At 52.6% G+C, this 57,481-nt stretch carries 52 protein-coding genes, 1 tRNA gene and 2 pseudogenes (1 of these 55 cut by a window edge); 35 read left to right on the top strand and 20 right to left on the bottom strand.

Going from position 1 to position 57,481, the window contains the following annotated elements; all coding sequences use genetic code 11:
• On the bottom strand, positions 1 to 638 hold the beginning of the coding sequence (locus V8L70_RS14670) for a short-chain fatty acid transporter (RefSeq protein ID WP_336269918.1). 697 nt of this gene lie to the left of the window's left edge; only the first 638 of its 1,335 coding nucleotides appear in the window; its start codon is at positions 636 to 638; the stop codon falls past the left edge of the window.
• 170 nt (positions 639 to 808) lie between these two features.
• On the opposite strand from V8L70_RS14670, the gene V8L70_RS14665 reads away from it, so the two are divergent.
• The 6 genes from V8L70_RS14665 (at position 809) to V8L70_RS14640 (ending at position 7,617) form a co-directional block, all read left to right on the top strand.
• Positions 809 to 1,714 (top strand): 3-hydroxyacyl-CoA dehydrogenase NAD-binding domain-containing protein, encoded by a 906-nt coding sequence (locus V8L70_RS14665; protein ID WP_336269917.1) that lies wholly within the window; start codon positions 809 to 811, stop codon positions 1,712 to 1,714.
• A complete protein-coding gene (locus V8L70_RS14660; protein WP_336269915.1) occupies positions 1,711 to 2,730 on the top strand; it encodes a cyclase family protein in 1,020 nt (339 codons plus the stop codon). The genes V8L70_RS14665 and V8L70_RS14660 overlap by 4 nt, the downstream gene beginning before the upstream one ends.
• A 230-nt stretch (positions 2,731 to 2,960) precedes the next feature.
• Complete coding sequence (locus tag V8L70_RS14655) at positions 2,961 to 3,947, top strand: Bug family tripartite tricarboxylate transporter substrate binding protein (RefSeq protein WP_336269914.1); 987 nt, start codon at positions 2,961 to 2,963, stop codon at positions 3,945 to 3,947.
• A gap of 95 nt (positions 3,948 to 4,042) precedes the next feature.
• Positions 4,043 to 4,543: a tripartite tricarboxylate transporter TctB family protein gene (locus V8L70_RS14650; protein ID WP_336269912.1), complete on the top strand. Its 501-nt coding sequence runs from the start codon at positions 4,043 to 4,045 to the stop codon at positions 4,541 to 4,543.
• A 32-nt stretch (positions 4,544 to 4,575) separates the two neighbouring features.
• A complete protein-coding gene (locus V8L70_RS14645; protein ID WP_336269911.1) occupies positions 4,576 to 6,084 on the top strand; it encodes a tripartite tricarboxylate transporter permease in 1,509 nt (502 codons plus the stop codon).
• Between the two features lie 126 nt (positions 6,085 to 6,210).
• Positions 6,211 to 7,617: a hypothetical protein gene (locus V8L70_RS14640; protein WP_336269910.1), complete on the top strand. Its 1,407-nt coding sequence runs from the start codon at positions 6,211 to 6,213 to the stop codon at positions 7,615 to 7,617.
• 114 nt (positions 7,618 to 7,731) lie between these two features.
• On the opposite strand, the gene V8L70_RS14635 is transcribed toward V8L70_RS14640, so the two are convergent.
• Positions 7,732 to 8,883 (bottom strand): acyl-CoA dehydrogenase family protein, encoded by a 1,152-nt coding sequence (locus V8L70_RS14635; protein ID WP_336269909.1) that lies wholly within the window; start codon positions 8,881 to 8,883, stop codon positions 7,732 to 7,734.
• 48 nt (positions 8,884 to 8,931) lie between these two features.
• Positions 8,932 to 9,753 carry an IclR family transcriptional regulator gene (locus V8L70_RS14630; protein ID WP_197746068.1) on the bottom strand — a complete coding sequence of 274 codons (822 nt, stop codon included), beginning with the start codon at positions 9,751 to 9,753 and terminating at the stop codon, positions 8,932 to 8,934.
• 275 nt (positions 9,754 to 10,028) lie between these two features.
• Here V8L70_RS14630 and V8L70_RS14625 point away from each other — a divergent pair, with 275 nt between their 5' ends.
• The 5 genes from V8L70_RS14625 to V8L70_RS14605 all read left to right on the top strand — a co-directional run bounded on the left by V8L70_RS14625 (position 10,029) and on the right by V8L70_RS14605 (position 15,394).
• Positions 10,029 to 10,820: an enoyl-CoA hydratase gene (locus V8L70_RS14625; protein WP_336269908.1), complete on the top strand. Its 792-nt coding sequence runs from the start codon at positions 10,029 to 10,031 to the stop codon at positions 10,818 to 10,820.
• The gene (locus V8L70_RS14620; protein WP_336269906.1) at positions 10,820 to 12,349 is read left to right on the top strand and encodes a 3-hydroxyacyl-CoA dehydrogenase; all 1,530 of its coding nucleotides are present in this window, start codon (positions 10,820 to 10,822) and stop codon (positions 12,347 to 12,349) included. Before V8L70_RS14625 ends, V8L70_RS14620 begins: the two co-directional genes overlap by 1 nt.
• Positions 12,349 to 13,614 (top strand): CaiB/BaiF CoA transferase family protein, encoded by a 1,266-nt coding sequence (locus V8L70_RS14615; RefSeq protein ID WP_348534238.1) that lies wholly within the window; start codon positions 12,349 to 12,351, stop codon positions 13,612 to 13,614. The genes V8L70_RS14620 and V8L70_RS14615 overlap by 1 nt, the downstream gene beginning before the upstream one ends.
• Positions 13,615 to 13,647: 33 nt before the next feature.
• A complete protein-coding gene (locus tag V8L70_RS14610; RefSeq protein WP_074211365.1) occupies positions 13,648 to 14,397 on the top strand; it encodes an electron transfer flavoprotein subunit beta/FixA family protein in 750 nt (249 codons plus the stop codon).
• Positions 14,398 to 14,467: 70 nt separating this feature from the next.
• Complete coding sequence (locus tag V8L70_RS14605; RefSeq protein ID WP_336269904.1) at positions 14,468 to 15,394, top strand: electron transfer flavoprotein subunit alpha/FixB family protein; 927 nt, start codon at positions 14,468 to 14,470, stop codon at positions 15,392 to 15,394.
• A 199-nt stretch (positions 15,395 to 15,593) separates the two neighbouring features.
• Here the strand turns inward: V8L70_RS14605 and V8L70_RS14600 are convergent, their stop codons facing one another.
• Entirely contained in the window at positions 15,594 to 16,388 is a 795-nt protein-coding gene (locus V8L70_RS14600; protein WP_074211367.1) for an IclR family transcriptional regulator domain-containing protein, read from the bottom strand.
• Positions 16,389 to 16,751: 363 nt separating this feature from the next.
• On the opposite strand from V8L70_RS14600, the gene V8L70_RS14595 reads away from it, so the two are divergent.
• From V8L70_RS14595 to hglS, 5 genes are all read left to right on the top strand, one after another.
• Entirely contained in the window at positions 16,752 to 17,570 is an 819-nt protein-coding gene (locus tag V8L70_RS14595) for a CoA transferase subunit A (protein WP_336269903.1), read from the top strand.
• Positions 17,570 to 18,343, top strand: coding sequence for a CoA-transferase subunit beta (locus V8L70_RS14590; protein ID WP_336269902.1), 774 nt, complete (start codon positions 17,570 to 17,572; stop codon positions 18,341 to 18,343). The genes V8L70_RS14595 and V8L70_RS14590 overlap by 1 nt, the downstream gene beginning before the upstream one ends.
• A 15-nt stretch (positions 18,344 to 18,358) precedes the next feature.
• Positions 18,359 to 19,561, top strand: coding sequence for a 3-oxoadipyl-CoA thiolase (pcaF, locus tag V8L70_RS14585; protein ID WP_336269958.1), 1,203 nt, complete (start codon positions 18,359 to 18,361; stop codon positions 19,559 to 19,561).
• An 11-nt stretch (positions 19,562 to 19,572) separates the two neighbouring features.
• Positions 19,573 to 20,373 carry an alpha/beta fold hydrolase gene (locus tag V8L70_RS14580; protein ID WP_336269901.1) on the top strand — a complete coding sequence of 267 codons (801 nt, stop codon included), beginning with the start codon at positions 19,573 to 19,575 and terminating at the stop codon, positions 20,371 to 20,373.
• Between the two features lie 431 nt (positions 20,374 to 20,804).
• Positions 20,805 to 22,166, top strand: coding sequence for a 2-oxoadipate dioxygenase/decarboxylase HglS (hglS, locus tag V8L70_RS14575; RefSeq protein ID WP_336269900.1), 1,362 nt, complete (start codon positions 20,805 to 20,807; stop codon positions 22,164 to 22,166).
• 676 nt (positions 22,167 to 22,842) lie between these two features.
• Here the strand turns inward: hglS and V8L70_RS22930 are convergent.
• Positions 22,843 to 23,064: a nitroreductase family protein gene (locus V8L70_RS22930; protein WP_431313226.1), complete on the bottom strand. Its 222-nt coding sequence runs from the start codon at positions 23,062 to 23,064 to the stop codon at positions 22,843 to 22,845.
• 247 nt (positions 23,065 to 23,311) lie between these two features.
• Here V8L70_RS22930 and V8L70_RS14565 point away from each other — a divergent pair, with 247 nt between their 5' ends.
• Complete coding sequence (locus tag V8L70_RS14565; RefSeq protein ID WP_336269898.1) at positions 23,312 to 24,814, top strand: SLC13 family permease; 1,503 nt, start codon at positions 23,312 to 23,314, stop codon at positions 24,812 to 24,814.
• 113 nt (positions 24,815 to 24,927) lie between these two features.
• Positions 24,928 to 25,758 carry a 3-oxoadipate:acetyl-CoA acetyltransferase gene (locus tag V8L70_RS14560; RefSeq protein WP_336269897.1) on the top strand — a complete coding sequence of 277 codons (831 nt, stop codon included), beginning with the start codon at positions 24,928 to 24,930 and terminating at the stop codon, positions 25,756 to 25,758.
• A gap of 65 nt (positions 25,759 to 25,823) precedes the next feature.
• Here the strand turns inward: V8L70_RS14560 and V8L70_RS14555 are convergent, their stop codons facing one another.
• The 3 genes from V8L70_RS14555 to V8L70_RS14545 are packed head-to-tail and all read right to left on the bottom strand — an operon-like array spanning position 25,824 to position 28,804.
• Positions 25,824 to 27,125: an amidohydrolase gene (locus tag V8L70_RS14555; RefSeq protein ID WP_336269896.1), complete on the bottom strand. Its 1,302-nt coding sequence runs from the start codon at positions 27,123 to 27,125 to the stop codon at positions 25,824 to 25,826.
• Between the two features lie 19 nt (positions 27,126 to 27,144).
• A complete protein-coding gene (locus V8L70_RS14550) occupies positions 27,145 to 28,599 on the bottom strand; it encodes a sodium:solute symporter family protein (protein ID WP_336269895.1) in 1,455 nt (484 codons plus the stop codon).
• Positions 28,592 to 28,804: a hypothetical protein gene (locus V8L70_RS14545; protein WP_336269893.1), complete on the bottom strand. Its 213-nt coding sequence runs from the start codon at positions 28,802 to 28,804 to the stop codon at positions 28,592 to 28,594. Before V8L70_RS14545 ends, V8L70_RS14550 begins: the two co-directional genes overlap by 8 nt.
• Positions 28,805 to 29,008: 204 nt before the next feature.
• On the opposite strand from V8L70_RS14545, the gene V8L70_RS14540 reads away from it, so the two are divergent.
• From V8L70_RS14540 to V8L70_RS14495, 10 genes are all read left to right on the top strand, one after another.
• Entirely contained in the window at positions 29,009 to 29,899 is an 891-nt protein-coding gene (locus V8L70_RS14540) for a LysR family transcriptional regulator (protein WP_336269892.1), read from the top strand.
• Between the two features lie 507 nt (positions 29,900 to 30,406).
• The gene (locus V8L70_RS14535; protein WP_336269890.1) at positions 30,407 to 31,525 is read left to right on the top strand and encodes a muconate/chloromuconate family cycloisomerase; all 1,119 of its coding nucleotides are present in this window, start codon (positions 30,407 to 30,409) and stop codon (positions 31,523 to 31,525) included.
• 57 nt (positions 31,526 to 31,582) lie between these two features.
• Entirely contained in the window at positions 31,583 to 31,873 is a 291-nt protein-coding gene (gene catC / locus V8L70_RS14530) for a muconolactone Delta-isomerase (RefSeq protein WP_336269889.1), read from the top strand.
• 62 nt (positions 31,874 to 31,935) lie between these two features.
• Entirely contained in the window at positions 31,936 to 32,910 is a 975-nt protein-coding gene (gene catA / locus V8L70_RS14525; protein WP_336269888.1) for a catechol 1,2-dioxygenase, read from the top strand.
• A gap of 36 nt (positions 32,911 to 32,946) precedes the next feature.
• Positions 32,947 to 34,314 carry a Rieske 2Fe-2S domain-containing protein gene (locus tag V8L70_RS14520; protein WP_336269887.1) on the top strand — a complete coding sequence of 456 codons (1,368 nt, stop codon included), beginning with the start codon at positions 32,947 to 32,949 and terminating at the stop codon, positions 34,312 to 34,314.
• A 33-nt stretch (positions 34,315 to 34,347) separates the two neighbouring features.
• The gene (benB, locus tag V8L70_RS14515) at positions 34,348 to 34,836 is read left to right on the top strand and encodes a benzoate 1,2-dioxygenase small subunit (protein ID WP_336269886.1); all 489 of its coding nucleotides are present in this window, start codon (positions 34,348 to 34,350) and stop codon (positions 34,834 to 34,836) included.
• A gap of 23 nt (positions 34,837 to 34,859) precedes the next feature.
• Positions 34,860 to 35,885 carry a benzoate 1,2-dioxygenase electron transfer component BenC gene (gene benC / locus V8L70_RS14510; protein ID WP_336269885.1) on the top strand — a complete coding sequence of 342 codons (1,026 nt, stop codon included), beginning with the start codon at positions 34,860 to 34,862 and terminating at the stop codon, positions 35,883 to 35,885.
• Positions 35,882 to 36,682, top strand: a complete 801-nt coding sequence (benD, locus tag V8L70_RS14505; protein ID WP_336269884.1) for a benzoate diol dehydrogenase BenD — start codon at positions 35,882 to 35,884, stop codon at positions 36,680 to 36,682. The genes benC and benD overlap by 4 nt, the downstream gene beginning before the upstream one ends.
• A gap of 86 nt (positions 36,683 to 36,768) precedes the next feature.
• Positions 36,769 to 38,013, top strand: a complete 1,245-nt coding sequence (locus V8L70_RS14500; RefSeq protein WP_336269883.1) for a benzoate/H(+) symporter BenE family transporter — start codon at positions 36,769 to 36,771, stop codon at positions 38,011 to 38,013.
• A gap of 138 nt (positions 38,014 to 38,151) precedes the next feature.
• Complete coding sequence (locus V8L70_RS14495) at positions 38,152 to 39,363, top strand: benzoate/H(+) symporter BenE family transporter (RefSeq protein WP_336269881.1); 1,212 nt, start codon at positions 38,152 to 38,154, stop codon at positions 39,361 to 39,363.
• Here V8L70_RS14495 and V8L70_RS14490 read toward each other — a convergent pair.
• The gene (locus V8L70_RS14490; RefSeq protein WP_336269880.1) at positions 39,354 to 40,256 is read right to left on the bottom strand and encodes a LysR family transcriptional regulator; all 903 of its coding nucleotides are present in this window, start codon (positions 40,254 to 40,256) and stop codon (positions 39,354 to 39,356) included. The genes V8L70_RS14495 and V8L70_RS14490 overlap by 10 nt on opposite strands.
• 232 nt (positions 40,257 to 40,488) lie before the next feature.
• Here V8L70_RS14490 and V8L70_RS14485 point away from each other — a divergent pair, with 232 nt between their 5' ends.
• Positions 40,489 to 40,953 (top strand): universal stress protein, encoded by a 465-nt coding sequence (locus V8L70_RS14485; RefSeq protein ID WP_336269879.1) that lies wholly within the window; start codon positions 40,489 to 40,491, stop codon positions 40,951 to 40,953.
• A 58-nt stretch (positions 40,954 to 41,011) separates the two neighbouring features.
• Here the strand turns inward: V8L70_RS14485 and rnk are convergent, their stop codons facing one another.
• Both rnk and gdhA read right to left on the bottom strand, forming a co-directional pair.
• Positions 41,012 to 41,425, bottom strand: a complete 414-nt coding sequence (gene rnk, locus V8L70_RS14480; protein ID WP_336269878.1) for a nucleoside diphosphate kinase regulator — start codon at positions 41,423 to 41,425, stop codon at positions 41,012 to 41,014.
• 112 nt (positions 41,426 to 41,537) lie between these two features.
• Positions 41,538 to 42,890 (bottom strand): NADP-specific glutamate dehydrogenase, encoded by a 1,353-nt coding sequence (gdhA, locus tag V8L70_RS14475; protein WP_336269876.1) that lies wholly within the window; start codon positions 42,888 to 42,890, stop codon positions 41,538 to 41,540.
• Between the two features lie 414 nt (positions 42,891 to 43,304).
• Between gdhA and V8L70_RS14470 the strand changes: the two genes are divergently transcribed.
• Positions 43,305 to 44,963 carry a methyl-accepting chemotaxis protein gene (locus V8L70_RS14470; protein WP_336269875.1) on the top strand — a complete coding sequence of 553 codons (1,659 nt, stop codon included), beginning with the start codon at positions 43,305 to 43,307 and terminating at the stop codon, positions 44,961 to 44,963.
• 24 nt (positions 44,964 to 44,987) lie between these two features.
• Here the strand turns inward: V8L70_RS14470 and V8L70_RS22925 are convergent.
• A pseudogene (locus V8L70_RS22925) lies at positions 44,988 to 45,103 on the bottom strand (IS30 family transposase); the annotation flags it as partial.
• A gap of 162 nt (positions 45,104 to 45,265) precedes the next feature.
• Here V8L70_RS22925 and V8L70_RS14465 point away from each other — a divergent pair.
• Positions 45,266 to 45,553: a type II toxin-antitoxin system HigB family toxin gene (locus V8L70_RS14465; RefSeq protein ID WP_336269873.1), complete on the top strand. Its 288-nt coding sequence runs from the start codon at positions 45,266 to 45,268 to the stop codon at positions 45,551 to 45,553.
• A gap of 4 nt (positions 45,554 to 45,557) precedes the next feature.
• On the top strand, positions 45,558 to 45,986 hold the full coding sequence (locus V8L70_RS14460) for a helix-turn-helix domain-containing protein (protein ID WP_336269872.1): 429 nt from the start codon (positions 45,558 to 45,560) through the stop codon (positions 45,984 to 45,986).
• 199 nt (positions 45,987 to 46,185) lie between these two features.
• On the opposite strand, the gene V8L70_RS14455 is transcribed toward V8L70_RS14460, so the two are convergent.
• The 6 genes from V8L70_RS14455 to V8L70_RS14430 form a co-directional block, all read right to left on the bottom strand.
• Entirely contained in the window at positions 46,186 to 47,133 is a 948-nt protein-coding gene (locus V8L70_RS14455) for a GGDEF domain-containing protein (RefSeq protein WP_336269871.1), read from the bottom strand.
• Between the two features lie 311 nt (positions 47,134 to 47,444).
• Positions 47,445 to 50,621, bottom strand: coding sequence for an EAL domain-containing protein (locus V8L70_RS14450; protein WP_336269870.1), 3,177 nt, complete (start codon positions 50,619 to 50,621; stop codon positions 47,445 to 47,447).
• Positions 50,622 to 50,634: 13 nt separating this feature from the next.
• Positions 50,635 to 51,063: a GGDEF domain-containing protein gene (locus V8L70_RS14445; RefSeq protein WP_336269957.1), complete on the bottom strand. Its 429-nt coding sequence runs from the start codon at positions 51,061 to 51,063 to the stop codon at positions 50,635 to 50,637.
• A complete protein-coding gene (locus tag V8L70_RS14440) occupies positions 51,045 to 51,614 on the bottom strand; it encodes a nitrogen regulation protein NR(II) (protein WP_336269869.1) in 570 nt (189 codons plus the stop codon). The genes V8L70_RS14445 and V8L70_RS14440 overlap by 19 nt, the downstream gene beginning before the upstream one ends.
• A 5-nt stretch (positions 51,615 to 51,619) precedes the next feature.
• On the bottom strand, positions 51,620 to 51,991 hold the full coding sequence (locus V8L70_RS14435; protein WP_336269867.1) for an alpha/beta fold hydrolase: 372 nt from the start codon (positions 51,989 to 51,991) through the stop codon (positions 51,620 to 51,622).
• Positions 51,992 to 51,999: 8 nt separating this feature from the next.
• Positions 52,000 to 52,431, bottom strand: a complete 432-nt coding sequence (locus V8L70_RS14430; RefSeq protein ID WP_336269866.1) for an alpha/beta fold hydrolase — start codon at positions 52,429 to 52,431, stop codon at positions 52,000 to 52,002.
• Positions 52,432 to 52,664: 233 nt separating this feature from the next.
• On the opposite strand from V8L70_RS14430, the gene V8L70_RS14425 reads away from it, so the two are divergent.
• On the top strand, positions 52,665 to 52,955 hold the full coding sequence (locus V8L70_RS14425; RefSeq protein ID WP_336269865.1) for a hypothetical protein: 291 nt from the start codon (positions 52,665 to 52,667) through the stop codon (positions 52,953 to 52,955).
• A gap of 84 nt (positions 52,956 to 53,039) precedes the next feature.
• Here V8L70_RS14425 and V8L70_RS14420 read toward each other — a convergent pair.
• Positions 53,040 to 54,118, bottom strand: a pseudogene (locus tag V8L70_RS14420) (ATP-binding protein); the annotation flags it as partial.
• Positions 54,119 to 54,121: 3 nt separating this feature from the next.
• Between V8L70_RS14420 and V8L70_RS14410 the strand changes: the two are divergent.
• Positions 54,122 to 54,205, top strand: a tRNA-Leu gene (locus V8L70_RS14410).
• 264 nt (positions 54,206 to 54,469) lie between these two features.
• Here the strand turns inward: V8L70_RS14410 and V8L70_RS14405 are convergent.
• Positions 54,470 to 55,900 (bottom strand): IS1182 family transposase, encoded by a 1,431-nt coding sequence (locus V8L70_RS14405; RefSeq protein WP_336269863.1) that lies wholly within the window; start codon positions 55,898 to 55,900, stop codon positions 54,470 to 54,472.
• A 632-nt stretch (positions 55,901 to 56,532) separates the two neighbouring features.
• Between V8L70_RS14405 and V8L70_RS14400 the strand changes: the two genes are divergently transcribed.
• Positions 56,533 to 57,384, top strand: coding sequence for a CHASE3 domain-containing protein (locus V8L70_RS14400; protein WP_336269862.1), 852 nt, complete (start codon positions 56,533 to 56,535; stop codon positions 57,382 to 57,384).
• Positions 57,385 to 57,481: the final 97 nt, after the last annotated feature.

The raw sequence follows: 57,481 nt of genomic DNA, 5'->3' as shown, positions 1-57,481 counted from the left end.
ACGATATCCTTGTCCAGCTTGGGGTGCAGCCAAGCATTGAAGAAAGGCAAGGTGAGCAGAATCAGAGCACTGGTGATTAAGAGGATGGGCGAGAAAATCGTTTCGCTTAATGGGATCAGGCCGATGGCATCTTGAAGAAAATGCCCCTCAGTGGCGATCAGCAGCGGGACACTGCCTGACAGGCCGATGCCATAAAGGGCGAAACCCGAGTACGCCGCGGCGATCACAAGGGGGTAGTGTAAGCCTTTTACGTTGAGTGCCAGCTTCTGAGCCACGATGCCGCCTATTACCAAGCCGAACCCCCAGTTCAGCCAGCTGCCAATGCCGCCCACCAGGGTGGCGACGACAATCGCCATGAACGGTGTCTTGACGCGTGCGGCGAGGCGGTTGAGAGCACCATCCACCAAAGGCGTCTTGGCGAGGATATAGCCTGCCAGAAGGATGACCGTCATCTGCATGCTGAAGGCCAGCAGATCCCAGAAGCCATCGCCCCAGTAACGCACCGCATTCAGCGGGCTAGTGCCTTGAACTAGCACCGCCAGGAGCATAGTGAGTACGGTCAGGAGGATAGCGATGACCAGGGGGTCAGGCATGTACCGGTTAACGAGCCTAGTGAAGAAATTAGCCAGCGCACTCATAGAAAGCGGCCTCTTATTGTAGGTGTGTTGGTCATGGTTTATTGTGTGCGCATAGCGTACATAAGTTCGTATTGTGAGATTATATTTAACCTGCGAATCATTTTATTCAATGCGACATTTGTCTATGCCGTTTGAGATAAGTCGCCATTCCGGGCTAGGGGAGAGAGCTGATGCAACAAAAAGCTTTGCGAGCAGTCGTGGTGGGTGCTGGCACCATGGGCACCACACTGGCCAAGTTGATGGCGGTGAATGGTGTCAAGGTCACCGTTGTGGATACCAATCCGCATGTGTTGGAGACCAGCCGTCAGCGTTTAGCAACCTATGCGGCGACGACTTGCTTCGACACGGATTTGAAGATGACGGAGGTCCCCGATTTCGTCATTGAGAGCGTGACCGAAAATGTCGAGGTCAAACAGAAGGTCGTGGCGCAAATCGAGGCCAGCGTGAATGACACCACCATCATCATGACCAATACGTCGGGGATACCGATCGACGAAATAGGCAGCACCATGCACGTTCCGCAACGATTCGTGGGGACTCACTTCTTTAACCCCGCGGACATTGTGCCCACTGTGGAAGTCGTTCCCGGTAGCCACACTGAGGCTGAGACAGTGGAAAAGGCTTGCGGTTGGCTGACGCAGTTGGGAAAACGGCCAGCGGTGTTGAAGACTTGCGTGCCCGGTTTCGTTGCCAACCGGATCCAGCATGCGGTCATGCGTGAATGTCTCTCCCTGCTGGAGAAAGGCGTGGTAGAGGCTGAAGCGCTGGATGACATCGTGCAGTACTCCATCGGTGTGCGGCTGGCTTTGAATGGCCCCTTGTGTCAGCGCGATCTCAACGGGCTAGACACACATCTGCATATTGCTCGATATCTCTATCCAGATCTCGATGCAAGTCAGCAGCCTGCAGCGCTTCTTGAAGAGTATGTGGCCGAGGGGCGTCTAGGTGCCAAGGTAGGGCGAGGGTTTTACCGCTGGAGCGACGAGTCGCTTGCGCGTCACCAGGCGCATGAGCGGAGCAAACTGAAGCGCATCATTGAACTCGCTGCGCAAGACTCACATGGAGATGAACCATGAATCAGCCGCGCTGGAAGAAACGTCCCGAAGGCAGCAATTGGGGAGATTTCGGGCCCAATGATCAATTGGGGCGTGTCAACTTGATCGGGACAGAGCAGGTCCTCAAAGGCGTCAAGGAAGTCCAGGAGGGCGTAACGTTCTGCTTGTCTCTGCCCTTGGATATCCCCGGTGGGAAAGTACTGAACCCTCGCCGTTCACCACCGAAATTGACCCCGACGGCGCTCGATGAAGACCAGTACATCAACTTTCCCCTCTCCACTCATAACCCCAAGCTGAACGACATCATCAAAGTCCAGCTATCGTTGCAGTATTCCACTCAGTGGGACTCCTTGGCCCATGTGGGAGCTCTTTTCGATGGTGATGACGACGGCTCGCCTGAGCGGCGCTATTACAATGGCTACATGGCGGCGCAAGATGTGCTGGATTTAAGCGGAGAGCCTTCCCAACGTCACGATTCCTATGCCAGACGCCTTGGCATCGAGACACTGGCCGCGCATGGCATGCAGGGCCGGGGTGTTTTAGTGGACCTGGTGCGAGCCTTCGGTTCGGGAAGAACGTTGATAGGGTACAGAGAGCTGCTTGAGGCGCTGGAACAGCAGAGCGTAGTGTTGGAGCAAGGTGATATGCTGGTATTGCGCACAGGGTTTTCCGAAGCATTGCTAGACATGAAGGGAACGCCCCAGCCGGACGTTCTAAAAAACACTGGGGCAGTACTTGATGGCAGTGATCCGGCGCTACTTGAGTGGATTACCTCGAGTGGTATCGCGGCGATCTGTGCTGATAACTACGCGGTAGAGAACCTTGATCGCGAACTGGAACCTGACTGTTGCTCTAAACTTCCGCTGCATCTCCATTGCCTATTCAAGCTAGGTTTGCCCCTGGCTGAACTCTGGTACCTGAAAGACCTGGCAGATTGGCTACATAGTCGAGGGCGTAATCGTTTCTTACTGACGGCTCCACCTTTGCGCTTGCCAGGTGCGATTGGCTCACCGGTTACTCCAGTGGCAACTGTATAGGTGCTAATCACTAAAAAGCGTTTATGAATTAATTAAAATTTTAGCTTAAAAACTCTCTTCCAGAGAGTGAGTGTAGCGAACTGGCTCCAGTGTATTAGTTAGTACTCAAATAAAAAATTTACGATGTAAAACTAAAGTTGGATACCTGGCTTTCGCTCTTTCCAAGTAACCTATGAACGTATTGCGAATAAATGTACGCATAGTAAACAATTATTAGCTCAGGGGTAATTATGAACAAGCTACTCAATGTCCTAGCATTAGCCACCTGCGGTGCTGCTGCACTTTCCCTCTCGGTGTCTACTGCCCAGGCTCAGGACTGGCCCACTGACGACGTGCGTCTTATAGTTCCTTATGCGCCGGGTGGTACCACCGATGTGCTATCACGTCGTGTCGCTAACCTGCTACAGGAAGAACTCGATGCAAACGTTGTGGTGGAGAATCGACCTGGTGCCGGCTCTACAGTGGCTACTGGTCGTTTGGCTCGCGGCGGTCGAGACGTTGACCATACAATTATGATGGCTTCACCAGGTCACGCCATCGGTGCTGCCATTTACCCCAATCTTACCTATGATCCTGTCGAAGATTTCGTGTTCATTCAGAACATGATCGACATTCCCAACGTCATGGTGGTTCCGGCTGATAGCCCCTATAACAACGTATTGGAGTTTGTCGAGGCAGCTAAAGAGCAGAATATGACCTTTAGCCACAGTGGTGTGGGAAGCTCTATCCATATGTCAGGTGAGCTTTTCAAGACTCTGACCGGTACTAATATGACGGCAGTGCCTTTCGCTGGTAGTGGTGCAGCCCTACCTGCGCTATTGGGCGGAGATGTCGACGTCTCTTTCGAGAACATGCCCACTGTTTTCCCGCATATTCAGTCTGGTGATCTGAAAGCGCTGGCGGTTACTTCCGCTGAGCGCTCCGAGTACTTGCCCGACGTGCCGACCCTAGAAGAAACCGGTGAACATAACCTTGATCAGTTCACCACTACCGCTTGGTTTGGTCTGATTGCTCATGAGTCCTTTCCGGAAGAAGCCATGACGGTCATGCAAGAAGCACTGCAGGAAGTAATGAAGCGTGAAGAGTTTACTAGCTTCGTTGATCAGTTGGGCGCCGAGCCGGGCACTGTTGCTGGTGACGAGTTCAAAGCGTTCATCGCTGAGGAAGTAGCCCGCTGGGATGGAGTAGCGGCTGAAGCGGGTATTCGCCAAGAGTAATTCATTGTTGAATACACTGCATGATGAGGCGAGGGGTACACCCTCGCCTCAGTTGGTTTACTTCCGGAGCTTTTTACGTCGAGAGGGAACCCCCGATGACGAAGTCGCACTCTACTAGTGGCACGCTGATCAAAGATTCGTGGGATGTGGTCGCTGGGGTTATATTGCTGGGCTTTGCCCTGCTTCTGCTGTTCTACCTAATTCCCAACTACATTGGCCAGCCGCCTATCATGCAGAATCCGATGATGTCGCCGCGTTGGCTGCCGACCATCGTTGGCTGGCTGCTGTTGGTGTTTTCTCTGCTAATGATCGTCCAGGGTGTATTAGTTGCTGATGATGCTGAGGATAGTGGGCGCCGCTTCGAGCGTGGTGCGTGGTTACGCTTTATCCTGATGGTCGTGGCCCTGGTTGTCTACGCAGGTTTGTTCGAGATGTTGGGAGCGATAATTAGCGGGATCCTCGCCACCTTCATACTGTTCATTGCTCATCCAGTGCGTACTTTATGGGTCTACAGTCTAGCCATCGTCTTCCCTGTAGGCATTACGCTACTGTTTACCGAGGTCATGAACGTACCGCTGCCGATGTTGCCGTTCTGAACCAGCGGCCATCTCTCAAGATCTGGTGACTTATGGATAATATTACAGAAGTACTGCAGCTATTTCTGGCCACAGAGAATTTCTTGGCAATAGCTATAGGTGTGATAATTGGCGTGACCGTTGGCTCCATCCCGGGCCTCACGGCCACGATGGCAGTGGCGTTGGCGCTACCGTTTACTTTTTCAATGGAGCCGGTGGCGGCCATACTGTTGTTGGTAGGTATTTACAAGGGCGGTATGTATGGTGGATCTATTACGGCGATCTTAATCCGTACACCTGGATCGCCTGCGTCGGCTTGTACATTACTAGATGGTTATCCGCTAGCTCAGCAGGGCGAGGCAAAGAAGGCGCTAAAGATGGCGCTCTACTCATCGGTAATCGCGGATTTTATATCTAACATTGCACTGATCTTTTTCGCCGCTTATTTGGCGAAAATCGCCCTTAATTTCGGCGCGCCGGAGTTCTTCTGGCTGATCTGCTTTTCATTGACCATCATCATATCCTTGGCCAGTGGATCAATGATCAAGGGTCTGATTGCGGCGTTTCTAGGCATCTTGCTTTCACTGGTCGGGCTGGATTCTGTGTTTGGTTCACAGCGGCTGACCTTTGGCAATTACAACTTGATGGACAGCATCTCGTTCATTCCTCTGTTAATCGGCCTTTTCGCAATACCCGAGATCATGGAGTTTTATCGTAAAAAGGTGGTGCCCCATATCCGGGCGAAGGCTAGCGGTGCCGGTGTGTCTTTCGTTGAGCTTAAACGCAGCCTTAAAAGCATCGTGCGCGGCAGCTTGATCGGTGTGATTATTGGTGCGATTCCGGGCACCGGTGCTACTGCTGCTGCCTTTATCTCGTATAGTGATGCTAAGCGTCGTTCGCCCCACCCAGAACGTTTTGGCAAGGGAGAAATAGAAGGTGTAGCTGCTTCTGAGGCGGGTAACAATGGTGTAGCAGGGGCCACACTGATCCCACTATTGTCGTTAGGTATCCCTGGTGATGTGATCACCGCCATTATCTTGGGCGCCTTCATGGTACATGGATTGACCCCGGGTCCACTCCTGTTCCAGGAAAATCTGTCGCTTATCTATGCCCTCTTCCTAGGTATCATGCTCAGTTCAGTGATCCTATTGTTCGTGGGTAGTGCAGCAATCCGCTACTTCTCCCTGATCGCGGATATCCCCAAGTCGATTCTGTTTCCTATCGTATTGATGTTCTGCATATACGGTGCTTATGCGGTCAATAACGACACATTCGATGTCTGGTTAATGTTGGCGTTTGGGCTTATGGGCTATGTGTTTAATCGTACGGGTATTCCGGCTGCCCCTTTCCTAATTGGTTTCATTTTGGGGCCGATGTTCGAGGACAACTTGCGACGATCACTGCTGATCGGTTCTAACGACCTGTCGATTTTCGTACGTGGCCCGATCACCTGGTTCTTTATTGCCCTAACAGTAGGCTCTATATTGCTGGCCATTTATCGCTTTATTTCTTCACGACACAAAGCGAAACAAAGTGCCAATGAGTCAGAGGCGGGCACTTGACGCTGCGGGCCTTGCTATAAATGGCGACTTTCCTTAAGCCCGCGGGGTGGGCTTAAGGCTCAAGTAAATCGAGCCGACTTCTTGGTGGGGGTCGGCTCGATTTATATCAGGGAGGTGGGGACAACCATGCATCTCGGCAGACATGAATCAGTTGCAAACGTCTGGTCTAGCCGTTTGCTCGCTGGTGTGGCAGTGCTGGCTGTAGTGCATTTATTGAGTGGTGTAACGTGGGCCGAAAGCTTGGCTCAACTTCTGTTGACGGGCTTTCTAATGCTAGGCTGGCCGCGTTTCAGCTTGATGGCGCGCATGTTAGCTTTGGCCTGTGTCGTAGCTTCGTTCTTTGCTCTATGGAGACTCCCTTCACTTTGGGCTGTGCTCCATGAGGCGGCAGGTGGTTTTGTATTCCTGGCGGCGTTCATGACGGCACTTGCGGTGCTTCGCCTGCCAGCTTACCGTTCAAGACTCATCCGTCGCTGCGGTCATAGCCTGCTGTTGCAGCCACCCACCTGGCGTTATCCGATCCTTTCATTGGGCTCCACCCTTTTCGGAATCGTGCTCAACTTCGGTGTGTTGAACTTGTTCATGTCGATGATCGACAAGTCCAACACTCTTGGCTCAGCTCAGGGGAGAGTGTGGCTGCAAGAGGTGCGTCGCCGACGCATGCTTCTGGCAACCTTGCGCGGTTTCACCCTGGCGCCGCTGGTTTCTCCACTAGGTATCGGTGTCGCGGTCGTTTTGGCTAATCTTGAAACGCTGACCTGGGGTGAGCTCTTTCCCTACGTATTGTTGTCGGCCATCATTCTATTTCTGTTGGGCTGGGCCTGTGATCACGTTGCAGGGCCTCCCCCAAGAGCGCAGGTAGCGCTAGTCGCACGGCCCTCACTGATGCCGCTGGCAGCTTTTAGCTTGATGCTGCTTGCGTTAGTGATGCTGGTTTTTGCGCTTGCAACGGTGCTTTCGCTACGGTTGCCTCAGGCGGTTGTGATTGGTGTCCCTTTGGGAGCCTGGATTTGGCTGGCTTGGCAGTGTCGTGGCATTAGCTATGCGGGCATTGGGCCCGCTACTGTCATGCTAGCCCGTCGCTTGCCTGAGGTGTTGGGTGGCATTGGTAATGAAGTCGTGGCGCTGGGCTCGGGGGCCTATCTCGGCTACCTCAGCGTGGCGCTGCTTGATCCTGCCCAACTGGGCGGGGTGGCCTCCCTGCTTGTTGCCCTTGGCAACTGGTTGCCGGCAGTCGTGCTCATGCTGATCGTTATTCTTGCTCAGGTCGGCGTTAATCCGATTATCAGTGTGACCTTCTTGACCAGTATGGTGGCCCAAGTGGGGCTGGAAAACGTGTCGTTGCCGCTGCTGGCGGCTGCGATGCTGTCGGGCTGGTCGTTGACGATGGTGTCGTCGCCGTTCACGGCCGCGATGATGATCATGTCACGTTTTACAGGGATGACGGCGGGACAGATCGGCCTGCGTTGGAATGGCGCATTTCTTGCGACATCGTTGATGATGGCCGCCGTCCTCTTTCGATTAGCAAGCTGAGGGGGTCAAGTACTTCGCTGGTTTCAAGCTCCGGCTTGTGCGCAAGTCCTTGCCAAATAGCATAGCGGATCGGCAAGGGACCTTGGCACAAGTAGGGAGCGCTGTGTGTGCTTATTATTGGGCGTTGCGGATCATGTTACGCGAAATGATCACCTGCTGAATTTGAGTCGTCCCCTCATAGAGCCGGAACAGGCGCACATCACGGTAAAACCGCTCAACGGCATAGTCGCTGATATAGCCAGCGCCGCCATGAATCTGAACACCACGGTCGGCCACACGGCTACACATTTCCGTTGCGAACATCTTGGCGCAAGAGGCCTCGGTACTGACGTTGTGGCCATCATCGCGCTGGCGAGCGGCATCGAGCACCATGCAGCGGGCAGCATAAATCTCGGCTTTGGAATCGGCCAGCATGCCTTGGATCAGCTGGAACTCGGCAATGGGGGTGCCAAATTGTTTGCGTTCCATGGCGAAGCGTAGAGAGTCCTCTAGGATTCGCTCAGCGGCGCCGACCGCAATGGCGGCAATGTGCAGGCGACCCTTGTCCAGAACCTTCATGGCGGTCTTGAACCCCACTCCTTCTTGCTTGCCAATCAGTGCGTTGGTGGGTACCCGCACATTGTCGAAGATAACATCCGCAGTATGAGCGCCTTTTTGGCCCATCTTCTTATCGCGCTTACCGATAGTAATGCCGGGGGTATCGGCTTCTACGATGAATGCACTGATGCCCTTGGCACCCTTGATCTCGACATTCGTGCGTGCCATGACGGTGAAGATGCCAGCATGTGGCGCATTCGTGATGTAGCGCTTGGTGCCGTTGATCAAGTAGTCATCGCCATCCTTCACCGCCGTTGTGCGCAGTGAGGCCGCATCCGAACCTGAGTCAGGCTCGGTTAGACAGAATGAACTTATGATATCGCCGCTGGCTAGCTGGGGGAGGTAGTTGGCCTTTTGCTCATCGGTGCCGTCGACCAGGATGCCGATTGAGCCAATACCGTTGTTAGTGCCAATGAAAGAGCGGAAGGCGGGAGATGTCCGTCCAAGCTCGAACGCGATATTGACTTCTTCTTCCATGGTCACCCCAAGTCCACCGAACTCCTCGGGGATGGTGAGGCCGAAGAGCCCCATATCGCGCATTTGTGAAACGATGTCCTCGGGGATGTCATCGCTTTCAGCAACTTCTTCCTCACGTGGAATCAGCTCTTCTTGAACAAAACTACGGATGGAGTCGAGCAGGAGCTGCATGGTTTCCTGATCACGAATCATGTGCGTGCCTCTTGATATGAATTTGTACGTCGGAAAATGTGGTGTGGCTTATGAGATTTGGGTCTTTATATCGTTGACCAGTTGCACTAGCTGCGGCCCGATAGACTCTTCCAGCTTTTCACGTGATATCTGAAATTCGGGGCCACCACAATTGAACGCGAGAACTCCAAGCTGGGGATGATGGAGGGGCACCGCAACGGCATTAACCTTGCGTTGCCATTCACCAATCGATAGGCAGTAACCGTGATCAGCGTAGTCCCGAAAAGCACGCTCCAATGATCTTCGAATGGCTGGCCACTCTGTAGGGTTCAAGTCCCGCAGGTGATTCATCATCACATCAGACTCTTGAGTAGGCATGGCAGCGAGACATGCGCGGCCCGCCGAACTCTGGTGGATGGGCAGGCGTGTACCGATCTGACGACGGATAGTAGAGCGAAGAGCACTCTGGACCACGTCGAGATAAACCATGTCCAGTCGGTCACGGGCGGACATGGCCACCGTTGCACCCACCTCGTTAGCAAGGTTTACCATCAAGGGTTGGGCAATCGCGCGAACTGGTAGGTTGGATATCATCGAATAGCCAAAGGACATGACGCCCACATCCAACTGGTATTTCCCACGTTGCAAAGGGCGCAGATAGCCCAGTCGAGCTAGCGTGTGGGTAAGCCTACTGACGGTAGGGCGCGGCAAACCCGACTTCTTCGCTAGGTCAAGATTGCTAAGGGCGCTTTCGCTGGGCGTAAAGCAGCGTAATAGCTCAAGCCCTCTGGCCAGCGCCGTCACAAACTGCCGGTCCTCCTCCTGCTCGCCTGCTGTGTTCATCGGGTCCACCACGATCTGATAGTCACCCTGACTGTCTGTTGTCTTCACCGAGTTATGCTCCACTCGTGGTTTGCTTATTGAATCGATTTTGCGATTACCGATGAAGGTATGTCAAGTATGCAGACTAAAAGTCCGCAGTGCGGACTTTTTATTTTAATATCTATGCAAGATATAAAAAAACTTTTTTAGCATAACAATTTGATTAATAGGGTTTTTTTATTAAGACTGTTTTGGCCTAATTGACAGCTGTTCGATAAGCTGTGTAAAAATAACCTCATTAGCAAAACAAATGTTCGCAGTGCAGACATAATGACGAGGTTTATATGACGGACAAACAGTCGCCCGCCGAGGTCTATCTTGCTTCGCTTGATGATGGAGTGGCGGTGGTTCGAATCGATCGCCCAGATGCCAAGAATGCCCTCAACGGTGCTGTTCGGTGTCAGCTTGCCGAGATGTTTTTATCTTTAAGCCAAGATGACGAAGTTAGAGCCATCGTGCTGACGGGAGGCGAGCAGGTATTTGTAGCCGGTGCTGACGTGAAGGAGTTTGCCACTGCCTCTCCGACCGAAATGTATTTACGACACAATGAGCGCTTTTGGGAGCCGATCGCGCACTGCTCCAAGCCTGTCATAGCGGCGGTCAACGGATTCGCTTTAGGAGGTGGCTGTGAGCTTGCCATGCACTGCGACATCATCGTTGCTGGAGAGTCTGCTCAGTTCGGACAGCCGGAGGTCAAGCTTGGTTTGATGCCCGGCGCTGGTGGGACGCAACGATTGGTTCGAGCCGTCGGCAAATTTAAGGCCATGCGTATGCTGATGACCGGCTGCATGGTGCCGGCCCCCGAGGCGTTTGGCATGGGCTTGGTAAGCGAGGTGGTGGCCGACGATCAAACGTTGGAACGCGCAAAGACACTGGCTAAAGAAATTGCTCGTTTGCCAGCACTGGCACTAGAGCACATTAAGGACACAGTCCTCACGGGCGAAGATTTGCCTTTGCAGAGTGCCTTGGTTCTTGAACGGAAAGCTTTCCAGATGCTTTTTGACACGGCGGATCAGAAGGAAGGGGCCGCTGCTTTTGTCGAGAAGCGCAAACCGAACTATCGAGGAGCGTCGTAATGGCGAGAGACGTGAACCGGCTAGGCATTGTCGGAACCGGCGTGATGGGGGCGGGGATCGCCCAAATTGCTGCCCAGTCTGGCCTGAATGTTGTGCTGTTTGACAAGAATGAAGGGGCAGCCCACAAGGCTCGTGATGGCCTAAAGGCAACGTTCGATAAACTAGTGGGTAAGGGCAAAATAACTCGGCAATCGGCTGAGGTGGCGTTATCTCATCTTTCTGTCGTCGAATCTTTGCCGGCTTTGGCAGATTGCGACGTGGTGATCGAGGCAATTGTTGAGGATCTGGGAATCAAGCAAGCGCTATTCGCTGATCTGGAAGCAATTGTTGACCGAGAGTGTATTTTGGCGACTAACACTTCTTCACTCTCGGTCACATCGATTGCCGCTGACTTGAATTGTCGTGATCGAGTGGCCGGTTTCCACTTCTTCAATCCCGTGCCGTTGATGAAGGTGATTGAGGTGGTCGGGGGCATCGATACTAATGAAGCTGTCGTCGACACGTTGCTTAAGCTGGCAACCCGACTCGGCCATACTGGCGTGCGTGCCCAAGACACCCCTGGCTTCATCGTCAACCACGCGGGACGTGCTTACAGCACAGAAGGTTTGAAAATTCTTGAGGAGCGAGTAGCGCCTATTGAGGATATCGACCGGATTCTTCGCGAAGAGGCTGGGTTCCGGATGGGGCCGCTTGAGCTTTTTGATCTCACCGGCCTGGATGTGTCCCATCCTGCGATGGAGGCGATCTTCACGCAGTTCTATCACGATCCGCGTTACCGTCCGTCTTATATATCCCGTCAGATGTTGAAAGGTAACCGCTTGGGCCGCAAGACGGGTGTTGGCTTTTATCGCTATGAAAAAGGACAAAAAGTCGAGGCGTCGACACCTCAGCCGGTGCCTGACATCGCTGACCTACCGCCCGTCTGGGTGGGATGCGATGACACCGACCTGCATACGCACGTGGCATCATTGTTAGCGTCGCTTGGCGGACGAGTCGAGCAAACGGCTTCACCCTCGGAGGAAGCGCTCTGCATATTGCTGCCCTTTGGTGATGATGCAGTGAGTGCGAGTGCGTACTTCGGTACCGATCCAGAGCGCACTGTCTGTCTTGATGCGCTCATGGGCCTTGAGCGTCATCGTACGCTGATGGTGACGCCGGTCACCCGGCATGAAATGCGCGACGTAGCGCATGCGTTATTTGCTTCAGACGGTACCTGCGTAACGGTGATCCGTGACAGTGTGGGATTTGTCTCTCAGCGGGTGCTTGCCGCAGTGGTGAACCTGGCCTGCGATATTGCCCAGCGTGAGATTGCCACGCCTGCCGATATCGATAATGCCGTCAGGCTCGGGCTCAACTATCCCCAAGGCCCGCTGGCGTGGGGAGATGCCCTAGAACCGAAACGGTTACTTGGCATACTCACGCGTATCCACGCATTGACGGGAGACCCACGGTATCGGCCAAGCCCTTGGCTGCGCCGTCGTGCCATGCTTGGTATATCTCTGTTGCATCCCTCATCGGGTGCTCGGTGATGTCGGAGAGGAATTATGTTGGTTCAAAAGAGAGGGGTGCTATGGGAGCGCTAACGGGAGTTCGTGTACTGGACTTGAGCCGGGTGTTGGCGGGCCCCTGGTGCAGCCAAGTGCTAGCGGATCTTGGTGCTGATGTTGTCAAGGTGGAGCGTATTGGGCGAGGGGATGACACTCGTGCCTGGGGCCCCCCCTACATGAAGAATGCTGACGGTAAAAATACTCAGGAAACCTCATACTATCAGTCCTCCAATCGCAATAAACGCTCGGTAGCTGTCGATATTGCTACCGAAAAAGGTCAGGAAATTGTACGTGCGCTGGCTGCCGAGAGCGACGTGCTGTTAGAGAATTTCAAAGCTGGCTCCTTAAAGAAATACGGTCTGGATTACGACTCACTTTCAAGCCTTAATCCGAGATTGGTCTATTGCTCCATTACGGGGTTTGGTCAGACGGGGCCCCGTGCGCAGGAGCCTGGCTATGATTTTATTATTCAGGGTATGGGCGGGTTGATGAGCATCACTGGTGAACGTGATGATGTTCAGGGTGGCGGCCCGCAGAAAGTAGGCGTGGCTGTCACCGATGTTATGACGGGCCTGTATTCGGTTATTGCTATACAGGCAGCGCTACTGGCTCGTGAAAAAACAGGGCGTGGTCAGCATTGCGATATGGCATTACTGGATGTACAGCTGGCTGCATTGGGTAATCAGAGCCAAAACTACCTAAGTACGGGCGTATCACCTGGCCGCTACGGTAATGCGCATGCCAATATCGTGCCCTACAACTCGTTCCATGCAAGTGATAAGGATTTCATTATCGCCTGTGGCAACGATTCTCAGTTTGCCGCATTGTGCAATGCGATAGAACTGCCCGAATTGTCTGTGGATCCCCGGTTTTCAAAGAATGAAGATCGCGTCAGAAACAGAGCGGTAATTACTCAGATTCTATCGGACCATTTCAAGCGCGACACAGCGGACGCTTGGGTTAAGAGGATAAGTAAGGTCAAAGTGCCTGTCGGGCTAATCAATAACATTGCCGATGCATTAGCGGAGCCTCAAGTGGATGCTCGTGGCATGTTAGTCAACATCCCCCACCCCATGAATCCTGATTTCGAGATGGTTGGGAGCCCAATTAATCTTTCTGATACGCCAGTAGAGTATAAAAGGCCGGCACCACTGCTAGGGCAGGATACGAATGATGTGCTTACTGAATACCTTGGCCTTTCACCAGAGCAACTATCGCAATTTAAAAGTGACGGCGTCGTCGGTTAATCCACTTTTTATGTATATCACTAAGGATTTTTCATGAAAGTACTTGTCGCGGTGAAGCGCGTCATCGACTACAACGTCAAAATTCGTGTCAAAGCAGATTATTCTGATGTCGACCTTACCAACGTCAAAATGGCCATGAACCCCTTCTGCGAGATTGCAGTGGAAGAAGCGGTGCGCTTGAAAGAGAAGGGCGTTGCTACGGAAGTGGTCGCCGTGACGGTCGGTCCCAAAGCGGCCCAGGAACAGCTGCGCACCGCGCTGGCGCTGGGTGCGGATCGCGCCATTCATATTGAGACTGACGAGCGCGCCGAATCCCTGGCCGTGGCCAAGCTACTGGCCAAAGTGGTCGAAGAGGAGCAGCCAGGGTTGGTAGTGTTGGGCAAGCAGGCCATCGACACCGACAACAACCAGACCGGCCAAATGCTCGCCGCGCTGACTGGCCTGCCCCAGGGCACCTTTGCCTCGGAAGTTGCGGTCGATGGTGACAAAGTCAACGTCACACGGGAAATCGACGGCGGTCTGCAAACCATCGCGCTGACGCTGCCCGCGATTGTCACTACCGACCTGCGCCTCAACGAGCCGCGCTACGCCAAGCTGCCCGACATCATGAAGGCCAAGAAAAAGCCACTGGATGTGAAAACCCCCGCCGACTTCGGCGTCGAGGTCGCCTCCAAGGTCAGTCTGCTCAAAGTAGAGTCGCCCGCCGAGCGCAAGGGCGGCGTCAAAGTCGCCTCGGTAGACGAGCTGATCGACAAACTGAAAAACGAAGCCAAGGTTCTTTAAGGTCGGTTCTTTACAACCCGTACTTTGAGACAAGTTCTTTGAGATAAACGCTTTGAAAGGAGCTGATTTTATGAGCATTTTGGTACTTGCCGACCTGAATGAAGGCCAGCTGGCCGGTGCGACGGCTTACGTGATTGCGGCCGCACAACAGATCGGCGGCGATATTGACGTTCTTGTTGCCGGTGAAGGCGTTCAAGCCGCGGCCGAGGCAGCCGCCAAACTCGACGGCGTAAGCAAGGTACGTGTCGCGGATAACGCCGTTTACGCCCACCAGCTGGCCGAGCCCATGGGCGCGCTGCTGGTCGAACTGGCCGATGGCTACACCCACGTGCTAGCTAGCGCCTCCACCACCGGCAAAAACGTGCTGCCGCGTCTGGCGGCCTTGAAAGATGTCAGCCAGCTTTCCGATGTGCTTGCCGTGGATAGCGCTGACACCTTCAAGCGCCCGATTTACGCCGGCAACGCCATTGCGACCGTCAAGAGCGAAGACGTGCTAAAAGTCATCACCGTGCGTACTACCGGCTTTGATGCTGTGGGCGATGGTGGCAGCGCCACCATTGAAGCTGTCGATACCGTGGTTGACAACGCCCAGTCCAGTTTCGTCAAGCAGGAGCTTGCCGAGTCGGACCGCCCGGAGCTTGGCGGCGCCAAGGTGGTCATCTCTGGTGGCCGCGGCATGGGCAACGGTGATAACTTCAAGCTGCTTGACGGCATTGCCGACAAGCTAGGTGCGGCGATTGGGGCTTCGCGGGCGGCCGTTGACGCAGGCTTTGTCCCCAACGATATGCAGGTCGGCCAAACGGGTAAAATCGTCGCGCCGGATCTGTATATCGCCGTGGGCATCTCCGGTGCCATCCAGCACCTGGCGGGCATGAAGGACTCTAAGGTGATCGTCGCGATCAACAAGGACGACGAAGCGCCGATTTTCCAGGTCGCCGACTACGGCCTAGTAGGCGATCTGTTCGAGCTCCTACCGGAAATCGAAAGCAAAATTTAGCAGTTACTGATTACCCGATGCTAGTGGTCAAGCCTCCTTGATCACTAGTTCTACTTTCCGATTAAGTGCTGGCGCTGGATTGGCGTGCAACCCGTGAAATCGATCAGAGCATTGTGTGGTAGCTACTAAGAAACCGAAAATTTTAACGATCCACATAAGTGGGTAGCAGTCAGCATGGCTAATGAATGTCTGATGAGCGCTAGGTATTAACCGTTTGACGGATAAGTTGGGCTTTATCCTGTAATAAGGGCTTATAAATATTTAACAGCATTTCCATATCGACGCGTGCGGCGTTGGTGCTGATATTGATAGCGCCTATTAGCTTGTCATGGATGTCAAATACAGGAACGGCAACTGATCGCAGACCAGAGTCTAACTCTTGATCAACTATCGAATAACCTTGTTGGCGTACCTCAACAATGCACCTCTTTAGCTCCTCTTTATCATTGATGGTTTTATCGGTATATCGCTTCAATGAAATGCGTTCCAAATAGGCATTTAGCTCTGATTCAGTTAATTGCGATAATAGTACGCGACCCATAGATGTATGCGCTGCTGGGAGGCGCGTACCTACTGATAAAGTAATCGCCATTAGGCGATGTGGTGCCGCAGAGCGTGCCACATAAATGACATCGTCTCCATCCAACACGCCAAGTGAAGATGACTCGCCACTTTGAGTTGTAATATCTTCAAGATATTGTTGTATGACGCTGCGGTAATTATTTGCTGAAAGGTATGCATATCCTAGTTGAAGCACTCTAGGGGCGAGTTCAAAGTAACGCTGATGTTTACGCACATAGCCTAATGCGTTCAGCGTTAGCAAGAATCGGCGTGCTTTCGCTCGATTCATACCCGTGCGTGCAGCGACTTCGCTCAACGTCATTTTTGAATGGGAATCATCGAAGGCCATGATGACTTCCAAGCCACTAGCAAGTGCTGTTACGAAGTCACGGTCATCAGGTTTAAGCGTTTCTACCTGGGGCAAGTCTTCCATTATTGTGCTCTCATCCAGTGAATACATGGTCATGTGTTAATTTAGCATAATGTTCGAATACCGAACAATTGTGCTTTTGGGCTATTGATGCTTGTTGCATGTGCCCCTTCCTTATATACCTTGGTAGTAGAAAAGCGCAGGCAAAGTGTGCCTGTGCATGGTGTGTTTATAAATAACATATTGTTATTTAATGGGTTTTTGATTTCTATAAGTTGATGTATTGACCCGTCTTTGCAGATATTAGCTCAACAGCAATTTGACCCGGTATGCATTCGACAGTAAGTTGTTCGTATAGAGAATCTATGTTCGTTTCGCGAACAAGTTATCCATAAGTAGACAACGATACGCTAAGAGGCACCCATTATGGCCGAGTTTCTCAGCTTGCATGACGCGGTAGCGCGCTACGTCCAAGACGGCGCCACCGTGACCATGGAAGGCTTTACCCACCTGATTCCGTTTGCCGCCGGTCACGAAGTGATCCGTCAGAAAAAGCGCGATCTGACGTTGATCCGCATGACCCCCGATATCATCTACGACCAGATGATTGGCGCGGGCTGCGCTAAAAAGGTGATTTTCTCCTGGGGCGGTAACCCTGGAGTGGGTTCGCTGCACCGCCTGCGCGATGCAGTTGAGAAAGGCTGGCCGCGCAAAATCGAGATTCTTGAGCATAGCCACGCAGCTATGGCCTGTGCCTTTGAAGCGGGTGCTGCGGGGTTACCACTGGCTGTTTTTCGTGGCTACATCGGCAGCGAACTGCCCAGTGTCAACGATCAAATCAAATTCATTGAGTGCCCTTTTACTGGGGAGCGCCTAGCGGCCGTGCCGTCGGTGCGACCGGATGTCTCGATCATTCACGCCCAGCGGGCGGATCGCCAGGGCAACGTGCTGGTAGAAGGCATTGTCGGCGTACAGAAAGAAGCAGTGCTCGCCGCCAAGCACAGCATCGTCACAGTGGAAGAGATTGTTGATGACCTAGGGTCTACCCCCAATGCCTGCGTGATTCCCAGCTGGGCCATCAGCGCCGTCGCGGTGGCCGAGAAAGGCGCGCTGCCGTCTTACACCCACGGCTATTACGGCCGCAGCAACCGTTTCTATAAAGAGTGGGATGCCATCGCACGCGACCGCGATACCTTTACTCAGTGGCTCGATGAGAACGTTTACAGTAAAGAGGAGAATAACTAATGAGCCTTGAATATACCTCTTCTGAAATGATGTCGGTCACCGCGGCGCGGGCGCTGGAAAACGGCATGACCTGTTTTGTGGGTATCGGCCTGCCCTCGGAAGCTGCCAACCTGGCGCGGCTGACGCACGCCCCTGATGTGGTGCTGATTTATGAGTCCGGCACGCTGCAAACCAAACCCGATATTCTGCCGCTCTCCATTGGCGATGGTGAACTGTGCGAATCAGCATTGACCACCGTTGCAGTTCCGGAAATGTTCCGCTACTGGCTGCAGGGCGGCAAAGTGGACGTGGGCTTTTTAGGCACCGCGCAAATCGACCGCTTTGCTAACCTGAATACCACGCTCATCGGTGATTACAAAGCGCCCAAGGTGCGCCTTCCAGGCGGCGGCGGGGCGCCGGAAATCGCCACCAACGCCGGTGAAGTGTTTATCACCCTGAAGCACTCCAAGCGGGCGTTTGTAAAAGACGTCGACTTCGTCACCACGCTCGGTTTTGGCCGCGACGGTAAAGGCCGCGATAACGTGCCCAATATTGGCAAAGGCCCTACCCGGGTGATTACCGATCTATGTGTCATGAAGCCTGATGCCGAGACCAAAGAGCTAGTGGTGGTATCGCTGCATCCCGGCGTAACCCACAACGAGGTGATTGACGCCACCGGCTGGGAAATCCGCTTTGCCGAGCAGCTTGAGAGCACGCCCGAGCCCAGCGAAAAAGAGCTGACGATTTTACGCGAGCTCAAAGCACGCACTGAACGGGCCCACGCGGGCGAATAAGGAGTTTTTATGAGCATGAATAACGTCTATCTCTGTCATCCTCGCCGCACGGCCGTAGGCCGCTTTGGCGGCACTTTGGCCAGCGTGCGCCCCGATGATTTCGCCGCGTCGATTTTCAAAGCCGTATTAGCCGAAGCGCCAGACCTTGACCCAGCCGCTATTGAAGAAGTGTTCATGGGTTGCGCTAACCAGGCCGGTGAAGATAACCGCAACGTCGCTCGCATGTCGTCATTGCTAGCGGGGATTCCTACCTCGGTGCCCGGCACGACCATGAACCGCCTGTGTGGCTCGGGTATGGACGCCGTCGGCACGGCCTTTCGCGCCATTAAAGCCGGCGAGATGGAGCTCGCGTTGGCCGGCGGCGTGGAGTCCATGTCCCGCGCGCCCTACGTGATGGGCAAGGCCGACAGCGCCTTCGCCCGCAGCCAGAAGCTCGAAGACACCACCATCGGTTGGCGCTTGGTCAACCCGCTGATGAAGAAAGCGTTTGGGGTTGATTCCATGCCGGAAACGGCGGAAAACGTCGCCGAGCAGTTCAATATCTCCCGGGAAGATCAGGACGCTTTTGCCCTGCGCTCCCAGCAAAAAGCCGCTGCCGCTCAAAAAGCGGGGCGTTTTGCCCAAGAGATCACGGCCATCGAGATCCCGCGCCGTAAGCAAGAGCCGCTGATTTTTGACCAGGACGAGCACCTGCGGGAAACCACGCTTGAGAAGCTCGCTGGCCTACCGACGCCTTTCCGTGAGGGCGGCAGTGTAACCGCAGGCAATGCTTCTGGTGTCAACGACGGCGCAGCCGCCATGCTGGTGGCCAGCGAATCAGCCGTCAAACAGCACGGCCTGAAGCCAATGGCGAAAATCATCGGCATGGCCACGGCTGGCGTTGAGCCGCGCATCATGGGCTATGGGCCGGTACCGGCAGTGCAGAAACTACTCAAGCGCACTGGTATCGCCATGGATGATATCGATGTATTTGAGTTTAACGAAGCGTTCGCCGCCCAGGCGCTGGCCTGTATGCACGATTTAGGGCTGGCCGACGATGACCCTCGCGTCAATCCGAACGGCGGCGCGATTGCCCTGGGGCACCCGCTGGGCATGTCCGGTGCCCGCCTATTGTTGACCGCCGCTCATGAGTTGCACAACAGCGGTAAGCGCTACGCACTGTGTACCATGTGCGTTGGCGTAGGGCAGGGTATCGCTACGCTGATCGAACGGGTTTAATGGAGGCAGATATGGCTTTTCATACCATCCACGGTCGCAGCGTGGCCTACCGGCTGCTCGGCGCGGAAGTGAACCCACTTATCGTGCTGGCCCATCCGCTGGGCATGAGTCAGGCGGTATGGGACGACGTTATCCCCCTGCTTCTGTCTCGCTATCGAGTACTGACCTGGGATCTTCCCGGCCACGGCGCTAGCCAGGCGGTTAGCGGCGAGCAGATCACGCCCGCTGATTTAGCCGCTGAGGCTCTGGCATTGGCAGAACTGGCGGGCGCTGAGCGCTTTCACTTTGCCGGTACGTCCATTGGCGGTGTCGTCGGCCAGCAGTTGATTGCAGAGCATAGCGACCGCCTGCTCTCCGCTACGCTGACCAACACTGGCGCAGTGATCGGCAACCCGGATCTATGGAACACCCGCGCAGGCCGCGTGCGCCAGGAAGGCTTGGCGGCGATGTCTGAAGAGATCGTGCCGCGCTGGTTTGCACCAAAAGCATTTGAGGATAGCCCCGCGCTGAAGGCAGGCTGGTGCGTGCAAATGGGCCGTGGCGATGATGAGTCCTACGCTCAGCTGTGCGAAATGCTTGGCCGCGATACATTCACTGGAAAGCTCTCAGGTAAGAGCACCCTTCATAAGGTCAGGGTGCAGCTGTTTGGGGGCAGTGAAGATATGGCCACGCCGCCCGCGACGCTGGAAGCCTTGGCGGCAGAGCTTGATGGCGCACCGCTAGAGATTTTTGACGGCGTGGGCCATGTGCCTTCGGTGGAGGCGCCTGTGCTGTTCGCACAAAAGCTGCTTTCTGTACTCGCCGCCGATTGATGTGATGGGGCTAATCATTGGCGTGGTTTACATCACCTGCTTGCTGGCAATAGGGTCAGGCAGAAAGAAATAAGGTCGCGTGGACTCCACAACCGCCGATATTATCGATCAGCAGCGTAAAATGAAGGTGTGGAGCAGCCGTTTTTCACCTTTAATTTTAATATGAGCTTGATCTAGTTAGTACTAGCTGCTGTAGCACCTTCGGTCACAAAATCTGCCATGTGGGCAATCTAAAACCGTGTTGAGGGGGCTAGCTTCATAGGCTGAAGTCGACGGCAACATCGGCAAGCTCGCGTGTAAGGCTATACCTTAAGCAACCATGTGAAGCGCTTTGTGGATATTTGTCTGCATCATCCTTTTCAAACGTTATTAGCAAACTTGAAAACTACAAATTCCTTTCGCATTAACAATATGCTACAGAGAGCCTAGAAATGACCCAAATATCGTTCCTTTCAACCGACGCTGTTCGCGGCCGTTTCTCTAAGGCCATGTCGGACATGTATCAAGCAGAAGTGCCACAGTACGGCACGCTGCTTGAACTGGTAGAAAGCGTTAACCAGGAAACCCTTAGCCAGCAGCCTGAACTGTACCGCCGACTGGAAGCTCAAGGGGAGCTGGCACGTTTGAGCGTCGAACGCCACGGGGCCATTCGCGTGGGTACCGCCGCGGAACTTTCCATGCTGCGCCGTCTGTTTGCCGTTATGGGGATGCATCCGGTGGGTTATTACGACCTTTCTGAAGCGGGGGTGCCGGTTCACTCAACGGCCTTCCGGCCCATTGATGACGATGCCCTGGCGATGAACCCTTTCCGGGTGTTTACCTCGCTACTGCGTTTAGAGCTCATTGAAAGTGATGCACTGCGCCAGCGTTCAGAAGAAATTTTGGCGAAGCGAGATATTTTTACCCCGGGGGCGCGCGAGCTCATCGAACGCCATGAAACCCTGGGGGGATTGACCAGCGAGGAAGCCGACCAGTTTGTAAACGAAGCCCTGGAAACCTTCCGTTGGCACCAGGATGCGACGGTCGATCTGAATACGTATCAAGCGTTACACGACGAGCATCGTTTGATTGCTGATGTGGTGTGTTTCCGCGGTCCGCATATTAATCACCTGACGCCGCGTACATTGGATATCGACGAAGTGCAGCGCCGTATGCCGGATATGGGCATGAACCCAAAAGCCGTCATTGAAGGGCCGCCGCGCCGTGAGTGCCCCATTTTGCTACGCCAAACCAGCTTTAAAGCATTAGAAGAATCAATTCGCTTTGCCGGTGATGCGCAAGGCACCCACACCGCTCGTTTTGGTGAAATTGAGCAGCGTGGTGTAGCGCTAACGCCTAAAGGTCGTGCGCTTTACGACCAGTTGCTTAATGAAGGTCGCAAGCAAACTGCAGGACTGGATAACGACGCCCACCAAACGGTTATGAAAAACGTATTTGCCAAGTTTCCTGATAACGACGAGGCAATGCGCTGTGAGGCGTTAGCGTATTTTCACTATCATCTGACTGAGAAAGGGCAGGTCGCTAAAGGTGATGGTAGTGCCGATATTAATGCGTTAATCGCACAGGGCCTAGTGGAAGCACAGCCGATTACTTATGAAGACTTTTTACCAGTCAGTGCGGCGGGTATTTTCCAGTCGAACCTGGGCGGCTCGGAGAGCGAAACTTATGCCGGGAATGCTAATCGCGATGCCTTTGAAGAAGCGCTGGGCGCTCAAGTAACAGATGAGCTATCGCTCTATGCAGAACGAGAAAACGCCTCTAAAGCGAAGGTGTTAATAAGTTTAAAAGTTTAAAAGGTTAATCCGACCTTTATAATCAATATGCAGCACAATAATGTGCTGCATAGTGTATATAAATTCAGATGATTGAGTTCCGACGATAAATTGAATCATAAAAAAAGCAGCCGTCCATGGGCGAGAAAGAGGTGGGTATACAGCAGGTAGGTACCACTACACAACAGAACGTCATCCTCATTTCTTAGACAAGCGCTCTACAGCCTCCCTTCAAAAGAGGCAACCCGGCTCACTCGGTTGATGGGAGCTTTCAAACTCAGTATTGCCAGCGCTAGAGTTGCCTCTCCATCGCTTATAATCCCCTAAATACCATATCGCATTACAACATGAATCACCGAAGATTGCGCCTGAATGGGGAACCCCTCTGGCTTCAAGTCTATGGTTATGCCGTATGCGTGAAGTTGACTTTATTAAAATATCTACAGCTTTGGGCATCATAATGTATAAGGGCTGGTATTTAATGAGAATAGCCAACGGCTGCTTGAGTATGAAGGCGGCCCGGGCGGTGGCGTCGAGACGAATATTATCGTCGCGGCTAATGCCAAGCGTTGCATACAGCCCAAAGCCACAGCGACGGCGGCGCCAGGTAGGGTTCAAACCAGTTCAGCGGGTAGTAGTGATACTCGGGTGGATCGCTTTTGCTGTGATCAACGGCGTCTAATAACCGTTGGCATAGCTAGTCTTTAGCAGTACCCGCCACCACATGCACTTTCCACGGCTGGATATTGCTACCGCTGGGCGTGCGGCTAGCAATCTGCAATATGTGCATAATCGTTGCGCGCTTGAGGGGGTGTAGAGAAAACGGCGAACCGATTTGCGGCTGGAGATGGCAGTATCTACACGCATGCAGGTAATCCTCGTATGTAGCTGGTAAAAGCGCCAGTGCTAGAGCATCCATTAGTCGTAAACTATACGTCGTAATTAAGCTGGATACCCCCTATTCCTTGTGACAGTTACGAATAAATTAGGTACCAAAATAATAGCTTTTTTATCATTAACTGGCTGATTTAATTATTCATGTAGCGCTTTTTGTATTCATATCAATTTACTCAATTAGGTATGCAAATCAACCCGAGAGGTATTGGTAGCGCAACCGCCCAAACGTAACACTCACCTGCACTGATATTGCTATGCAGGTAACGATCATGTCGCAAACCATTGAGGCCGTCGAACGGGCGTCCTACTCGGAAGTCTCGGCTTTTAAAACGGTTTCTCTTGTATTGGGTATCCTTATTGGCCTGGGTGTTTTTTCCCTTTTGCCTGAAACACTGGCCTTCAATGCTCGTCTTGTGGCGGGCATTGCTTTGCTGATGGCCACTTGGTGGATGACTGAGGCGATCCCTATTCCTGCCACATCTCTGTTGCCGCTCGTTCTGTTCCCTTTTTTCGATATTGCCTCGGTCGGCGAGACCGCCTCGCCCTATGCCCACAGTATTGTCTTTTTAGTATTGGGTGGCGTACTGCTGGGCTTAGCAACGCAGCGCTGGAATTTACATCGCCGCTTCGCGCTACTGACGGTGCTTACCGTGGGCACCAAGCCCGCTCAAATCGTCTTCGGCCTGATGTTCGCTAGCTGGTTTATCACTATGTGGGTTAGCAATACAGCCACCGCAGTGATTATGGTGCCAATCGGTGGGTCAATTATTGCCTTAGTGAAGTCACTGGGAAACGGTGATGACACGCCCAAGTTTTCTGCTGCTGTGCTACTGGGCATTGCCTATGCCATCACCATCGGCTCCATGGCTACGCTGATCGGCCAGCCGCCTATGGCGTTGATGCGTGCCTACATGGAAGACACCCACGGGCTTAGCATCGGGTTTGGCCACTGGATGTTAGTGGGTGTGCCGTTCTCCTTCACTATGTTGATACTGGCATGGCTAGTTCTTAACAAGCTGGTGTTCCGCTCGGAAGTTGAGAATATTCAGGGAGGGCGGGCGATGATTGAGACAGAGCTCAAAGGGATGGGCCGTCTATCGTCTGAAGAGTCGCGTGTATTGATGGTCTTTGCCGGTGCAGTGTTCTGCTGGGTATTTTTGCCATTAATCGCGCGAATTCCCCTAGTGCAGGGTGCACTGCCTTGGCTCTCCAATATAAACGACACCAGTGTGGCGATTCTCGCGGCAATTCTAATGTTTGTAATTCCTGCTTCTAAAGGAAAAGGGGCATTGCTGGAGTGGTCGGCTACGCGGGACGTGCCTTGGGGAGTACTGATTCTATTCGGTGGTGGCCTAACACTTTCAGCCCAATTCACCGCCACCGGTTTAAGCACCTGGGTTGGCGAGAGCGTCTCGGAATTGTCGGGACTGCCGCCAATTTTGATTCTAGCCATAACCGCTATCGTGATCATCCTATTGACCGAGCTAACCAGCAATACGGCGACGGCAGCTGCCTTCTTTCCCATCATGGGATCTATCGCCGTTGGGCTGGGCATTGAGCCCTTCCTGATGACCATCGTGGTTACCTTTGCCGTGAGCTGCGCCTTTATGTTGCCAGTCGCAACACCTTCCAACGCGGTGGCTTTCGCAACAGGGGATCTTCCCATCAAAAGCATGATTCGGGCAGGTATCTGGCTCAACATTATTGGCTTGCTGGTGATTATGGCCGCGCTCTACACCATTGTTCCTCTGGTTTTCGATGTCTCTTTCTAAAATATGACGAACAACATCATTGGCGGTGATTTCGATTTGACGCTAGTAAATATCCAGTCTATTTTGTTCGCAATACAAATTTATGTTCGCAATAAGAACAAAGTGAGGTGTTTATGTCTCAGTCATGCATTATCTGCGTCGCCATTACTGGCAGCTTACCCCGCAAAGAGAACAATCCTGCTGTGCCGATTACGGTCAACGAGCAGATAGAAAGTACCCAGGCGGCATTTGAAGCCGGAGCGACTATCGCTCACTGCCACGTGCGCAACGATGATCAAACGCCTACATCGGATCCGGAGAAGTTTGGTCGTTTGATGGAAGGGCTCAAGAAGCATTGCCCTGGCATGATCATTCAGCTCTCAACCGGCGGGCGCTCTGGCGCCGGAGAGGCACGTGGCGGCATGCTGCCGCTCAAGCCTGATATGGCCAGCCTCTCGGTGGGGTCCAACAATTTCCCTAATCGTGTTTACGAGAATCCGCCGCAGTTGGTGGAGTGGCTTGCTGATGAGATGCTGACGTACGGCGTTAAGCCTGAGATCGAAGCGTTTGATCTGTCGCATATCCACCAAGCAGTGAACCTTTCCAAGCAAGGCAAGCTAAAGACGCCGCTCTATGTCCAGTTTGTCATGGGCGTAAAGAATTCGATGCCCGCGGATAAGCCAACCTTTGATTTCTATATCGAGACGCTCAAGCGGCTAGCGCCAGATGCACAGTGGTGTGGCGCAGGCATTGGTGCCAATCAATACCTGCTTAATGAGTGGTCGATTGCGGCAGGCGGGCATACCCGCACTGGGCTTGAAGATAATGTGCGCTTAGACAGTAATACGTTGGCACCTTCTAACGCAGCGTTGGTTGAGCGCACCGTAGACTTATGTGAAAAGTACCAGCGCCCTGTGGCAACCTGGCAGCAAACACGTGAGATGCTTGGTTTGAAAAGCGCGTGAAGATGTTTGCTGCTGCCAGTGGTGCGGGATAGAGCCTACCAGTAAAGTTTTTAACCGCGGCGGCGCTAGGTTAGATATGCCAGAGCGCCTGTTGCCATAGCTTGTATGCCAGTGCGCAGTGTCACGTCGTTGCCCGGGAAGTAGTAAGGTGAGTGCGGCATTTCAAGGTGGCGCATCTTCTGAGATACGCTCGTTCCTGGCGTGTCCGCCCATCGCTCGGCGGGAGTCGCTCCAATAAACCAATAGACGTAGGGAATATCCTCGCCGCCGAAAGCGCCTGCTTCAGCGTTGCCGAAAAACGGGAAATCCTCGCTGCCATTAAGCCGTGGCATGTCATAAAGGTTGGCATCACCGAAATGCTCAGCGTGGGCACGGCGTATATGTGCAACCGCCATTGTGTTGTTGTCCAAGGCGATGGTTTCATTGAGCACATTAAATGTTGGTGGCTTGGGCGCTCGCCCAGCGTCGCACTCAGCGCGAATGATACGCTCGATAGATTCAACCACCTTGCGGTGTAAAGCGTTATCAAAGCTGCGGATATTTATCTCAAGCTCTGCAGAATGCGGAATAATGTTGGCCTGGGTGCCAGCGTGAAGCTTACCCACGGTGACCACCACGGTCTCCTCCGGCGGAACCTCGCGAGCAACGATGGTCTGCAGGCGGGTGACCACGTGGGCGGCAATCACCACTGGGTCCACCGTTTGGGCGGGCATGGAGCCGTGGCCCCCGTTACCGTGTATGGTAACGGCCAAATTGGTGCAAGCGGCCATAGCGCTACCCGCGCGGTGTCCGACGGTACCAGCAAGAGCGGGCATATTGTGCTGGCCAAGAATAATGTCTGGGCGCGGGAAGCGCGTATAGAGACCGTCATCAAGCATTGCTTTTGCCCCCCCAAATATCTCCTCGGCGGGCTGACAAATCAGCATCAAGGTGCCGGTCCATTGCTCTCTCAGTCCTGCCATGACGGCCGCGGTGCCGACAATGCAGCTGCTGTGTAGGTCGTGTCCGCAGGCATGCATCAATGGCACTTCGCTACCATTTTCTGAGATAGCCGTTTCACAGCTGGCAAAATCTAGCCCCGTCTCTTCCTTGATGGGTAAGGCATCCATATCGCCGCGGAGCATGACCGTGGGGCCCTCGCCGTTGCGTAGCAATGCCACAACACCCGTACCGCCAACGTTGCGGGTCACCTCATAGCCGAAACTTTCCAAAGCGTCGGCGAGCCGTGCGCTGGTCTTATGTTCCTGAAAGGGCAGCTCGGGGGTTCGGTGCAACTGACGGTAGAGTGATTGAATATCGTCGAATGCTGCCTCTACCTGAGTGGCGATGGCACTCTTTAAATTTAAACGTCCGGTCTGGTTACTCATGCTGTTCTCCTGGCACTTATTAAGAATGGGAAGGTGTGGGGTCAGTAACAGTGGGCTTGACGAGCCACTGCCAAGCCAACACAACAACGACGTTGAGCAGCATTGCCCATACACCAGCGTGCCAACCAAAAGGTGAGCTCCAGGCGAACTCCATCAACAGGTAGGCCAAGCTGCCGAAAAGAGCACCCGCCATAACGCTGGCGCGGCGCAGCTGCGGCATAAACAGCGCGCCGATTACCATAGGGAATAGCTGGACAATTAACCCATAAGCACCGAGCAGGAGTAGCACCAGCGATGACGGATTGGCTAGGGCAAACAGGTACGCCATCAGCGACAGACCGAGAACGCTCCAGCGTGTTGCGCTGACGACCGCCTTTTCGCTGGCGCCTTTCATCATGGTGGGGCCGACCACATCGCGGACTAATACCACCGCAGCGGTATGAGCTAAGTTGGCGCCGGTCGACATAGCGGCGGCCAGCGCCCCTGAAAGCATTAAGCCGATAACCCAGGGCGAGAAGTTGGCCACGTCCATCACCATACGTAGCAGCACCGTATCGGAGCGTTCTAAAGGGGTATCCGCAAACACTAAGATGCCAGCAAAGCCAATAAACAGCAGCGGCACCAGCAGGTAGGCGTAGAGGGGATAAAAGACGCTGACTTTGCGCAGTGTTTTGCCGCTATCAGCCGAATAGAACTTCATAAACAAATGCGGCCACATGGCGCCGCCGAACGCGCTGACCAGCACCGCGGTACTGAAGTAACCCCAGTTCATGCCGGTGGCACCGGGCATGGTCAGGTATTCGGGCATCTTCATTTGGATCTGACCGAACATCTCTCCCACGCCGCCGTAGAGGCGTTCGGAGATACTAAGTCCCAGGAACCACGCGATGGCTATCATCATGATGCCCTGGATCAGGTTGGTCCAGCCGATGCCGTTTAGGCCACTGCAGAAGACATAAGCGGCAACCACTAAGAAGGCCAGCAGCGCACCCAGCCAGAAGGGTATTAACCCATCAGTTGCCGCCTGAAACAGCAGACCGGCACCGGCAATCTGGATGGTGAGGTAGGGCACCAGTGCTAACACGCCAATGACGCCGGCCAACATGCCCAGCGATTTGCTTTGGTAGTGATCGGCAATCATATCGCCTTGGGTGAGGTAGCCTCGCTCGCGACCCAGCTTGGCTACGCGCGGCCCCATGGCCCAGATGGTGATGGGAACCAGTGATAGGTAGGCGAGGATATAGAAGGCTGGCGCACCGTGCTGATAGCTCCATCCCGGTGCACCCAGGAATGCGAAGGCGGAGAAAATTTCAGCGCCAAGAATGAAGAACAAGATCACTACGCCCACGTGACGACCGCCCGCGACATAGCCTTCCAAGCTGGAGTTTTCCTGACCGCGAGCGCGAAGCCCCACCCATAGAACCAAGGCGAGATAGGTCAGAGTGATGCCGACAACAATGATCGAATCATTCATGGCGTCCACCTCCGTGGCGAACGACAAAGGCTACCCACATGCCGATAAATAGAATCAGCATCCACAGGATGTACCAGAAAAATAGAAAGGGAAGTCCGAGCACGGTGGGTTCGATACGATTGGCGATCAGAGCGCCGGGCCAGATCATCGCCAGGGTGCACACCGCAAAGTGCAGCCCCGTAAGAAGGTGGTAGGTCTTGTTCATAGGAGTTTCCTGCTCGCCATGGCGAGTCTTGTTTTTGGGTTGTTTCTGCACTATGAAACAAGGACTGGGATACCAAAAATATAGATTTTAGATGCTAGCCATATCATCTGGGTATGATATGGCGGTATGTTCATCGGGTTTGGTAGTTATTGGAGGTGCCTAGAAATGCGGATGCACAAACGTTTGTGAGGTGATAAACAGCCTATGGAGTTTCGTCAGCTAGAGTATTTTATTGCCGTTGTGGAGACCGGCTCGATTTCTGCCGCTAGTCGCAAAGTGCATGTTGCGCAGCCAGCGCTGACGCGGCAGATGCGGCTGTTGGAAGAGGACATAGGTACTCAGCTTCTTGATCGCCACGCGCGTGGTGTTCGTCTGACGGTGGCGGGTGAAGCGCTTTATAGCGAAGCCACACGGATGCTAGATAAGCGTGCTAATATCAAAGCGCGCTTGCTGGCGCTGGGCAGTGGTCAAACGGGTAAGCTGGGCCTTGGCGTAACGGTAACGCATTTGTGGGTAACCGAAGTCGCCAAACTCATGGGCGGTTACCGTTGCTGCTATCCAAATGTGGCGCTGGATGTCTTTCCGTTACTTTCCGGGCCGCAGTTAGAGAAGCTGCAACAGGGCAGTCTTGATGTGGGTATTATTTATCACGATGATCATGTCCCGTCGGGTATCGAGGCACGTCTATTGCAGCACGATCACCTGATACTCGCCGTGCCTGCCACATCGACTTGGGCTAAATCGCCGCCGACAAAACTAGCGGAGCTTGCCGAGGCTGAATTTGTATGGGGGTACCGCAGCATTTCACCGGTCTATTACGACCGGGTGGTTGCGCACTTTTCACGCCTAAATTTCGAGCCCCGGGTGGTGCAGTATGGCGCTGATAACATCACCATTCTGAGTATGGTGGCGGCAGGGTTAGGTGTGGCGATTGTGCCCGCTGCCAGTCGCTGCCATCCCATGCCCGGCATCAATTTTATCGAGCTAGATGAGTTAACGGCCTGTGATATGCCGCTGTGGCTAGCGTGGCGAGCGGGTAATGTATCGCCGGTGCTCGATAATTTTATCCAAATGGCTGCGGAGATATTTGGCTGAGAGCATGCTTTTAAACTGGCAGTCCTGAATTCAAGTAATAATGAGGGACGCAATATTCCTATTTGCTCAGAAAGCGGCCAGTATTATTCTTTTGTCGCAAACATCATTTGTCTGTTTATTTTGTGCGGGCGCCGGGTTAGTTGTGGTAAGCGACTGTCCTGAGTGGCATGGCGGGGGGAGGCGTTACAGCATTTTCGACTCAACGTTTAAAGCGGTTATGCTTATTTATCTATTAGCGGTGCAGCGTGAGCTGCACCGCTTTTTTATTGGCTTCTATAAATTCAATGGCTTATTTGAGCTATAAGATTATAAAAAACATGGTGTTATTAGTTTTAATACAAGGTTTAAATTTAAACAAAAGCGAAGGATGAGCAATAAGCAGCATCGCGAATAACCGGTTGGCAATACCTTTTAGGTATGAAAAGGCACTTAAACAATATTGGTTGCGTCTCCTAACGCCTATCAGACTGACATTCAGTTAAATGATTGCCAGACGCCGGAGCCACCATGTCAACCGTCATCCAACACATTGAGACGCTGCTGGTCGATTTACCGACCATTCGTCCTCATAAACTTTCCATGACCACTATGGCCTGCCAAACGATGGTCATTGTGCGTATGCGCCATTCCGACGGGATCGAAGGGCTCGGCGAAGGTACCACCATTGGTGGCTTGGCCTATGGCCCGGAAAGTCCGGAGAGCATTAAACGCAACATTGATACCTACCTGGCACCGCTACTGATCGGTCAGCCTTCTCACAATGTCCATCAGCTGCGCGCCCGGCTTAACCGCCATGCCCGCGGCAATATGATCGCCAAGTCAGCGCTAGAAACCGCGTTATTAGATGCCCAGGGCAAGCGCTTGGGCTTGAGTATCGCTGACCTTCTTGGCGGCGCTCAACAACAACACTTCCCCGTGCTTTGGACGCTGGCCAGCGGAGACACCGCTAAAGATATCGACGAAGCACTGCTGCGATTAGAGCAGCGTCGCCACTGTGACTTCAAATTGAAAATTGGTGCTAATCCGCTTGATCAGGACGTACGTCATGTAGCGGCGATAAAAGAAGCGCTGGGTGAGCGTGCCAGTGTTCGCGTTGATGTTAATCAGGCCTGGGACGAATCCACGGCAGTGCGGGGGGTTCAGGCGCTGCAGGATGCCGATATTGAGCTAATTGAGCAGCCCATTCCCGCACGCGAACATGCTGGTTTAGTTCGCTTAGCTAACCGTTTCAACGTGCCAATGCTGGCTGACGAGGCCGTTCAAGATGCCCGCGATGGTCTAGATCTCGTGGGTGGCGGGTTTAGTGGTGCCTTTGCACTGAAGATCGCTAAATCCGGTGGTATTCATGGCGTCCTGGAGCTGGCTCATGTCGCGCAAGCGGCTGGGGTTGGCCTATATGGCGGCACGCTGCTTGAGGGCACCATCGGCACGGCTGCCTCATTGCATGCTTGGGCGACCCTGCCGGAAATGGCCTGGGGCACTGAGATGTTCGGCCCACTACTGCTGAAGGACGACATTGTCGTTCAACCCCTCAATTACACCGAGTTCGGCGTGGAACTACCGCAAGGCGCGGGGCTGGGTATGACGCTTGACGAAGAGAAGCTGGCTCACTACGCGCGCAAATAAACGCCGTGTAAGTAAAGACATTATTTGCGTTCACCCGCGTTCTAAGAGGAGAAACGTATGCTGTTTCAAGTAGAGATGACCGTTAAGTTGCCGCCCGATATGCCCGCAGAGCAAGCGGCGAAGATTAAGTCGACCGAAAAAGCGTATTCGCAAGACTTACAGCGTCAGGGCAAATGGCGTCACTTATGGCGAGTGGCAGGCAGCTACTCAAATGTCAGCATTTTTGACGTTGAAGATAATACCGAGCTGCAAGAGCTAGTCAGTAACCTACCGCTATTTCCTTATATGGAAATTAGCGTCAAGCCACTCTGTCGCCACCCTTCTTCGGTGCGTGACGACGACAGCTAATAAGCATGTAGCACGCCAGTTCTTATTAACAAAACAACACCCTATAAAAAGAGGATGTCACCATGACCGTGAAGATATTTGATACCCCCGAAGTCCAAGACTTTATCAAAACCGTGGCTGGCTTCGACCAAACCGGCGGCAACGACCGCGCCAAGCAAATTGTCCATCGCCTGGTCGGCGATCTGTTCAAGCTGATCGACGACTTCGATGTCACCGAAGAAGAGTACTGGGCCGGTGTCAACCTGCTCAATGCGCTGGGCAGCCAGACCCAGTTTGGCCTGCTGTCGCCAGGGCTCGGCTTTGACCACTTCCTTGATATGCGCCAAGACGCCATCGATGCCGAAGCCCATCGTATCGGCGGTACCCCGCGTACCATCGAAGGCCCGCTCTACGTGGCCGGTGCCCCGGAAGCCGACGGCTTTGCCCGTCTGGACGACGGGCAAGATAACGACGGTGAGACCATGTGGCTGACGGGCCAGGTGCGTGATGTCGACGGCACGCCGATTGCCGGTGCCAAGGTTGAGATCTGGCACGCTAACTCCAAAGGCGGCTACTCCTTCTTTGATCCCTCGCAATCCGAGTACAACCTGCGCCGCACGATTTATGCGGACAGCGACGGTCGCTACACCGCACGCAGTATTATCCCCTCCGGTTACGGCGTACCCGAAGGTGCACCGACCGATGTGGTGCTCAAGTCGCTAGGCCGTCACGGCGAGCGCCCGGCGCATATCCATTACTTTGTCTCCGCCCCGGGCCACCAGCACTTGACCACCCAGATCAATCTGGCGGGCGATCCCTACACCTTTGACGACTTTGCTTTCGCCACCCGCGAAGAGCTGGTGGTGCCCGCCGAACGAATCGAAGACCCGGCCGAGATCGCTAAGCGCGACCTGGAGGGCCCGTTCTCTCACGTCGTGTTCGATGTGGAACTCGCTCAAACCGACGCCGCCGAGTTGCAAGTCCGTCACGCCCGTCCGCGGGCCAAAGAAGACGAACAAGACCTTGCCAGCCAGCTCGCCGGTACCGCCAAAGTTTAATGCCTCACAGCGACTAGACATCATAGGAGAGAGATCATGACCACGACACTTGATCAGCTCGAAGCCCGCGTGCGCGGTGCCGTCCAAGACGAGCCAGATAACGGCATCTTCCGCTGCCACCGCAGCATGTTCACCGACCCCGCCTTTTTTGAGCTTGAGCTCAAGCACATCTTCGAAGGCAACTGGGTGTTCCTGGCCCACGAGAGCCAAATTGCCGAACCGGGTGACTACTTCACCACCACCGTTGGCCGCCAGCCGATTGTGATTACCCGCGATAAGCAGGGTGAGCTGCACGGCCTGATTAATGCCTGCGCCCACCGTGGCGCGACCTTGTGCCGTCGCAAGCGTGGCAACAAGGGCACCTTTACCTGTCCGTTCCATGGCTGGACGTTCAAAAATGACGGCCAACTGCTCAAAGCCAAAAATGAGAAGAACGGTGCCTATCCCGATAACTTCAAACAGGACGGCTCCCACAACCTCAAGCGCCTAGCGCGCTTCGAGAACTATAAAGGCTTCCTATTCGGCAGCTTGAGCGACGACGTTCAACCGCTCGAACAGCACCTCGGCGAAACCACCAAGATCATCGACAACATCGTCGACCAAGCCCCCGAAGGCCTGGAAATCCTGCGCGGTACTTCTTCCTATACCTACACCGGTAACTGGAAACTGCAGGCCGAAAACGGTGCCGACGGCTACCACGTCAGCTCCGTGCACTGGAACTACGCTTCCACCATGGAGCGTCGCAACTACGACGCTGGCGGCACCAAAGCGGTGGACGCCGACGGCTGGTCGAAGAGCAAAGGCGGTTTCTACTCCTTTGATCACGGCCACATGATGCTGTGGACCCGCTTGCTTAATCCCGAAGTGCGCCCGGTTTACCAGAACAAAGACTGGATCCAAGAACAGGTGGGTGAAGCCCGCGCCGACTCTATCGTTAACCAAACGCGCAACCTGTGCCTCTACCCAAACGTCTACCTGATGGATCAGTTCTCCACGCAAATCCGCGTGATTCGTCCGATTGCCGTGGACAAAACCGAAGTCACGATTTATTGCTTTGCCCCCAAAGGCGAGTCCGCTGAAAACCGTGAAGTACGCATTCGCCAGTACGAAGACTTCTTCAATGTCTCCGGCATGGGCACCCCCGACGATCTCGAAGAGTTCCGCGCCTGCCAAGAAGGCTACAACGGCGCGCAGGCCGAATGGAACGACCTCTCCCGCGGGGCCCAACAGTGGATCGAAGGCGCCGATGAAGACGCCCAGGCAATCGACATGAAACCCCTGCTCAGCGGCGCCTCGCCGGAAGATGAAGGCCTCTACGTGCTGCACCACAAGCATTGGGTCGACGAAATGCTGCGCGCCATCGACAAAGAACGCAGCCAGTTTATCGCCACCGCGTCCGCCTAAGCGACCCGCGCCTGACAAGAGGAGAGAAGTGCCATGAGCATTAGTTATCACGACATCCAAGCATTTTTGTACCGCGAAGGTCGCCTGCTTGATGACCGCGAGTGGGATGAATGGCTTGCGCTGTATCGCAAAGACGCAGAGTTCTGGATGCCCGCCTGGGACGACGACGACCAGCTCACCCGGGATCCGCACAGTGAGATCTCGCTGATCTACTACCCCAACCGCGAAGGGCTAGAAGACCGCGTTTATCGGATCAAGACCGAACGCAGCGGGGCGAGCACGCCGGAACCGCGCACCACTCACCAGGTGACCAACCTGGAGATCCTGTCCCAAGACGGCGACACGTTGGAACTGCGCTTTAACTGGCACACGCTCAACCACCGCTACAAGAAGACCGACAGCTTCTTTGGCACGTGCTTTTACACCCTGGACGTATCGGGTGAGACCCCATTAATCACAAGAAAAGTCGTGCAGTTGAATAACGACTATATCCATCAGGTCATCGACGTGTACCACGTGTGACTTGATGCGAGAGGAGAGTAACCATGAGCTATACCATTGCCCTCAACTTCGAGGACGGCGTGACCCGGTTTATCGGCTGTAAAGAAGGGGAGACCGTTCTCGACGCCGCTTACCGGCAGAAAGTTAACCTACCCATGGACTGCTCTGACGGTGTATGTGGCACCTGCAAAGGACACTGCGAACAGGGCGAGTTCGATATGGGTGATGAGTACCTGGAGGATGCGCTTTCCGATGAGGAAGCCGCTGAAGGCCAAGTGCTTACCTGCCAGATGGTGCCTTCGTCGGACTGTGTTATCCAAGTGTCCGTGGCGTCCACGCTGTGTAAAACACAGGTAGGGAAGGTTGAGGGCACGGTAGCTGCAGTGGAGCAGCTTTCTGAGGATAGCATTGAGCTAGCGGTTGAACTGGATGATGAAGAGGGCCTTGCCTTTTTACCGGGACAATATATCCATATTGATGTGCCCGGCACTGAGGTGCATCGCTCTTACTCCTTCAGCTCACTGCCAGGCGATAAGCGCGCTACCTTCCTAATTCGCAACATTACCAATGGGGTAATGAGTGGCTACCTAACCGAGCGGGCGGCGGTGGGCGAAAAGCTTACCTTGACCGGCCCGCTGGGCAGCTTCTATCTGCGAGAAGTGAAGCGTCCAGTGCTGATGTTGGCCGGTGGTACGGGTCTGGCTCCGTTCTTGTCTATGTTGGCGCAACTGGTTGAGAAGGGCTGTGACGCACCGATCCATATGATTTACGGCGTCAATAAAGATGATCACCTTGTCAAAACCGACGCATTAGATGCCTTCGCCGAAAAGTTGCCTAGCTTCACCTACGCCACCGTCGTGGTCGATGAGGCAAGCGATCATTCGCGGAAAGGTTATGTAACGCATCACATGGACGCCGAGGTAATGCACGACGGTGATATCGACGTTTACCTGTGTGGCCCGCCCCCCATGGTGGATGCCGTGCTGAAGTATTTCGACGCTGAAGGCATTGAGCCGCAGAGCTTCCACTATGAGAAGTTCACCCCGAACCAAGTGGGAGAGAGCGCATGAGCTATCAATGTTTTGACGGCCCCCGTTTTCAAGACCGGGTAATGGTGGTCACCGGTGCTGCTCAAGGGATTGGGCATCGGGTTGCTGAGCGTGCATCCGCTGAAGGTGCGCGCCTGGTGCTAGTGGACCGCGCTGATGAAATTCATGAGGTTGTGGCAGAGATCAGCAAACAGGGGAGCGAAGTTATCGCGGTGCAAGCCGACCTAGAGACATGGGAAGGCGCTGAAAAAGTGATGCAGGCAACGCTCGCTCACTTTGATCGTATCGATGTTTTGGTTAACAACGTCGGCGGCGCGATTAACTTTAAGCCGTTTACTGAATTTACCGAATCGCAAATTGTGGCAGAGATCAATCGCTCGTTGATGCCCACATTATGGTGCTGCCGAGCAGCGCTGCCGACCATGGTCGATCAGGGCGGTGGTGTCATTGTTAATGTTTCTTCAGCGGCGACGCGGGGTATTCACCGTATTCCTTACTCGGCAGCGAAGGGCGGCATCAATGCGTTGACCGCGTCATTGGCGTTTGAGTACGCCGAGTATGGTATCCGCGTTGTTGCCACGGCTCCCGGTGGCACCGAGGCACCGCCAAGGCGTATTTCGCGAGGCACGCCGACGCCGAGTAACGAGACAGAAAAGGCGTGGTTTCAGGCGCATATCGACCAAACCAAGCAGAGTTGCTTGATGAGTCGCTATGGCACGCTAGATGAAATGGTCTCGCCTATTTTGTTCCTGGCGTCTGACGAGGCCAGTTATATCACCGGTAGCGTACTGCCCGTAGCAGGTGGCGATCTCGGCTAACAGCAGGCTGTTTGGCTAGAGACAAATAACTATAACGAAATAATTTTCTTATAACTCTAAGCACAATAATTCCCCTGGAGAATGCCGTGAAACATATTGAGAAAGGCGTAAGCCTAAGGCATGCGCCCCGCGATTTTCTGCGTGACCTCAATGCCGACAATGCCAGTACGGGCTTGGTCGCGGGAATCTTAGGACTCAGCGTTGGGGTCGTTCACATTAGCGTCGGCACATCTGCCGGCCTCGACTCCTCCTTTATTATGATATGGGTGATCAGTTATCTGATGATCAATGGTCTGTTTGGGCTTTTCATGCCAGCTTATTATCGCTTGCCACTGCCAATGGCTAACTCCATCCCCGGGGCGTTAATGTTTGCAGCGGTCATTCCTGTCATAGGCTTGGAAGCTGCGTTAGGGGCTAGCCTAATTGCGGGGGCTATAACACTGGTTGCTGGTGTGACCGGGGTGATGGGTATCGTCATGCGTTTAATACCCATGCCGATTGTCATGGGTATGGTGGGCGGTATGTTGCTCAGTTTTGGTCTCAACATGGTGAAACCGCTGGAGAGTGCTATTGTGCCAGCCTCCATCATGATACTGGCTTTCTTCATTTCCGCACGGCTGTTTCGTAAGGTTCCGCCACTTATTGTGGCAATGTTGGCGGGAATTCTTTATCTGATAGCAACCGGCGTTGACCTATCAGGCATTGAAGCAACCATACGCTTTCCTGAATTCATCATGCCTGAATTTACCTTTGGGGCTTTCCTCACCTATGGCCTACCACTCGCCATTATTCTGGTCGGTATGGAAACACCGGCAGGCGTTGGCTTAGTGAAAGGAATGGGCTACAAAGATGCGCCTGCTAACGCGATTACCGCTGTGGGTGGGTTAGGCACCATGGTGTCGGCGTTTTTCAACCTACACAGTACCTGCATTGCGGCTCCGATGACCGGTGTGTGTGCTTCGCCGGAGGCGGGGGACCATGACAAGCGCTGGGTAGCAGCGGTGATAGCCGGGGCTATCTTTGTTGTTGCCGCGCCTTTCTACGGTTATGTCGTAAGCCTGCTGGAAGCTACGCCGCGTTACTTTATCGCCATTATCGCTGGGCTAGCACTGATGCGCGTGATCACCTCATCCATGGCCATCGCCTTTTCCGGTAAAAAGCATGAAATCGGAGCATTGTTCGCTTTTCTGATCGCCGCGTCCGGCATCCAGGTTCTCGGTATAGGCGCTACGTTCTGGGCATTAGTGTTGGGCGTTGTTGTCTCGGCAATCTTTGAAACCAAAGATTTTGAATTCATCTTTACGCGTGAAGTTGCCAAGAAAAGCGGCTAAAGCTTCCATTTTTATCAATTTTATAATGGTTATCCTCTTGGCCCGTAACTGCTTTTGCAGTACGGGTCTTTTTTACTGTGGGTACTTTATTTATTAGTCAGTTGCCTGTTACCTGCTTGAAATTAACTTCGATATCAATTGTTTTCATTAATAACCAAGGGCTTTTGTATGCGCATTTATAAGGACTGGTCGATTCCGGCGATTACTGCTGGCTTTGTGGCCGTGCTGATCTCTTACTCTGGCCCGCTGGCTATCTTTTTCCAGGCGGCTCAGAGCGCTGAAATATCAGACACGATGATGACCTCCTGGGTATGGGCTATCTCTATGGGGGCAGCCGTCTCGGGTATTGTACTTAGCCTTTGGCTGAAGGTACCCGTAGTGACCGCATGGTCAGCCCCGGGGACGGCTTTACTAGTGACCCTGTTCCCTGGGTTATCACTCAATGAAGCGGTGGGCGCCTATTTAACGGCAGCAATGATCATTTTCGTGATCGGTATTACAGGCTCCTTTGACCGTATTATTCAGATGATTCCACCCGGTATTGCTAGCGCGATGATGGCGGGGATTCTGTTCCAGTTTGGTGTGGGTATCTTTGTCTCGTTGGAGAGCGTGCCAGCGTTGGCGATTGGTATGATTATCGCTTATCTAGTATTTAAGCGGCTAACGCCGCGATACAGCTTGGTGCTCTTGTTGGTAGTTGGCGTCGTTTTGGCTGTCGTTTTAGAAGGCGCAAGCCTGGAGGGCGTCTCAATACAGCTTGCCGAGCCGCAGTTTATCCGTCCTGTGTGGACATGGGATGCTACCTTGAGCCTAGCCATCCCGCTGGTACTGGTGAGTCTCACTGGCCAGTTTCTACCAGGCATGGCGATCATGCGCAGTTCTGGTTATAACACGGCGGCTAAGCCCATTGTCACACTGACCAGCCTGACTTCTTTCGCGACAGCCTTCTTCGGTGGTATCACCACGGTGATTGCGGCTATTACAGCAGCGATTTGCACCAGCAAAGAAGCTCACGAAGATCCCAAAAAACGCTACGTGGCCGGAGTGGCCAATGGCGTCTTCTACCTAATCGGTGGCACTTTTGCTGGCACTATCGTGCTGCTCTTTACCTCGCTGCCCAGCGAATTTGTTGCTGTTCTGGCGGGTTTAGCGCTAATTGGCGCTATTTCAAGCAATGTCAGCGCGTTTGCCGCCGAAAAAGATCATCTGGAGGCCTCAGTGATTACCTTTATCGCTACGGCGTCGGGAATTAGTTTCTTAGGTTTGGGCTCTGCTTTTTGGGGAGTGGTCGTTGGGGCGCTTGCTTACAACCTCTTACACCGTCGTTTTCGTTCGGCCCGTCAGGGGTAGCGTCCAGAGCGGCGATTTTCGACAAGTACCTCTAAAATAGCGTTTGCTTCGAGCATTAGCGAAGAGGGTTTTTCGCCGCGGCGACGGCTGCAGATAACAGGTGACGTAATAGTCTTGTCTGCCAATGGTACATAACAAATGCCATCACGTTGGACGCGTTTTACCTGCTCTGGAACCAGCGTAATGCCGATACCGGAGGCCACTAAGCTAAGTGCTGTCTGAACCTCGTTTGCTTCTTGTACTACTTCGACCTTTAAGCCTTGGCGTCGGAATATACCTAACACCATATCCGCAAGGCTTGGCCGTGGTTTCGCGGGAAAGAGTATTAGTGGATAGCGAGCCAGTTCTTCACAACTAGGAGTCGTGCCTGCTAACGGATGCCCGCTGGATAGAGCTGCAATTAACGGTTCATCAAAGAGAATCTCCTGTTCGACGTCTGGGTCATCGATGCATAAACGCCCAAAACCCATATCAATGCGGCCAGCTTTAAGCGCCTGAATTTGTTGTACCGTCGTAAGTTCTGCTAGTGAAATTTCCACATTATCCATCCGGCGTAAGTCACGAACAAGCATAGGAAGCTGCCCGTAAAATACGGATGGCACAAAGCCAATGCCGAACAGGGCGCGTTTGCTACGTGCCATGTGTCTTGTCGCATCAATGGTCACTTCTACTTTCTCTAATATCTGCAGAGCGTGCTGCTGAAAAAAAACACCCGATGGGGTGAGGCGTAAGCCTCTAGAGCTTCGATCAAATAACTCCGCACCCACTTCTTGCTCTAATTGCTTAATCTGGCGCGAAAGGGGAGGCTGAGACATGTGTAAGCGCTCAGCAGCAGAGGTAAAATTAAGCTCTTCAGCCACAATGCAAAAGTACCTAAGGTGGCGTAGTTCCATGATACCTCCAAGGTATGAGCGGCTACTTAAATAATATTGGTTTTGTCATTCTGGTGCTTTCAAGCTGGCTGTAATCTGACGTGCGGGCATTACTTGCGTGACATGAGCCCCGGCGTCATTTAGCAGTATATCTTGGGTCTTTTTAATTCAGCGAAATAATGGTTACAACGCTACCAGTATTTAACTGTTTAAAAGCTAAATATCGTCTAAGACTTTAGTTTCAGTAAAGCACATGAATAGGATTGAATCAGCTATGTATACTCGCATACTAGTGCCGATCGATGGTTCTGAAAATGCTCAACAAGCGCTGTCAGTAGCCTGTAAGTTGTTGAGTGAAAATGCCTCAACGCTTTATTTATTACACATCCCGGAAGCCTTAGCATATCCCACCACGCTAGTGTGGGGTGTTGGAGCTCTGAATACTGAAGCTACCCTTGCTGAACGTGAAAAAGCTGGAGAGCAGCTGCTGATGCAAGCTGCTCAGTCAGCGCAAGAGCAGGGTGCTCAGCAAGTAGAAAAGCAAATGGTACAAGGCGACCCGGTGCGGGTGATACTCAATACTGCCAATGACCAGGGTATAGATACGATTGTAATGGGGAGCCGTGGATTAAGTGACTTAGCGGGCGTCGTCATTGGAAGCGTTTCGCACAAAGTAAGTCATTCCGCAAAGTGCCAAGTCATCACCGTTAAACAATAGGTCAGTGACAGAAGAGCCATTGGCGGGTCATTGGCCAGTGCACTCTTCGTAACACTCACTATCGATGGTATTGCTTTTCACGCTCTGGTTGCCAATAAATGGCATCAATACGTAAGCGTGTTTCGGTATTATTAGGCAGTGGCCATTCGATGATATCGCCGATTCTGAGCCCGATCAATGCAGCCCCAATGGGAGCCATTACGGAGATTCCATCCGGGACGCTTCCCAGTGAATGCGGGTAGACCAGGGTTCGAATCATCTTTGTCCCACGAGAGAGATCTGTGAATCTAACCTGGCTGTTCATGCTGACGACGTCATCAGGAATATCCTCTGGATCGCGGACTTCCCCACGTGATAACTCCTCCTCAAGTAGTTCAGCGACGGCTATGTCTTTATCGGATGCATTGTCGATCAAGCGCTGTAGACGCTCAGCATCGAGTCGATTAATAATAATAGTAGGACGTTGTCCCATCGTTACTCTCCTTAGAAAGCAATAAATTCAAGCCAATAAAAAACAGCCCTTCCCCAATAAAGGAAGGACTGCGTACTTGTTACAGTATAAGCGGTTTACAAGACAAAGACGATCAGGTGACGCCTTGTTCAATCATGGCATCAGCTACTTTTCTGAAGCCTGCAATGTTGGCTCCTAGTACTAGATTCGTCGCTTCACCAAACTCCTCGGCAGTCTCTGCGCACTGCCGGTGAATATTAGCCATAATCTGTTTTAGCTTTTGGTCTACTTTTTCCAGTGGCCACTGTTCCATACTGCTATTTTGTGCCATTTCTAACTGGCTGGTAGCGACGCCACCTGCGTTAGCGGCCTTACCAGGCCCATAGGCAATTTTAGCGTTTAGAAAGAGATCGACGGCCTCTTTCGTGGAGGGCATGTTGGCCCCTTCACTAATACACGTGATGCCATTGGTGAGCATGAAGTCCGCATCACTTTCGGTCAGCTCATTCTGGGTCGCGCAGGGGAACGCAGCATCGGCTTGAATACGCCATACGGCATGCCCACCCTGGGGGTAGTCAAGAGTAGAAATGTAGTGGGCGTCAGGGTGCTCGTGTAAGTAAGCTTCTAAAGAAGTGCGCTGCACTTCTTTGAGCTGCTTGAGTAAGTCTAAATCAATACCATTTTTATCGTAGATAGTCCCACGTGAGTCGCTACAGGTGATCGGTTTAGCACCCAGTTCGTATAGTTTCTCAATGGTATAAATGGCGACATTACCTGCGCCGGAAACCAGGCAGGTTTTATTGCGAAGCTCTTCTCCCCGTGCTGCTAACATGTTCTGCGCGAAGTAAACTGCTCCGTAGCCCGTCGCTTCTTTGCGGCCAAGCGATCCTCCCCAGTTAAGCCCTTTGCCTGTTAGCACGCCTTCATAACAACCGGTTAACCGCTTATATTGACCAAAAAGATAGCCAATTTCTCGCGTACCTACCCCGATGTCACCTGCAGGGACATCGCATTGGGGGCCAATATGGCGGTAGAGCTCTGTCATGTAAGCCTGACAAAAGCGCATGATCTCATTATCTGACTTACCTTTTGGATCAAAATCGGCACCGCCTTTACCACCACCGACCGGCAACCCGGTTAACGCATTTTTGAAGATTTGTTCAAAACCCAGAAATTTGATGGTGCCGGAAGTAACACTGGGATGAAAACGTAGGCCTCCTTTATAAGGCCCAAGGGCAGAGTTGAACTGAACGCGATAGCCTTTATTAACGTGTACTCTCCCGCTATCATCTACCCAGCTTATCCGAAACATAATTTGCCGTTCTGGCTCAACTATCCGCTCAATGATGCTGTGTTGGTGATAATAGGAGGTCTTTTCTAATAGAGGGCGTAGACATTCAAGCACTTCTTCGATGGCTTGATAAAACTCGGATTGGGCAGGGCTGCTTTTCTGAAGTCGTGTCAGCGTATCGTGGACGTAGGGCATATGAACATACCATCGCAGTATTCATTAAGTATTGGCTGGCCAGAGCGTGATGATATTTAACGACTAAGATGTTTTTTTGCATACCCTATGCGTGTTCGGTATAGATAAAATCATACTAAAGTATATATGATTTGGGCGGCGTCGATATTATTTAAGGAAGCTGGCTAACGGTTGTTCAACGATATTTGGCTGCTTGATGTATTATCGATTAGGTTTTTATCGTTATAAAGGCTATTTTTTATTACTTATAATTTATAAATAGGGTCGTCATTTTTAGTGTTGCTTGCATCAACTATTATTTTTCAAAATGCCTAAATTATTAAGAAATATGGCCGATATTTGTTTTATAACGAGGTTTTTATTTATTACAGATGCAGCCTCCACGGTAATCGATAACAATTAAACGGTGATGCCATGCTGGACAAGCTACATAAGATCAATGTGAAGTACACGCTTGCTTTCTTACTGGTAGCCTTATCACTGATGGCAGTGGTGGTGATTGATAGTCTGCTTGTCCAGACTATGCGTGAGCGTATGATTGCGTTTAGCGGCTCCTTCAATCCGGCAGTTTCAGCAGTACTTAACGCCGATAGAGATCTTTACCAGGCGCGATTAGCTGAATTAGAAGTCTTGCGTGAGGATCCGGAAAGTCAGGCCGCTAGCGATCAGCATGATGCCTTCCTTGAGAACGCGCAGCAGGCCTATGATCGAATGCGTGAATTCCTTACGTTACTCGATGCCTATCCACAGGTCAGCGAAGGAATTAGCGACTTCGAAGCGCGTTTCGATTCCTGGAAAACAGCTGCCCAGGAGGTTTTTGATCTTCATCGTCAGGGAAATATTGAGACCGCTGAGACGCAGATGGAAGGTGACTTTTTGGTAACCTTTAATGCCTTGCGCGAGCTTTATAATATTGCTGGTGAAAGTGCAGACGCGCGTAGTTTAGCTCTTGAGAGTGAGACTCTTGCAGGCGTTGCCATACAGCAGCGCTGGGTGATGGGTTTTACCGCGCTGGTACTACTGGCTACCCTGGCCATCGCGCTGATTGGCCCCAACCTGATGTCTCGGGCGATTCGACAGGTCAGCGGGCGAATTCATGACATTACCGCAGGTCAGGGCGACCTCACTGCTCGCATTGAGAGTCACCGGCGCGATGAAATCGGCGAGTTGGCTTACGAGTTTGATGCCTTCATTGCTCGGATGGATACGAGCTTCCAAGCGGTGCGCGACGGTGCCCGCAATGTCAATAATGCCTCGGGCCAAATTGCTTCTGGCAGCGAAGATCTAGCGTCGCGAACGGAACAGCAGGCCTCCGCTCTGCAAGAAACTGCTTCTAGCATGGAGGAAATATCTTCCATCGTGCGCCAGAACAGTGAATCCGCCAGTCATGCAGACACTCTTTCAAGCCAAGCGGCTGAGAAAGCCGAGAAGGGCATCCAGGAGGTTCAGCATTCGGTAACGTTGATGCGAGAACTAGAGGCCAGCTCTCGCCAGGTCGGCGAGATTGTCAAAGTGATCGACTCCATTGCCTTCCAGACAAATCTTCTTGCCCTCAACGCGTCGGTAGAGGCCGCTCGTGCTGGTGAGCATGGAAGGGGATTTGCGGTCGTGGCCAGTGAGGTTCGTAATTTAGCTAGCCGCACTGCCGATTCTTCCAAAGAAATCCGACAAATGATTGAGGAAATTAGTCAGCGTATCGCCAATGGCGCTGAGCAAGCAGTGCGTAGCGGCGATGGCATACAGGAGACAGTAGAGGCGATTCGCCAGGTGTCAGGGCTAATGAATGAGATATCGCTGGCGGTGCGCGAACAAGAGGCGGGTATTCAGCAAGTAGGTACCGCTCTTACTCAGATGGATTCCGCGACACAACAGAACGTCACCCTCGTTTCGCAGACTAGCGACTCTGCGGCTTCCCTTCAAAAAGAGGCAACCCGACTTACCCGCTTGGTGGAGGCTTTCAAACTCAGTGGCGACAGCGCTAAAACTGCCTCTCCCTCTCTTATGCACTCTAAATCTGTAGCTGCTTTGCAGCGTAACTCACCAAATAAGGCGCATGATTGGGAAGCCTTCTGAGGAGAACCTCCTCACCAGACTCTAAAGCCGCATTCTTGGTCTATCGTTTAGCTTACTGACGACGCTTCGTAGCTCTCTATTGGATACCTTTCGGGAGTCAGTCCCTTCGGAAAATACTGCCTAATCGGGCCATTGGTGACTCTTATTGAACATCGTCTACTAGATGCTACCAACATACTCCGTATTTCTGTGGGGTATGTCTTTTTATAGGGAGAGCATCCAATACTGATTTTAAAAATAATAGCAATTTGCTATATATAGCAAATTGCTATTATAATGTAGCCAGGCGAAAGGGGTTACATATGCATGTGGTCACACAAAAACGTATTTGGGAAGCAAAAGACAAATGGCCGCAGTCGGCCACCGCCTTAAATGCATGGTTTCGCATCATGAAGGGTAGCGAACCCCAGAGCTTTGCTGAGATGAAAGAAATTTTTCCGGCAACTGATAAGGTGGGAAGCCTCCATGTTTTTGACATTGGTGGCAATAAGATTCGCCTGATAGCAACTGTGCATTATCGCGCTAAGCGCGTTTTTATCCGCCATATTCTCGATCATCCCGAATATGACAAGAGTAAGTGGAAGGAGTGAAGATATGAATGCCGTTCTTGATCAAGCAGCTACTCATTGGCAGTACATTGCACCTCTTCTCTCTGTGCCAGAATCAGAGGATGAGTATGACGAGAAAGTGGAGGCTCTTGATGAAATTCTAAATTTGGTTGGCGATGATGAAAATCATTATTTATCCAGCCTTGCGGCGCGCCTTGGTGATCTTATTGAGGCATATGATGGGCGTGTACGCCCCATGCCTGTCGCGCAGGATACTGATGTGCTTCGTTATCTTATGGAAGAACACGGCATTACCCAAAATGATTTGCCTGAAATTGGCGCTCAGTCTGTTGTTTCGTCCATTTTGTCCGGCAAACGTAATCTTAACTGGCGCCAAATTTGTGGACTTTCAGACCGCTTTGGCATTCCAACGGATGTTTTCAAACAGCGTAAAACAATTAGGGATATTAGTTAACTTGGTTAGAGCTTTCTCAGGAGGGTCGCCCGAAGCTCTCTTCACCTAAAGGCTCAAGTATGAATTTTGGTGGTTTTCTCACGGCCAGGAGTGTTAGTTGAGCAATCAAATTGCCAACTAAAATTGCCTAGAAGGCACAGCTGATTTATGCCTCAGGCTGTACTAGCTACGTAAGGTGGGTAGCGATTACTCACCAATGCTACCAATTTCTAAGGCCGTTGATACAGTCACGCCCACTACGTTTAGCGTCATAGAGCGCATCGTCAGCGTCTTTAAGTAACGTTGAGAAGCCTTCTGGATCTATGATGTCCCGGCTGGCAAGGCCCATGCTGAGGGTAACAAGACCAGAATCTGTCGTAGGATGGGGAATGGCACTTTTAAGTAAACTGTTTCTAATTCGATGAGCCACTTGCTGTGCTTTTGATAAAGGTGCATCCAGTAGTAGCACCAGAAATTCATCACCCCCTAATCTTATTGCGTAAGCTTCACACTCTCTTAGACTATTCTGAATCGCCAGGGCCACCTGCTGTAAACAAAGGTCACCCTGCAAATGCCCCAGCCTATCGTTGTAGGGCTTGAACTGGTCAATATCGATCATCAACGCAGTCACCTGAAAATGGCGTCCCTTACCCACGAGTATCTTTCGCAAACGCTCTAGCGCTCGGCGATTGCCCATATCAGTTAGTGGGTCGGTTTCCGCTTTGACCAGCGCGTTCTGGTATTCTCGTTTTAATGCCGTCGTTAAGGTCTTTGCCTGGGTGATATCCACACCGATATCGAGCAGGCCAACATCCGGAATCAGGGTTTCTGTCATCAGCAGCCAGCGGCCATCCCATGCATCAATTTCAAACTGGCGATAGGTTTGCTTGCGTCGTTTTGCGAGCGCCAACCGAATCCATAACTCAATATCCTCCGTCTCTATAATTAGCCCCTGGCTCTTGGCGTAGTTGTCACGTACGACATCCGGCCAAGTGGGGTGCGACCCTTGCGTATGACAGATGAGTTGATAGTAGTGGGCATTACCGTAAATCAACCTGTCATGGTCATCGAATAAAGAAATTGCAGCGCCACTAATATCAAATAGGCGGGCCACCACTGGTAAGGTATTCGCCAGCTGTTCAGTACTATCATCCAACGAAAATGCCACGGTGATTACCCCTGCTAATGCGATACATTCGGTGGATTGCAGATAGGTGCCAAGCGACCCTATAAACTAATCATAATGTGTCCATTGTCAATTGATCTACACGATCATGGTGCTTGTACTCCCTCTTATGGGGCGTGATCGCAGGGCTAGTAAGGTTAAGTCACAAGCGGAAAGTTATATTTTGATTTGCATAACATTTGTAATGACGCTCGATATAACACACGTTCCGCCGCCTTCTTTCCTCGCTATGTCTAGAGCTTCCGTATGCCTGAAACCTGTGACTAATAGACATGGAGCCAGAGGTCTAAACCTCAGGCGTGAGAAGATGCAGGTAACTGATCCGGCATTTGCATGACGGCTTCTAACGGCATAGGCCTGGCGAAGTGGAACCCTTGTAATAGATTGCAGTGACGGCGGACGAGATCCTGCTGCTGTTTGAACTCCTCAATGCCCTCGGCCACCACTAGCAGACCCAGTTGGTGCGACATGGTGATAATCCCCTGCACAATAGCGGCATTGCGTTTGTCGGTCGTGATGTCCTTGATGAAGGCTCGGTCTAGCTTGATCTTGTGAATGGGCAGATCACGCAGATAGCTCAGGCTGGAGAAACCGGTGCCAAAGTCATCGAGTGCCACCTTAATCCCCATGGCGTTGAGCTGATTGATCAGCTCAGTGGCCTGCTCAGACCCATCCAGCAGAACGCTTTCGGTAACCTCCAGTTCCAGAAACTCGGGTGGAAGGCCAGAAGCACTTAGCGCCTGACGAAGATCGTCAAGAAATCCCTCTCTTCGAAACTGAAGCGATGAGATATTGACAGCTACTGGCACCCTACGCCCGCCTGCAGCCAGCATGGTTGCAGCATCTTGGCACACCTGACGCATAATCCAGCGCCCCATTGGAATGATTTGCCCCGTTTGCTCTGCAAGCGGAATAAACTCTCCTGGCGAGATCATACCTCCCTCGGGATGTTGCCAGCGGATTAACGCCTCCAATCCACGGATGCGACCACTCACTGCCTCCACGATGGGCTGGTAGTAGAGTTCGAATTGATCATCCTGCAAGGCTGTATGCAAGCCGTGTCGCAGGGTAACGGATGCTTCGGTTACGCGCTGCTCTTCGCCCTGATACCACTGCCAGGTGTTGCGCCCTTTTTGTTTGGCGTCGGTCATGGCAAGGTCGGCGCGTTGCATCAGCTCATAAGCGTATTCACAGGGTTCCGCATTACCAGCGACGCCGATGCTGGCACTGATATGGACAGCCTTGCCTTCGAGCTGGAAAGGCGCTGACAGTGCATCAATCATCCGCTCGGCCATATCGACCCCGGCCTGATGGTCCTGGAGATGATTGAACAGTAGGGCGAACTCGTCACCGGTGAGGCGAGCCAGCGTATCGTCTGGCCCGGTTAGCGGCTGCAGTCGGTCGGTCACCGCCACCAAGAGTTGGTTGCCGATGTGATAGCCCAGTCCGTCATTAACCGCCTTAAAGCCGTCCAGGTCGAGATGCATCACGACCAGTAAGCTGCCCGACTGCTGCGCCTGATCAAACGCTTCCTTCAGGCGCTCATCAAGGGTCGTTTGGTTCGGGAGGCCGGTTAACAGATCATGGGAGGCCTGATAAGCCAGTTGGGCTTCCTGCTCATACTGTTTAGTAATGTCCTTAACGATGCCGAAGACACCGTGTGTCTCCCCGTCAACAATAATCGGCATTGTAGTCAAGTCAAGGAACCGCCCATGCCCATCACGCCTTGTTATCTGCAGTTCCACCTGGGTGGGGTGTCCGGACAATGTCGCCGCATAAAGAGCCTGCATTCGCTCGATATCTTGAGGCTGCAATAGGGTAGAAAAATGACGTCCGATTATCTCATCGTTGGTGTGCCCGGTAATTTTGCTGCAGGCAGCATTCGCGGTGACAATATGGCCTTCATGGTCGAGCGAAAAGACGCCATCAGGATGGTAGAGGTAAAGTGAACGATAACGTTGTTCGAGGTCGTATTGCGCTTCAAGGCGCTGTCTGGCCCTCAACAGCTCACGTGAGCGCCAGACCACCAGCCTGACCAGCCCCAGGCTCAGGGCCAGAAGATAACTGAGCGTCAGGCCAGCGATAGCAAAACCTGCTGGCATAACACCTGCCTGCAGCATGCTTGATGTGGCGTTCATATGGACATCAAGCGTTAAGCGAGTGCCGCCAGGAAGACCGACAAGGCGACGTTCTAGGTGTGGAAGTGATCGTTTGCCACTGCCGTGGGCAAGACTGTCAGGATGCCTTATGACCAGAAAAGGTGTGTCTCCACCGACTGAAAGTCGCAAAAGGTTTAAGGGTAGGCTAAGCTCGCGTTCAAGCAGCCCCACCAAGTCGACCTCCGCGATTAGGCGGCTGCCTGTGCCGTTACCTAAGGGCGCGATAATCAGTAACGTCCTCGGGTTGCTCGGTATCGTGTATGCCAACGCTTCTTCCCACCCAGAGAGTAGCTCATCGCGAAGGCGGGATAGATTTATCTCCTGAACAAAGTGGCGCTGATATTCCTCATTAGAAACGCGCAGATCTTCAAGGCTCCCGTTAGGGTTCAGTATGGCAAGGCTCTTTAAATAAGGGGCATGTCGAAAGTAGGTCTGAACATCGTTCTCCCAATTGCCCACCTGTTCAGGAATATCATTTAACCCCCTACGCCATGCCAAACGCTGAATAAATTCCAGCTGTGTCTTCATTATGTGGCGTGCATTGAGAGCAGCATTATCTATCAAGATGGCTGCCTGACGTTGCATATCGTTCTGAGCGCTCCAGCTCAGGGTGTACCAGGCGAGACAACTGACCATGACGCCAGCAACGGCGGCGATCTTGGTCAGACTGCCCAGGGGAATCAAGCGACGACTACCGCGCCAGGCGGCGACAACGAAAGTAACACCACCCAGCAGGGCGTAAAGGGTGGCCAGTATAGGGGCAGACACAAAGCCTTCTGCCCAATCTAAACGGCTAGCCGGAAGCAGCATTAGCAGCAGTGAAAAGCTACCCGCGCCTAGTGCTAGCAACCCACTAACGGCCCAGACTAACCGGTGCCAAGGCCGCTTCATGCCTAGAGCGGTGCATAGGCCCACTAGAAAGAGCAGAAACGCCGCCGCCGAGAGAATTCTTGGGCCACCGGTCACCCAAGACGTTCCTACCCAGGGCCCATCGGCTAAGCCGTTATGTATTAGGGTGTAGAGAGTGACCACCGCCAACGGCATGGCTGCCAAGTAGTTCAGCCAGTGCCGATTAAACAGCCAACCCAACAAGCAGAGGCCAGCCAGGAAACCAGTTAAGGCAGCGTCGACCACCATCACACCGCTCAGCGGATAGGCAATGCCGAGGAGATGTCCGATGAGACCTGTGCCTCCCAGCAGAGTAAACGTGGTGGCGACCATGAGTAGGCCAACATCAGCGGCGACATCTTGTATCCGGTAAGGCAGCTCAATATCATCCCGTGCGTTTAGTGCTGTCGCTCTGGCTTGCATGACAAGCTCCTCTTCATCCTCTTGCGACGTGGTTACGCCCCTGGTGTTTGGCCACATAAAGGGCATCGTCGGCGCGCGCCATCAGGCTTTCGCTCGTATCTTCCGGCAGATAGCCTGTCACGCCCAAGCTGGCAGTGATGGGAACTGGTTGCCAATGGTACATCTCAATGGCAAGGCGCAAGCGATCCAAGGCGTTGACTGCCTCATCAATGGAGGTGTCCGGCATAAGCAGGGCGAACTCTTCGCCGCCGATACGGGCGGCAATATCTTGGCCGCGTAGTTGCGATGAAAGCAGCGTAGCAAGCTGTTGTAGGACATGGTCACCGACAGCATGCCCATGTTCATCGTTGACGGGCTTAAAGTGGTCGATGTCCAGGATAGCCACGCTGAAAACATCAGAGGAACGAGCGACGGCTGCTAGAGCTAGCCTCTCCTGCAGCACGAGATCAAAGTGGCGGCGGTTGGGCAAGCCGGTAAGTGCATCGCTGTTGGCCTCATGGTGAGACGCTGTAGTTCCGAGTTGTGCGATTCTAATGTGGCGCGCATCAACTCTAGCTCGGCGATGACCGCATTTTTCTCTTCTAGGGCGTGTTGGACTGCCTGGCGAGCTTCTAGCAGTTCGCGTTCTAGTTGATCCTTACGGCCTATGGGCAGCATCGAAATTAACGTCAGGGAGGGCTCTTCCGCGCCCAGGCGGCGCGCACTGCAGAGTACTGGAAGGGCATCGTCATTTTCCAAGCGCAGGTTAAGATGAACTTCATCAACTGTCCCTACCTCGGTGAGTCGATACGCTAGAACTCCGAGGTACAGCATGCGCGACTCAACCGTAAACAGGTCGCTGGCCGACTGGTTAATCAGCTGGCTCGTCGAGCAGCTTAGCCAATCACGGAGGGTGTAATTAGCCAACAGAATTTTGCCCTGCTCATCAATAACTACCTGACCAGAAGGAGCGAACTGCCACCAGCGGGCCAAATCGGAAGCTCTCAAACTCATAGGGATCAGCCTTTCTGCATATCGAGCCGCTCCCGCAGGGCTTGAGCCAGGATGTCAGGGGCCGTGAGCTGGGGATAGTGGCCACCTACATCCAGCACCACGAGTTCACCATCGGGGAGGTGCTGTTGCAGGTACTGGGCTGCCTCGAGAGGCACCATGGCGTCGCGGGCAGTTTGAATGATTAGGCTAGGCACCGTGACGCTGGGCAGGTGGTGGCGGGTATCACCGAGAAAAATGCTTCTTGCCAGTGGTCGCAGTACCTCAGGTGATACGGAAAGAAAGCGTTGTTGCAGGCTCTGCTGGTGAGTCTCAGTGGTAGCATCGCCAAGCGCCACCCGCGAGACGGTACCGGCCCAATCGAGGTAATTCTGCTCCATAAGAAGCATCAGGCTATCAAGCTGCTCACGCGTATAGCCACCTCGGTAGTCAGGGGGGGGGCGTCAAGGTACCGCGCCGAGCTGCAAATCATCACTAAACGGCGGAAGGCCTTGGGACGTTGTATAGAGGCGAGCATACCGATGGTCCCTCCGATGGAGTGGCCAAGCATCAGCGCATTTTCCAAGCCTAATTCATCACATAGGGCGACGATGTCATCCGCATGACCGGAGCACGTACCATGCCGCGCTTTGTCGTAGGCTTCCGGTGCGGCACCGCCGAAACCTGCAATGTCGACTAGGATCAGTCGGTAGTCTTTCTCAAGTACTGGAAGAAGGCGACGCCATACCGTTTGGTCGCAACCAAAGCCATGAATCAGCAAAATGGGCGTGGTGCCGTAGCCTAGCTCTTTAACGTTGAGAAGATGGCGAAATGAGGTCATAGAATACCCTGCTTTATTATTATGGGTAAAAATCAGCTAGCACTATCACCGTACCACACAGCGTAGTGTAAACGTCTCAACGTAAGTCCTAAGAACTAATTGTATAATGAGAAAGTTTATCAATGGGTTTTGTGAATGAAGGCCATTTCTCTGTAGTTAGCAGACACGGGTAATAACTTGTAACCGGTCGAGTAAACTCAGGGTTAAAAAACTACCGTGAGCAAGAAGCGGTGATGAACTATCTGCGCAAGGTTGAGCTACTTACTCTGGGTAAACATGAAAACGTTGAGATGCAAATCGCCAAACGCTTTACCAGCGTGTTATTGACACTCCAAACCCAAGGGGATCACCAGCGCGTAATTCACGAGCTTCAAGCGCTCATCGGCGACACCCAAACCACGCTAAGAAGCTTTGAGGAAACCGGCATGGATGCAAACATGCCGGAGGATTACGACAAGCTGCTGGCTATTTTAGACGACGCGATAAAACAGCAGCGTGAGTATACGAAAATGCTGCTGGCGTAAAAGCAGCGCTACCTAACCTAGGGATGATGTGTAAAGGGAACGGATGATGACATTTGATGCACCCTACTTTTTTGTATCGTTTGCTAAAGCGTTGGATGAAACTTCTACTTCCCGATTGGGAAAACCCAGTGAGGAAAGCCTGTAGCCAACTATCGGCTCCTGTACATCCTTAATCGTAATGTAGCCCGTTTGAAGAGCAGTGCTTCGGTGGCGATGTCATCCACACCAAAGCGGCCTAGCAGCTGTGCCTTAGCCTGAAAAGTGCCGAGTTGCGGGGTAAACACCCCGCGTTTTTTCAATAGGTCAATCAGAAAGGCGGGCGTGGCGCTCTCAAACCAGTACGGCCCAAACTCACGTTTTTGTAACAGCAGCAATACATCAAAGGGGTTATAAACAGTATCGACGTGCTTTCCGCCCCAGCGGTAGCCGTTGTACCAGCGGCGGATCTCTTCACGGTCAAGACCTGGCAGCTCGGAGGCAAATACCGTATTAATATCGTGATCGGTGTAGCCGCAAATGGCGGCGTAAGGGGCACTAGTGTAATGTCGTTGAGGTTATTTAGCCCCGAAAATAGACTGACTTTGCTGAACTTGGAAACGCCGGTCAGGAGCACAAAGTGCAGATAAGGGTCGGCGTCTTTAAGCACGCTATAGAGGTTTTTCAGTCCCTCGCGAAGTTCGCGGGCTCGTTCAGTATTCAAGAGGTTATCCAAAATGGGCTCATCGTACTTGTCGATGAGCACCACCATGCGTTGGCCGTGAACACTCCGTGCATTTTCAAGCAGGCTGGCAAAGTTGTCTGCAATGCGTTCGGGAGGCGGTGTTTCAATATTCAGCTTTTTCCGTTGCTGCTGAAGCTGATAGCGGATGTTGGCATCTAAATCCTCACGGCTGTTGGCAACACCGCTACCAAAACTCAAACGCACCACGGGGTACTGCTGTTGCCAGTCCCACTTATCATGAATATATAAGCCTTCAAACAGATGATATCGGCCTTCAAATAGGCAGCCCAAGGTATCTAGCAGAAGGCTTTTAAAAGCGGCGCGGGCGAGAAAGAAAGTAGTATTTGTTCTGATGGGCCAGCTGCTCAATAAACGGTGTTTTGTCGACGTAGTAATAGCCGCCTTCCCGAATATCCGAAAACGTTTGAATACCTATGGGCAACTTGCGGTGATAAAAAAGATGGGCTGTAAAATTGAAACCGGCCTCCGAAGCCGAGGGTCGCAGGTTCAAATCCTGCCGGGCGCGCCAAATTGTAAAAAAAGGGACCTGCGAGAAATCGCAGGCCCCTTTTTTAATGGCTGGAATCGGCCGAGGCTGTGTGAAAACCTAAAAACCAGTTGGCGGTGACAGTGTTCAGTCGTATTGGCACGACTATCGGCTAGCAAGACAGATTAGATCGCTTTCATTTCTTATGCCCAATCCGACGTTAATCGAGATAAAGCCTAAGAAGCACTTACTAGAGAGCGTTATTGGCTACCATAAGCTTGGCAGAGCTAGGTCCGGACTAAGGCCTTATGCCTGCAATGCCTGGATCAAACCCTTGGGGCCGAGGATATTCATGACGCGTTTCATGTTGTAGGCAAGCACATGAAGACTCATTTCCGTTCCGACGTTCTTAAGCCCTTTGGTTAAAAAGTGTGTCGCACCCATCCACGCTTTCAACGTGCCAAAGGGATGCTCAACCGTTTGACGACGGATGCGCATTATATCCGGCCTCTGATCCAGACGTGATGTTACCGCCTCCAATACTTCTTCGTGTTCCCAGCGTTTAATGCGCCGATAAATACCTGTGGTGCATTGCGACTTCATTGAGCAGTTCGGACAGGCCGAACTCCAATAGCAATGTAGCGTCTGGCCTTTTTCGACGTTCTTGAAACGCCAAATTAGCCGCTCTCTCGCGGGACAGCGATATTCATTACGTTTGGGCACATACCGGAACGCTTCCCTGGGAAACATACCTTTGGCCTGGTTTGGCGAGGTTTTAGGCTTAGGGAGATACGTCGTAATACCGGCCTCATGACAGGCAAGTATTTCATTACCTGTAAAATAACCGCGATCAGCGACGACGTGTAGATCACTGACGCCGCTAGCATCGCGTGCTTGCTTGGCCATCTGGTAAAGCTGACGCCGGTCAGTGCCGACATTAGTGACTTCATGGGCGACAATCAGATGATGCTGGCTATCGACAGCCGTCTGCACGTTGTAGCCTACGATTCCCGTTCCTCGCGCAGTCATGGAGCGAGCGTCAGGGTCTGTCAAAGAGACTTGCTGGTCAGGGGACTCAGTTCTTTGAATTTCAATGGATTGTAGTTGCTGAACTTCTTCTGTTAAGGAAGCGATCTTTTCCTTCAAACCAGTCGTCCGCATTTCTGTGATAGCGGCGGCGCCTTGATCCATTGCATCGAGCTGACGTAAGTAACGCTCAATACTTTTATCGATTTCTTCTGCCCGCCGCTTCATCTTAGCCAAGGTGAAGTTACGGTCTCGATTGTTGACTGCCTTAAATTTGCTGCCATCAATCGCCATTACCGAATGTGAAAAGAGCCCGAGACGTCGACATATCATGACAAAGTCGCGGCAAGTAGCTTGAATCGCTTTGCCGTTGTTTTTGCGGAAATCTGCGATCGTTTTGAAATCCGGCGCTAGGCGTTCCGTTAGCCACATGAGTTCAACATTACGCTGTGCCTCACGTTCCAGACGGCGGCTAGATTGGATGCAATTGAGGTAGCCGTAGAGATAGATTTTTAAAAGAATGGCGGGGTGGTAGGCGGGCCGACCCGTCGCATGAGGGTCAACGCCATTAAAGCCCAGCTGTTTGAGATCAAGGGCGTCAACAAAAGCCTCAATAGCCCGAACCGGATTGTCTTCAGTAACGAAATCATCCAGAAGCTCAGGAAACAACGTAGCCTGGGACCGGGATTCACCTGCGACGAAACGTTTCATTGGTACCTCCCACGATCAGTCATGGGTAGAGTATAGCGACAGCTACGTTTTCACACAGCCTCGGCCAGGAGCAGTCCTTTAGACAAGAATGATCTAACGTCGATGGTAATGGTCGCCATCGGAGCGGAAGGTAAATGTATTTGGGAAATCTACTAGCGCCTACCTTAACCAGCTGGTTGCGGAATGACCTCCCTGCGTTTAGCTTACTGAAAACTCTACTTCTGAGCACCCTGATATGTCGGGGGGATTACCCTATGCCTGAGGTATACAGTTAGAAATGTTAACTAATGTGACATTTAAGGAGGCACTATAGCTTTTGATTTCGCCGATACCTAGTATGCGCATGCTATGTAAAAAAGAGTGGCTATTGCGCGACATGATTCTCGATGGGTGACTACAACGCTACTGTCCAGTTTTCCGGTAGCGAAGCGACAGGAAATAAAAAGTTTTTCGCAATCGGCGCTAACTTTTTAAAACCGATGAGAAGAGTGACAGGATCATTTCTTAGTAAACCAAAATCCTTGGAGCACTGAGATTTAAATAATTATGGACACGAAGCTCGTATACCTGGCAATTGATGGCCTATTGCCACCTGCAATCTAATTGGCGTTTCTAAAGTAAAGGGAAAGTAAATGAACTTATCCAACCTAAAGGTGGGTACCAGACTTTATACGGGCTTTGGTGTTTTAGTAGTTCTTATTCTATTACTGCAGATAAATAGTTACTTAAACTTCTCTAAGCTAGAGCAGGCTGTAGAATGGAATAATCATACTCGCGAGGTCATCGCGGAGGTGGATGGCATTCTGTCAAGCCTCATTAACATTGAGACAGGGCAGAGAGGATTTGCTCTAACAGGCGAGGAGGGGTCTCTTGAACCTCTACATAATGGTCTGCAAGATTTTGAGAGATTTCTTAACCAGGGAAAGTCACTAACCAGTGATAACCCGGCCCAGCAAGAGCGCTTCAACAGGCTAAGCGCACAGCAGCAAGAATGGGTGGCTGTGGCTATCAACCCTCTCATTGAATTGCGCCGCGCAGTAATAAATGGCGATGTGTCAATGGAACAGGTTGTAGCGGAGGAGCAAACAGGCAAGGGCAAGCAGAACATGGATGCCATGCGAATCTTGCTGAATGAGATCCGCGATACAGAAGCTGGCTTGCTAGTTTCGCGAAGTGAAGAAATGAGCAGCCAAGCACAGTGGACAAGAATTGCTACGGTTATTGGTGCCATTCTTGGTTTGTTCCTTGGGATTGCCATGGCCTTCTGGATCACCCGAAGCATCATGAAATCGCTCGGTGGCGAGCCCGCATATGCTGCGGAAATTGCTAACTCGGTCGCTTCCGGTGACCTTTCGATAAGCGTAACTGTTGCTGAGAATGATAAAAGTAGCTTGTTATTTTCCATGCGTGAGATGCGCGATAGTCTAGTAAAGATTGTTAGTGAAGTACGTGTTGCCTCAGGTGCGTATTCCGCCCTATCGTGACCGCCCATTCCGTTTGAACGTGACCGTCTGTTCTGGATGATGGTGACCGCGCATTCCGTTTTATCGTGACCGATTTTGGGCAGTTTTCCGGAATCGC

It is taken from the genome of Vreelandella arctica (assembly GCF_037070215.1).
Lineage (GTDB): Bacteria > Pseudomonadota > Gammaproteobacteria > Pseudomonadales > Halomonadaceae > Vreelandella > Vreelandella arctica.
This window is presented reverse-complemented; position numbering and strand designations above follow the sequence as displayed.

Bases quoted from the DNA above. Each gene is read 5' to 3' on its own strand.
- V8L70_RS14665 (WP_336269917.1), top strand. From the start codon at position 809: ATGCAACAAAAAGCTTTGCGAGCAGTCGTGGTGGGTGCTGGCACCATG.
- V8L70_RS14660 (WP_336269915.1), top strand. From the start codon at position 1,711: ATGAATCAGCCGCGCTGGAAGAAACGTCCCGAAGGCAGCAATTGGGGA.
- V8L70_RS14655 (WP_336269914.1), top strand. From the start codon at position 2,961: ATGAACAAGCTACTCAATGTCCTAGCATTAGCCACCTGCGGTGCTGCT.
- V8L70_RS14650 (WP_336269912.1), top strand. From the start codon at position 4,043: ATGACGAAGTCGCACTCTACTAGTGGCACGCTGATCAAAGATTCGTGG.
- V8L70_RS14645 (WP_336269911.1), top strand. From the start codon at position 4,576: ATGGATAATATTACAGAAGTACTGCAGCTATTTCTGGCCACAGAGAAT.
- V8L70_RS14640 (WP_336269910.1), top strand. From the start codon at position 6,211: ATGCATCTCGGCAGACATGAATCAGTTGCAAACGTCTGGTCTAGCCGT.
- V8L70_RS14635 (WP_336269909.1), bottom strand. From the start codon at position 8,883: ATGATTCGTGATCAGGAAACCATGCAGCTCCTGCTCGACTCCATCCGT.
- V8L70_RS14625 (WP_336269908.1), top strand. From the start codon at position 10,029: ATGACGGACAAACAGTCGCCCGCCGAGGTCTATCTTGCTTCGCTTGAT.
- V8L70_RS14620 (WP_336269906.1), top strand. From the start codon at position 10,820: ATGGCGAGAGACGTGAACCGGCTAGGCATTGTCGGAACCGGCGTGATG.
- V8L70_RS14615 (WP_348534238.1), top strand. From the start codon at position 12,349: ATGTCGGAGAGGAATTATGTTGGTTCAAAAGAGAGGGGTGCTATGGGA.
- V8L70_RS14610 (WP_074211365.1), top strand. From the start codon at position 13,648: ATGAAAGTACTTGTCGCGGTGAAGCGCGTCATCGACTACAACGTCAAA.
- V8L70_RS14605 (WP_336269904.1), top strand. From the start codon at position 14,468: ATGAGCATTTTGGTACTTGCCGACCTGAATGAAGGCCAGCTGGCCGGT.
- V8L70_RS14600 (WP_074211367.1), bottom strand. From the start codon at position 16,388: ATGGAAGACTTGCCCCAGGTAGAAACGCTTAAACCTGATGACCGTGAC.
- V8L70_RS14595 (WP_336269903.1), top strand. From the start codon at position 16,752: ATGGCCGAGTTTCTCAGCTTGCATGACGCGGTAGCGCGCTACGTCCAA.
- V8L70_RS14590 (WP_336269902.1), top strand. From the start codon at position 17,570: ATGAGCCTTGAATATACCTCTTCTGAAATGATGTCGGTCACCGCGGCG.
- pcaF (WP_336269958.1), top strand. From the start codon at position 18,359: ATGAATAACGTCTATCTCTGTCATCCTCGCCGCACGGCCGTAGGCCGC.
- V8L70_RS14580 (WP_336269901.1), top strand. From the start codon at position 19,573: ATGGCTTTTCATACCATCCACGGTCGCAGCGTGGCCTACCGGCTGCTC.
- hglS (WP_336269900.1), top strand. From the start codon at position 20,805: ATGACCCAAATATCGTTCCTTTCAACCGACGCTGTTCGCGGCCGTTTC.
- V8L70_RS22930 (WP_431313226.1), bottom strand. From the start codon at position 23,064: ATGGATGCTCTAGCACTGGCGCTTTTACCAGCTACATACGAGGATTAC.
- V8L70_RS14565 (WP_336269898.1), top strand. From the start codon at position 23,312: ATGTCGCAAACCATTGAGGCCGTCGAACGGGCGTCCTACTCGGAAGTC.
- V8L70_RS14560 (WP_336269897.1), top strand. From the start codon at position 24,928: ATGTCTCAGTCATGCATTATCTGCGTCGCCATTACTGGCAGCTTACCC.
- V8L70_RS14555 (WP_336269896.1), bottom strand. From the start codon at position 27,125: ATGAGTAACCAGACCGGACGTTTAAATTTAAAGAGTGCCATCGCCACT.
- V8L70_RS14550 (WP_336269895.1), bottom strand. From the start codon at position 28,599: ATGAATGATTCGATCATTGTTGTCGGCATCACTCTGACCTATCTCGCC.
- V8L70_RS14545 (WP_336269893.1), bottom strand. From the start codon at position 28,804: ATGAACAAGACCTACCACCTTCTTACGGGGCTGCACTTTGCGGTGTGC.
- V8L70_RS14540 (WP_336269892.1), top strand. From the start codon at position 29,009: ATGGAGTTTCGTCAGCTAGAGTATTTTATTGCCGTTGTGGAGACCGGC.
- V8L70_RS14535 (WP_336269890.1), top strand. From the start codon at position 30,407: ATGTCAACCGTCATCCAACACATTGAGACGCTGCTGGTCGATTTACCG.
- catC (WP_336269889.1), top strand. From the start codon at position 31,583: ATGCTGTTTCAAGTAGAGATGACCGTTAAGTTGCCGCCCGATATGCCC.
- catA (WP_336269888.1), top strand. From the start codon at position 31,936: ATGACCGTGAAGATATTTGATACCCCCGAAGTCCAAGACTTTATCAAA.
- V8L70_RS14520 (WP_336269887.1), top strand. From the start codon at position 32,947: ATGACCACGACACTTGATCAGCTCGAAGCCCGCGTGCGCGGTGCCGTC.
- benB (WP_336269886.1), top strand. From the start codon at position 34,348: ATGAGCATTAGTTATCACGACATCCAAGCATTTTTGTACCGCGAAGGT.
- benC (WP_336269885.1), top strand. From the start codon at position 34,860: ATGAGCTATACCATTGCCCTCAACTTCGAGGACGGCGTGACCCGGTTT.
- benD (WP_336269884.1), top strand. From the start codon at position 35,882: ATGAGCTATCAATGTTTTGACGGCCCCCGTTTTCAAGACCGGGTAATG.
- V8L70_RS14490 (WP_336269880.1), bottom strand. From the start codon at position 40,256: ATGGAACTACGCCACCTTAGGTACTTTTGCATTGTGGCTGAAGAGCTT.
- V8L70_RS14485 (WP_336269879.1), top strand. From the start codon at position 40,489: ATGAATAGGATTGAATCAGCTATGTATACTCGCATACTAGTGCCGATC.
- rnk (WP_336269878.1), bottom strand. From the start codon at position 41,425: ATGGGACAACGTCCTACTATTATTATTAATCGACTCGATGCTGAGCGT.
- gdhA (WP_336269876.1), bottom strand. From the start codon at position 42,890: ATGCCCTACGTCCACGATACGCTGACACGACTTCAGAAAAGCAGCCCT.
- V8L70_RS14470 (WP_336269875.1), top strand. From the start codon at position 43,305: ATGCTGGACAAGCTACATAAGATCAATGTGAAGTACACGCTTGCTTTC.
- V8L70_RS14465 (WP_336269873.1), top strand. From the start codon at position 45,266: ATGCATGTGGTCACACAAAAACGTATTTGGGAAGCAAAAGACAAATGG.
- V8L70_RS14460 (WP_336269872.1), top strand. From the start codon at position 45,558: ATGAATGCCGTTCTTGATCAAGCAGCTACTCATTGGCAGTACATTGCA.
- V8L70_RS14450 (WP_336269870.1), bottom strand. From the start codon at position 50,621: ATGCAAGCCAGAGCGACAGCACTAAACGCACGGGATGATATTGAGCTG.
- V8L70_RS14440 (WP_336269869.1), bottom strand. From the start codon at position 51,614: ATGAGTTTGAGAGCTTCCGATTTGGCCCGCTGGTGGCAGTTCGCTCCT.
- V8L70_RS14435 (WP_336269867.1), bottom strand. From the start codon at position 51,991: ATGGAGCAGAATTACCTCGATTGGGCCGGTACCGTCTCGCGGGTGGCG.
- V8L70_RS14430 (WP_336269866.1), bottom strand. From the start codon at position 52,431: ATGACCTCATTTCGCCATCTTCTCAACGTTAAAGAGCTAGGCTACGGC.
- V8L70_RS14425 (WP_336269865.1), top strand. From the start codon at position 52,665: ATGAACTATCTGCGCAAGGTTGAGCTACTTACTCTGGGTAAACATGAA.
- V8L70_RS14405 (WP_336269863.1), bottom strand. From the start codon at position 55,900: ATGAAACGTTTCGTCGCAGGTGAATCCCGGTCCCAGGCTACGTTGTTT.
- V8L70_RS14400 (WP_336269862.1), top strand. From the start codon at position 56,533: ATGAACTTATCCAACCTAAAGGTGGGTACCAGACTTTATACGGGCTTT.